This is a genomic window from Bacillus sp. LK2, assembly GCF_001043575.1.
Taxonomy (GTDB): domain Bacteria; phylum Bacillota; class Bacilli; order Bacillales; family Bacillaceae_G; genus Bacillus_A; species Bacillus_A paramycoides.
In genome coordinates this window covers 57,672-115,342 of sequence record NZ_LDUK01000017.1, presented here as the reverse complement: position 1 = coordinate 115,342, position 57,671 = coordinate 57,672, and the positions used below count along the sequence as shown (strand labels likewise).

Here is a 57,671-nt window from a genome sequence, read left to right as displayed (position 1 = left end):
GAACTTAATAAAAAAGAGCGTAACATTTCGACTTTGAAAGTAGCACAAAGCGGTGGTACAAAAGTACCAGAAACGCTCATTCAAAAATATATGGAAAAAGGAATATATATGGTGCAAGGCTATGGTAGTACAGAAGGTTGGGTAGTAACCTCATGGCATCCAAATATGGGAAAAGAAAAAATGTCTTCTGTAGGGAAAACACTTAAACATGTAGAGTTAAAAATTGTTCATCCAGAAACGGGTGATGAACTAGCAACGAATGAAGTTGGAGAGATCCACGTAAGGAGCCCTTACATGTTTAAAGGATATTGGAACAACGAAAAGGCGACAGAGAAGGTAGTGAAAGATAATTGGTTTAACATGGGTGATGCCGGCATGATAGATGATGATGGATTCCTACATATTATGGGAAGATATAAAGATGTTATCGTGCACGGTGGTGACAATGTATATCCAGATCAAGTAGAAGATGTAATTCATGAAATAAATGGTGTTCTAGAAGTTGCAGTAGTTGGAGTCCCAAATGACTTTTGGGGGGAGATTCCAACAGCTTACACTGTAAAAGACATTAAAACATCTTTAACAGAAGAAGAAATTATTCAACATTGTAAAAGAAAACTAGCAAACTATAAAATACCAGAAGTTGTATTTATGGACGAATTACCGAAAAACGCTTTAGGGAAAGTGTTGAAGAGGGAATTAAGAGGAATTGTACTTGTAAAATAAAAAATGATTAAACGATGAGGAATCCAGTTATGTACAAAGCATAACTGGATTTTTGTTTATAAAGAACATAATAATTTACTAGATTTTGTATTTTGTGTAAGATAATAAAGAATATTCAATCAATAATTGAGGGAAGAGATATAAATGAAGCTGCCACTATTACAAGTAGAGACAGAGAGACTTATTATTCGTCCATTTCAAAAAGAGGATTATGAAAGTTGGTTAGATGGATTCAATAAGAGGTTACCATCTCAACATAAATATGATGATGGCTATCATGATATGTCGTCTTCAACGAAAGAATGGTTTACGGAATGGATAAGAGGTTTTGATGAAGCGGCACATCGAGATGAAATGTATGTATTAGGTATATTCCGAAAAGAAGATGGAGCGAATATTGGAAAGCTAGAGCTCATTAAAATTTTACGTATGGACTATCAATGGGCAATGATGGGGTACTCTATTCATAATCAATATTGGAAAAATGGATACGGAGTAGAAAGTGTAAAAGCTGCACTACCGTTATTTTTTAATAGTCTTCAATTTCATAGAGTCGAATTACATATAAATGTTGATAATGAGCCATCCGTTCGTCTTGCAGAAAGAGCAGGATTTTCCTTTGAATGTAAGAGAAAGGCTTTTTCTCTTGAAAATGGTAAGTGGGCAGATTTTCTTATTTATTATAAAAATAAGGAGATGGATATATGAGAGTCCTTATTACAGGTGGAAATCGTGGATTAGGGTTACAGTTAGTAAAAGTATTTCTGAAAAATGGTTGTTCCATCAAAAATGAAATTGAATTATATTATAAAATTTTTAAAGAAGATTAGAGGATAAGAAAATGAAAAACATAAACATATTTCATTACGATGCATTTACTAATAAACCAAATATGGGAAATCCCGCAGGTATTGTATTGGAAGCGGATGGGTTAACTGAAGAGGAAATGCAGCGTATTGCTGAAAAAGTTGGATTTAACGAAACATCGTTTGTTCTTTCCTCAGAAGAAGCAGATATAAAGATTCGCTATTTTACCCCTGGTCATGAAATGGATTTATGTGGACATGGGACAGTGGGGACTATATATGCCTTGCATGAAAGAGGTTTATTAGAAGAGAAAACAAATCTTACGATTGAAACAAGAGCTGGAATTTTACCAATACATATAGGTGTGAATGGAAATGGAGAAACTATTATTAAAATGAGGCAGGCAACACCTCAGTTTCAGAACTTTACAGGTTCAAAAGAAGAATTAGCTCATTGTATTGGTTTGAAAGTTCATGATTTAGATGCAAGGTTACCAATTATTTATGGAAGTACAGGTAATTGGACTTTAATTGTACCTATTAAAAATCTTGATTCATGTGAGAGGATGAAACCTAATAATGATGAATTTCCATCGGTATTAAAAGAAATACCAAATGTCTCTATTCATCCACTTTGCATAGAAACATATGATGCAGAAGCAAAAATGCACGGTCGTCATTTTTCATCACCTTATTCTGGAACGATTGAAGATCCAGTGACAGGAACGGCTTCAGGTGTAATGGGAGCGTATTATGCGACGTATTTGGAGAAAGATTTTGACCATGAATTGGAGTTAATCGTTGAGCAAGGACAGGAAATAAATAAAGATGGTCGTGTAACGGTTTATGTAACGAAAGATGTAGAAAATGAGAAGTTACAAATAGATATTGCTGGAACTGCTGTGTATGTGAAGGAGTTTGAAGTTTCAATTTAAAAGAGAAAAGCCGGTCGTATAGCCGGCTTCCTTATCTGTTCAACACTTCAATATACGAAGCGTCTCCAGTTGTTCTTATAGTAGAGCGGAAATTGTTATTTTCTAATGTTTCAGCGACTTGTTTTAATTGCTGTGCATCATCATGGTGAATGAGTAAACTATCTGCACCACTTTCTTCTATATGAATATGTTCGACATTTCCAATGGCTTCATGTATAGCTTTTAAAAATTCTGGTTTCATAATGTCCTCCTATATGTATGTAACGTTGTTATTTAGTATTTCCTTATTTATGAAATATAAAAGTAAATGAAAGGAGAAATGAAAATGAATATAACGCAGTTTAATGAACATATTACATCCCTTTTTCAAGAACACCTTAATAAATACGGTGATGATGAGTATGGTTTTACTCACATAAGTAAAGCGGAATTTCACAAAATAGGTTACACAACAAATTTGACGCTAGAAACAATTGAAGAAGCATACAGAAATGGTGTCGATATGATACTTACACATCATGCATCGTGGAGCTTTTTATTCGGTATGGAAGAGGCTTGTATTGAGAAACTAAAACAATATGAAATGAATCATTTTTGGATTCATTTGCCGTTAGATTTCGTAAAGTTTGGCACGTGTACGTCGTTGTTTAAAGAAATTGGGATAGATACAATACTGGAATATTCCACGTATGAGGAGGAAGAGCTACCGGGAATAGGAGAATATGAAGAAGCGATTCTATTTTCAAACTTAGTTGAAAAACTTGAAGAGAGAATGGAAGAGAGTGTGAAGAGTTGGGAAAATCACGATAGACCAGTGAAACGAATTGCGATTTTAACGGGTGCAGGGAACAATACAAATCTTATTGAGCGTGCACTAGCAAAAGGTTGTGATACGTACATAACAGGAGAAAAAACATTATATACAGTGCAACATGCGAAATTTAAGGGGATTAATTTAATTGTAGGTAGTCATACGTTTACAGAAGTATTTGGTGTAGAAAGTTTAGCTCGTAAATTAAAAGGAAGAGATTCTACAATTGAAATTACTAGATTAAATGAAGAGCATTTGGAGTAAAGAAATAGCATCGCATTATCATAAATGGAATGAATTATGTGATGAAATATTGAAAGAGGCAGTCTTAATAAAATAAAAATCAATCTTTGTTATATTAAGATTTTAGGAGGTTTTTCTTTAAATTTGTCAAATAATAGTAGGGGTGTCTTTTGAATTGAGGGAATCTTCGGAATTAAGGGTGGGAGAAATGGACATTTCAATAATCGCTGAACAACTAGTTAATGAGAAGATTATTTCATATTATCCGAAAAGTATTAAAGTGTTGAACGGGGGAACGACAAGTACTGTATATTTGTTGGACGAAAAATACGTTGTAAAGTTGAATAAATCGGAAGTGGTACGTGAAGAAGCTGATTTTCTTTCTTTTTATGATGGAAATACTTTATTTTCAACACTTTTGTTTAAGGATCCTTTAAACAGATATATTGTGTATTCCTTTCTTGTAGGGACTACTTCGTGCGAACTTGGGTATAAGAGGAGCACACTTTGTACACTTGTAAAAGAAGTAATTAATACGTATGAAATAGTTCCAGAGGTAGATGGATGGGGATGGAAAGATAGTCCGGTTCAATCTTGGACAGAATTTTTATTAACAAATGTAATGGAAGTTCGTGAAAAATTGAGGCAGTACATAAGTGATGAAGAAAATCAGCTTGTTCTTACACTTGTAAATAGTCCAAAAAGAAGTACTGGAATGGATAGGCCGTTTTTAGTACATGGTGATCTTGGATTCCATAACTTTATATTTCGGGATAATAAGTTATATGGTGTGATAGATCCTTTACCAGTCTTAGGAGATCCTATATACGATTTAATTTACGCGTTCTGTTCAACTCCGGAAGATTTAACAAAAGAAGCGATTGGTTATGCGATAAAACCATGTATATTTCATAAAAAAGAACGAGATTTATATGAGGAAATAGTCATAGGCTTATATTTACGTATAGATACGTGTATAAGACACCACCCAAAAGATTTAGAAGATTACTTAGTAGCTTGGCGTTATTGGATGAATGAGATTTAGCTTATCAATTGAAAATAAAAAAGCAAAAAACTATCAACAAATATCGGCTTAGTAAAAATATAGAGATAGGAGAATAACTATGAAAAATTTTGTTTGTACAACGTGTGGCGTTCAGTATGCAGCGAGTGTGGAAGAACCAGTAAGTTGTCTTATTTGTGATGAGGAGAGACAATATATTAATCCGAAAGGGCAGTCTTGGACGACTTTAGAAAACTTGCAAACTAGTGATACATATAAAAATGAAATCATCGAGGAAGAAAATGGACTTTATAGTATTACGACAAAACCAGAATTTGCGATCGGTCAAACGGGATATGTAGTAAAAACGGAATCGTATCGTTTACTGTGGGATTGTATTACTTATTTAGATGAAACGACAGTTGAAAAGATAAAAGAGTGGGGCGGATTAGATGCGATTGCACTATCTCATCCGCATTATTATTCAACTCAAGTAGAATGGGCAGAAACATTTGATGTACCAATTTATATACATGAAGACGATAAAGAGTGGGTTATGCGCCCGAGTAGTCGTATTATTTATTGGTCTGGCGAGTCTTTACAATTAGCGGATGGGATTACTGTGCATCGTCTCGGAGGACATTTTAGTGGTGGTTCTGTATTACATTGGGAAGAAGGAAATGATGGGAAAGGTATTATATTAACAGGTGATATCATTCAAGTTGTAGCGGATCAGCAGTGGGTAAGCTTTATGTATAGCTATCCAAACTTAATTCCATTACCAGCGAGAAAAGTTGAGGAAATGGCGAATCGAGTGAAATCGTTACAATTTAATCGTCTATATAATGCTTTTCACCGAGTAGTAAAAGAAAATGCAAATGAGGCAGTTGAACGTTCTGCGGAAAGATATATTAAAGCGATAGAAGGAAAGCTATTTCATACGTAAAGGAGTGCTAGATTAATGAAAACGTTAGTATGTTTTGGTGATAGTATTACAGCTGATGAAACATTTTTTGATGGAACGCCGAGATTAACACCACGTTTGCAAGAGAGGTTTCCGCATTTGAAGGTGCTTAATGCAGGTGTTTCAGGTGATAATACGTTCGATGCGTTAAATAGGATTGAAGAGGATGTATTATCGCATAAACCAGACTTTGTTACAGTTTTTCTTGGTACGAATGATGCAGTTTCTTTTGCTCAAGTGCCATTACAAGCATATAAAGAAAACTTAGAGAAGATTGTAAGCGCGATTTCACCAGAAAAAGTATTACTTATTAGTCCTGCGCCAGTTGATGAAGCAAGGCAACATTATAGAACGAATGAAGTACTCGGCCAATATGCAGACGTGGTTGAGGAAGTGGCGAAAGAAACAGGAGGTCATTTTTTAAATTTGTATGCTGAAATGATTCAAGAACAGCATTATAAAAGATTTGTAGAAGATGATGAAAAAGACGGTTTACACTTTGGACCACAAGGTTATGAATATTTAGCGAAGTTAATTTGTAAAAAGTTAAAAGGGATTCTGTAAGAAGCAAAGCGTGGGCGCTTTGCTTTTTTTGTATTTCTTATAATGAATTTTACCAATGTATGCGACTTGTAAAGTAGCAGTACTAGCATTGTAGCACTGCAAAAATGCAAACAACTTAATATATTTTAATTAATCAAGGAAGTAGACAATTCCTGTACCAAATGTTTAGTACCTATAGCACTTTAAGTACATACATTTTTAAAGTGCTAAATATAATTCATAATAGCACCGGTAAGAAGAAAACAATATAGAGTTTGATAATCCCAAAAAATGTCAACGAGGTATAAAACGATTAGGGAGGTTAAAGATATGAGTACTTCAAATATGAGTGAAATAAGTAAACAAATTTTAATAGAGGAGGAAACACTTCAATTTTCCTCTTTTACAAATGAAGATGCCTTGCAATTAGGTTTATTTATCGTTGAAACAGCAAAGCGAGAGGGAAAATTGATTGCTGTTGATATAACCAAAAATGGTGTGCAATTATTTCATTTCAAGATGACAGGGACAACTGAGGAAAATACTAAATGGATTGAGCGTAAAAAACGGGTCGTTTCTTTGCATAATCATAGCTCGTATTATATGCAGATAGAAAGTGAAATAAATGGAATTCCATATCATGAAAAATACCGTTTAGATGGCTCGGAATATGCTGCGTTTGGTGGATGCTTTCCTATCCAAATAAAAAACGTAGGGGTTATTGGAATGGTAACAGTCTCAGGATTGCCACCAGAAGAAGATCATGAATTGGTTATAAGAGCAGTTAAAAATCATTTAAATCAATAATAGAAGTAATTTTAATGGTTAAATAAAAAGGCAAAAATGAGCATATTCCTGTTCGTTTTTGCCTTTTTATTATTCGTTTTCTGTAATGAGCACGGATGTATTCCTATTCTTTTCGAGATGACATTCCTAAAAAAGTACAAAGAGAATCTAGTATGGACTCTAGAGGCCAACCGTAATCAGTTAAAGAATATTCTATTTTCGGTGATACGCTATTCTTTGGATTACACCGTCTTCTTCTAATACATAGACAAACACTGAAAGATATTACGGAATAAAAAATCTTTAATTCAAGATGTTTTTCTTGACGATAATAATATATGTAGTTAATATGCTAGATATAACATAATTTAATTACTTTTAGTAATTAAATTATGTTATATAAGTGCAGATGGATAAGTAGGATGTGGTAGAAATGCTTTGAATTGCCACTATTAATATTGGGGACAATTAGAAAGCGACAAATATAAAAAATTAGAAGTTAATAACTCTTTGCTTTTTTATAAAACCGTGCATTTAGAAGTTAAGAAGCAAGAATGAATCGACAATAGTATTAGCTTCTGTACAATTCATTTTTACTATATTGACAAGGATTAAACACCAAGAGGGGGACTGAAAGTGGAATCAATGACCTTTGTTTTATTTGGAGCGACAGGGGATTTAGCGAAACGAAAAATTTACCCCGCACTATATAACTTATATAGAGATCAAAAGCTTCCAAAGCAAATATCCGTTATCGGGCTTGGAAGACGTGAAGTATCTCATATAGATTTTCAAAAAAGAATAAAAGAATCAATAGAGACGTTTTCTCGTCATAGGGAAGAAGGTACTCCAGAACTAGAAGGTTTTTTAGATAATTTTCGCTATTGTCCATTAGATGTGAGTAAGCCAGAAGACTATGAGAGGTTATTACAAGTCGTTCGTGAAAGGGAAGAAGAACTACATATAAAAGGTAATAGAATGTTCTATCTTTCAGTTGCTCCTGACTTTTTCGAAACAATTGCTTTAAATATTAAGGAAAGCGGACTGGATAGAACGGATGGATGGAAACGCCTGATGATTGAGAAACCGTTCGGGCACGATCTCAAATCTGCTCGTGAGCTGAATGATAAGCTAAGTCGAACGTTTGAAGAAGACGAGATATACCGTATTGATCATTATTTAGGTAAACCGATGATCCAAAACATTGAAGCACTAGAATTTGCAAATCCTGTTCTCCAATCAATTTGGAATAAAGAACATATAGCGAATGTACAAATAACAGCTAGTGAAACGGTTGGGGTTGAAGAAAGGGCAGGATATTATGATCAGGCGGGAGCCATTCGTGATATGGTTCAAAATCATATGTTACAAATATTAATGATGACTGCTATGAATCTGCCGGAAAAAATTAACGCATCTGAAATTCGAGAGGAAAAACGAAAGGTAATGGAGACGCTTCGCAAAGTGAAAAAAGAAGACGTTCAGAACCATATCGTTCGCGGTCAATACTCTTCAGGAGAGATAAAAGGCCAACAAGTTGTAGCATATAAAGAGGAGCCAGGAGTAAATCCTTCTTCTAACATAGACACATTTGTTGCTGCACGCTTATGGATCGATAATCCGTTTTGGACTGGCGTTCCCTTTTATATACGAACAGGCAAAAGAATGAAAGAAAAGTCTACTCGTATTGTAATCGAATTTAAAAATACGTTAAAACAGCAATATCAAGATAATAATCCAAATGCAGAGCCTAACTTATTAATAATTGAAATTAGCCCAGGTGAGAATGTTTCATTACAGTTAAATAGTAAAAACCCATTGAAAAATGGAGAGATTGAACCGATCCGTATTAACTTTACTTGCGAGCAAGCGGATGTGGGAGTACCTGAAGCATATGAAAGACTCATCCATGATGCTGTGAGTGGAGACTCTACATTCTTTGCACATTGGAGAGAAGTAGAATTGTCATGGGAGTGGGTGCAGCCAATTCTTGAAGCGTTCGAGGAAAATTTATTGCCACTTCATGAATACGAGTCTGGTTCATATGGCCCAGATGCGGCTAATGCTCTATTGCAAGAAAGTGAATTTAAATGGTGGTTAGATCAGGAAATGAAAAAATAAGTACATTCATAAATGAAGGTTTTTAATATGTTGTCTTATTTGTCAAGTTATATGACAAAAAGGTAGTCATGATTTTATTGATATGTATTTATGATAAAAGGGAATTTAAGGAGGAATTATATTATGCAAGTAGGGTTAATTGGTTTAGGTAAAATGGGATTGAATTTAGGGGAAAATTTAATTGATCATAAACATCAAGTAGCAGCATTCGATTTAAATACGAGTGCAGTGGAAGAAATGAAAGAGTATGGGGCTACAGGTGTATCTAGTTTAAATGAACTTGTTCAGTCATTAGAATCACCAAGAATTCTTTGGGTTATGGTTCCGCACGCTGTTGTTGATTCTGTTATTAGTGAGGTTACACCGCTGTTATCAAAAGGAGATATTTTAATTGAAGCTGGTAATTCACATTATAAAGAGTCTATCCGCCGATATGAGCAACTAAAGAAAGATGGTATTCACTTTATGGATGCAGGAACTTCTGGCGGAATGGAAGGCGCACGTAATGGTGCTTGTTACATGATCGGAGGAGATCAAGAAGCTTGGGAAATCGTTGAACCTATCTTCCGTGATACAGCTGTAGAAAATGGATACTTATATGCTGGAAAAGCTGGTAGTGGTCACTTCTTAAAAATGGTTCATAACGGAATTGAATACGGTATGATGGCCGCTATTGGTGAAGGATTTGAGATTTTAGAGAAAAGTGAATTTGATTACGACTATGAAAAAGTATCAAGAGTATGGAACAACGGTTCAGTAATCCGCTCTTGGTTAATGGAATTAACTGAAAATGCATTTTCTAAAGATGCAAAACTGGATGACATTAAGGGCGTTATGCATTCTTCTGGTGAAGGAAAATGGACAGTAGAAACAGCATTAGATCTTCAAACAGCGACTCCTGTTATCGCAATGTCTCTATTAATGCGTTATCGCTCATTAGACAATGATACATTTACAGGAAAAGTTGTAGCAGCTCTGCGCAATGAATTTGGCGGACATGCAGTAGAAAAGAAATAAACATCTTAAAATTATAACTCATTAACGTTTAAAAACTGGAGGGAATTGATCATGAAATTTTTTATTGATACTGCAAATCTTGAGGACATAAAAAAAGCATATAAACTTGGAGTTTTAGCTGGTGTTACAACGAATCCTTCTTTAGTAGCAAAAGAGGGCGTTAAGTTTGAAGACCGTATTGCAGAAATTTGCCAGGCAGTACCTAAAGTTGAATCTGTTTCGGCAGAAGTAACGCCAGATGCTGTTACAGCTGAAGAAATGATCGCTCAAGCAGAAGAATTAATTAAAATTAATGGTGGCGATAAAAACGTCACGATAAAACTTCCGATGACGTTAGCAGGATTAGAAGCTTGTCGTTATCTTACTGAAAAAGGTGTGAAAACGAACGTTACACTTATTTTCACTGTGAACCAAGCTCTTTTAGCGGCCCGAGCAGGTGCAACGTATGTTTCTCCATTTTTAGGTCGCTTAGATGATATTTCTGAAGATGGCGTATTATTAGTTGCTAAAATTGCTGAATTATTCGATGTTCATCAATTAGATACACAAATTATTGCGGCTTCTGTCAGACACCCAGATCATGTAACTCGTGTAGCAATGGCAGGTGCTCACATTGCAACGATTCCTTATAAAGTCATTGAACAACTTGCTATGCATCCATTAACGGATCAAGGTATTGAAAAGTTTGCTGCGGATTGGGCAAAAGCGCCTAAGTTATAATGAAATGAAGCTTTCACTAATTGCTTTTTCAAGAGAGAACCGCTCCCTATGTAACTTTGTTGTTTTCGGATTTGAAGTCTTATTACATGAAAACAGCAAAATAAAAGGAGTCATTCATTTTCCAAAAGTATTAGTTTCGTTTTTCAAAATAGCACTATAGTTATGAAAAGGACCCCCTTATGAGAGAGAAGTTTGTTAAAAACTCACATAAGGGAGAGTCTTTTTTCGTATAAATCATGGTGCTCTCAAGTATGTATATTTAAATATCCTTCCAGCTCAAGAAAGAACTTTGTGTGGGGGATTTTTTGTTATAGGAATATTTCGAAAGGGGTTACATAGTGAACTCAAAATATATGATTGGTGTAGATATTGGGACAACTAGTACAAAAACAGTTTTGTTTTCAATTGATGGATCTGTTATTGCAAGCCATGGGATTGAATATCCTTTACATTCTCCCACGCCAGAAACAGCAGAACAAGATCCAGAAGAGATTTTTCAAGCAGTGATACATACGATTAAAGAAGCTATACGATCAAGTAATGTACAACCGATTGATATTCTTTGCGTCTCTTTTAGTTCGGCAATGCATAGCGTCATTGCTGTAGACGAAGAAGGGAATCCGTTAACGAAATGTATCACTTGGGCAGATAATAGAAGTGCAAACTGGGCAGAGAAAATAAAAAGTGATATGAATGGTCATGAAATTTATCTTCGTACTGGGACACCGATTCATCCTATGTCACCACTTTCGAAATTAGTTTGGTTACAGAATGAGCAGGCAGAATTGTTCGCAAAAAGTTATAAATTCATTTCTATTAAAGAGTATGTTTTTTATAAGTTATATAACGAATACGTAATTGATTATTCAATAGCATCAGCAACAGGAATGTTTAATTTAAAATCTTTAAAATGGGATGAGGAAGCACTTCGTGTTGTAGGGATTTCAGATGAAAAGCTTTCTAAACTTGTTCCAACTACGCACAGCTTAATAGGATTAGATGAAGAACTTGCAAAAGAAATGAATTTACTTGTTTCTACACCCTTTGTAGTAGGAGCGAGTGATGGGGTACTATCAAATTTAGGTGTAAATGCAATAGAGCCTGGGGTTGTAGCTGTTACAATTGGTACGAGCGGCGCGATACGTGCTGTAACAAATCGTCCTGTAACAGATCCAAAAGGTAGAATTTTTTGTTATGCCTTAACTGAAGACCATTGGGTAATTGGTGGACCAGTTAATAACGGTGGTATGATTTTCAGGTGGGCTCGTGATCAATTAGGTACTTCAGAGATTGAACTTGCAAAGCGTTTAGGAAAAGATCCATATGAAGTGCTTACTGAAATAGCAGGAAAAGTTAATCCTGGATCTGACGGTTTATTATTTCATCCGTATTTAGCAGGGGAAAGAGCTCCTTTATGGAATGCAAATGCGCGAGGATCTTTCTTTGGACTTGGATTGCATCATAAAAAAGAACATCTTATCCGTGCCGTATTAGAAGGGGTAATTTATAATTTATATACCGTTCTTCTCGCTTTAAAAGAGCTAATTGGTGAACCGAAAAAAATTCAAGCGACAGGCAGTTTTGCAAGGTCGGAACTTTGGAGACAGATGATGGCAGATATCTTTCATCAAGACGTATATGTTCCGGAAAGTTTCGAAAGCTCTTGCTTAGGAGCTGCGATTCTCGGTTTATATAGTCTAGGTGAAATAGATTCATTACATGTAGTTTCTGAAATGGTTGGGGCAAATTTTTATCATAAACCAAACATGGAAAGTGTGGAAAAATATAAAGATTTAACACCAATCTATATTCGTCTGTCCCGTCACTTGGAAGAAGAATATGAAAGTATAGCAGCTTATCAGAAAAAATGGGTTTAAAGGCTATTTAGCAGGAAAATATGGTAACGTATAAAGAGGTACTCCAATTTTTTAGGATATTCTTTCAATATAAAATAGTTTAAGGCTACTTAGTAAGAAGTTTGATGAACAAAAACTATAGGGAGAGGGTTATGAAAATGATGGATAACAAAGAGTTTATTGGATATGTTGGAACTTACACGAAGGAAAATAGCGAAGGAATATATACGTTTACTTTAGATGCGGAAGCAAAGAAAATTAGTAATGTAACACTTGCCGCTAAGCTGGACAACCCTACATATGTAACGATTAACCGAAATAATGAATATCTCTATTCTGTTGTTAAAGAAGGCGAATCTGGTGGTGTAGCTGCTTATTCGATTGACAGTCATACTGGAGAACTAAAGGCGGAAAACAGACAAGTAGTAGAAGGTGCTTCTCCTTGTCATATTAGTGTTGATAGTAAGAATCGCTTTGTAGTTACAGCGAATTACCATAAAGGAACGATTGAGTCTTTTGTAGTAAATGAAGAAAATGGAACTGTAAATCCTGCTGTCTCTATTATTACACATAAAGGCTCAGGTCCGAATAAAGAAAGACAAGAAAAACCACACGCACATTATGCGGGATATACTCCTGATGAAAAATATGTGGTGGGTGTTGATTTAGGGATTGATAAATTAATTACGTATGAAATAAAAGATAGTACTCTAATAGAAGTTAATAGCTTGTCTGTGAACCCAGGAAGTGGCCCAAGGCATATTACTTTTCCCCGAATGGGAAATACGCCTATGTGATGACAGAGCTTAGTTCTGAAGTCATTGTATTATCATATCACTCGGAAGAAGGGGCCTTTACAGAATTACAGTATATTACTACTATTCCAGAAGAATTTGATGAAAATAGTCAAGGAAGTGCCATACACATCTCTTCTGACGGTCGATTTGTGTATGCAGCGAATCGTGGTCATAATAGTATTGCTGTTTTCAATGTGGATCAAAATTCAGGTCAGCTTACATTTGTTGAACATACATCTACAGAAGGAAATTGGCCGAGGGATTTTGTATTAGATCCTACTGAAAAGTTTCTTGTTGCTACAAATGAAAAGTCACATAGTCTTGTGCTATTTTCAAGAAATGAAACTACAGGGAAGCTAACTCTTTTACAATCGGATGTTGTTGTACCAGAGCCTGTTTGTGTTAAATTTTTAAATGTTTAACGTGCGTTGATAAAGGGTAAGGGATGGAAGCTCAATTCATGTAGAAATGTAGTTCTTTGTCGAAACGTCGATATAATTTCATATATCAAAAAAGAAACGTAAAAAGCAAAGCGATCATCGCTTTGCTTTTTATTGTTTCTTTTTTGGTCTAAGTACTAACTCGCCACCACAGTTCGGGCAAACATTTTGTCTTTCTTCTGTACATGGTGCACAAAATGTACATTCATACACGCATATGTATGCTTCAGAATCGGGCTGAAGGGAATCGTCGCAAATTTGACAGTTTGTTTTCATTTCTAGTGCCATAGTATCTCTCCTTGTTATTTGAAAGTTCTTAATTTAATTATAATTAATATTGTAGAGGAAGTCCTTTTTAAATGAAAGGAAATAAACGGATTAAGTTGTTGTTTGAGATGAAATATGCCGGTTTATTTTAAAATTGATTATTTAGTGCAGTTGGAATATTATGAAATAGTCAAAAGACAACAGGGGGTATATATTTTGACTAATAATAACGATTATTTTTATGTAGAAGAGAATATAAATTACAATAGTTTAAAAGCAGACTGTGAAAAATGTTTTGGTCTATGCTGTGTAGCATTACCGTTTGCGGCATCAGTAGATTTTGCGGTGAATAAAGATGGTGGTAAACCTTGTTCAAATTTACAATCAGATTATAAATGTAGTATACATAAAAGTCTTAGAGGAAAAGGGTATAAAGGTTGTACTGTATTTGAATGTTTCGGCGCTGGGCAAAAGATTTCTCAAGTTACGTTTAATGGAATTGATTGGCGGAAAGATGCTAGTCATGCTAGAAAAATGTATGATGCTTTTCCGGTTATGCATCAGCTTCATGAAATGCTTTGGTATTTGAAGGAAGCCGTTCTTTTAAAGGCGACGCAAACGATTCATCATGAGCTTAGTAAAGCGATTGAAGAGACGGAACGACTTTCAAATTTAAGTGCAGATGAGTTAATGAAAGTAAATGTTCCATTACACCGTGCAGAAGTGAATGTTCTCCTTCTGGAAACGAGTGAACTCGTTTGGAGGGGAATGAATTCTGCAAATAAGAAAAGAATTAGTCACCGAGGTGCAGATCTTATGGGAGCAAATCTTAAAAAGAAAGATTTACAAGGAGCGAATTTAAGAGGTGCTTATCTTATTGCGGCAAATTTACGAGATGCTAATTTAAGAGGTGCTGACCTCATAGGTGCAGATTTGCGAGATGCAGATATTCGAGGAGCAGATTTTACAAATAGTATTTTTCTTACGCAAGTCCAGATTAATGCAGCGAAAGGGGACAAACATACAAAATTGCCGAAATTATTGTCTCGTCCAGCGCATTGGACTGCGTAAATTGCATGTAGTGGTTTGCAAAGTAATATACCAATTTGTATTGGATTTCACAAACAAGATCCAATTATACGAACAGGCAGAGATTAAATCTCTGCCTGTTTTTTCTTTTCAAGAGTAGTAATGATAACGCTGCATATAATAAGAATACCACCAATGAAAAAGTTACTGCTTAACGTCTCATTTAAAAGAAGCCAGCCGAGTAATGATCCAACGATAGGTTGGAAGAAGAAAAATAATGAACCGATGCTAGCATCCATTAACTCTAACCCTTTATTCCAAAGGAAAAATGCACCTGCGGTTGAGACGATTCCTAAATAGAGTACGCCTAATAATACGTACATGTTCACATGTTCAATAGGAGTTGATTGAAATTCCCACACCATACAAGGTGTTATAAAAAAGAGTGAAAAGAATATAGCGTACGTTGTAATAACTAAAGATGAAAATCGAGCTGAAGCGATTTTCACATAAATGGATAGTAAAGCCCACGTAATAGCGGCTCCAACTAAAATGATTGTACCGATAAAATAGGAGCCAATTTCAATATCCCATCCGATAACGATAATGACACCGATTGTTGCGATGATAGTTGATAACAGTCTACGAGCAGTTAGTTTTTCTTTTAAAATGAGCGCTGCAAATATGACCATAAATGCAGGTGTAGCTGACGTTACTAAAGAGCCTGTATGAGCGTCGGATAATTTTGTTCCGATAAATTGACATGTGATCGAAATGAAGTATCCGATGAATCCAATCCAAGCGAATAGTAACCAATCTTTTTTCTGGATGGTTATTTTTTTCTTTTGCTTTCTTTCTGTTGTTTTCAAAAGCACGTATAAAACAACAAAAGCAATAATAAAGCGTAGCCAAACGAGTGTTAGTGGCGGGATAAAGTCGAGTACATATTTGCTAACAACATACATACCGCCCCAAATACTTGCTGCTAGTGATAAACATATAGCTCCTAAAATTGTTTGTTTCATTTGAATTACCTCCGTCTATTTTTAGGGTGATGATAAATTCCCTAAGACGAGGCATAGTGTATGTGTTATATGAATGCCCGTCTTAGTTTATAGACGGCCTACAGGTTGATCGTTTTCGAATGAAGTGTTGTAGTACATATGCATATTCCTCCTTCTGTATTTATAATGATATTATAACTTAATTTTCAGATTATTGGAGGGTGTTATGAAATATATTGTTATGAAATCACATGTTAGTAACTATCCTGACCCAATTTGTTTAGATGAGGGGGATTTCGTTTCTATTGGTGAAAAGTATAAGGGACCAGAAAACTGGGATGGCTGGGTGTATTGTTCAGAAGAGAAATATAAAAGAAAAGGTTGGGTACCAGAACAAATTATAAGTAAACGTACTGATGGAAGTGGAGCTATTATAAAGAGATATACTGCAAAAGAATTAAATGTGAGTAGTGGAGAAATACTTATTGGGTTAGAAGAATTAAATGGATGGCTCTGGTGTGAAAAGATAGATGGTGAAGTTGGATGGGTGCCGAAAGAAAAATTGAGGCGAAATTAGGACACATATCTTTTGTTCATGAGGATATTAGTTGTAGATTAAAAAAAATAGATTGCTAGAGAAAACGATAGTTTATATATTTTTGAATAGTAATAAGATGAGAAATGAAATTTTGTATATCGTGAATAATAAACCGTCACGTTTGACTGTACAGTTTATGTATTGTATGATGTTAGTAATATAAACAAGGGGGGAAGATCGTTGGGAAGGTGTATCGAATCGGACAGTTGGCTCTCATGGCTCACGTGTCGAAACGAACGATTGATTATTATACGAATCTAGGTATCTTAAAAGCGGAGCGATCTCAATCTAATTATCGCTATTACGACGAAACAGCATTTGAAACATTACAATTTATTGAGAAGTGCAAAGAAATGCATATGCCGCTTTGTGAGATTAAAGAGAAAATCGAGGAGAAGAAGAAGCTGCTCGGTATCAATGAACACGTTTCGAAACAAGTGAATGAAGTGACAGACCATATTCATAGATTAGAAGCAGAGTTAACGGAGTTAAAGCCTCTTTTAGATGAATTGACTGATTCACAACGTGAAAAAATATCGAAATCTTTATCAGGTCAAACGACAGCTTTAATACAGACACTTGCTCTATTATTATAGAAAAAGTGAAATCCGACCTCTTTAATTTTTGTATCGGGCTATGTTTTCTAACGAATAAATAAGAAAACATTATAGTATACAGGAGGTGGACACCTTAGTTTTTTAACTAAGGGTATTCATTGGAAATATTTAATTTAGTCATGGTTGCGATTTTAATCGCATTTACTGGATTTTTCGTAGCAGCAGAGTTTGCGATTGTAAAAGTACGTTCAAGTCGCATTGATCAGCTTGTTGCGGAAGGAAAACGCGGTGCATTAGCAGCGAAAAAGGTAACAACAAATTTAGACGAATATTTATCTGCTTGTCAATTAGGTATTACAGTTACAGCGATGGGACTTGGTTGGTTAGGTGAACCGACGATAGAAAAATTATTACACCCGTTATTTGAGAAATTGAATTTAAATCCTTCTATTTCACAAGTATTAACGTTTGGTCTTGCATTTATGACGATGACGTACTTGCACGTTGTAGTCGGGGAATTAGCTCCGAAAACGATGGCAATTCAAAAAGCTGAAAAAGTGACATTGTTATTTGCGGGTCCGTTAATGATGTTCTATAAAGTTATGTATCCATTTATTTGGGTATTGAATAGTTCTGCTCGCGTTGTAACTGGCTTATTCGGTTTGAAACCAGCTTCTGAACATGAAGTAGCTCATACAGAAGAAGAGTTACGTCTTATTCTTTCAGAGAGTTACGAAAGTGGAGAAATTAATCAAGCTGAATACAAGTATGTAAATAATATCTTTGAATTTGATAATCGCATTGCGAAAGAGATAATGGTACCACGTACAGAAATCGTTGGTTTCTATCTTGAAGATTCAGTAGAAGAACACATGAAAGTAATCCAAAATGAACGATACACACGTTATCCGATTTTTGGAGAAGATAAAGATGATATTATCGGTATGGTCAATGTAAAAGATTTCTTTATTCGATATATGAACAACGATAAAGAAGATTTATCATCGATTCGCACGTATATGCGTCCGATTATTGAAGTTATGGAAACAACTCCAATTCATGATTTATTACTGCAAATGCAGAAGAAGCGAATTCCAATGGCTGTTTTATACGATGAGTACGGAGGGACAGCTGGAATTGTAACGCTTGAAGATATATTGGAGGAAATCGTCGGCGAAATTCGTGATGAATATGATGAAGATGAAGCACCACCAATTCAGCATGTGAACGAGTACCATAAAATTGTTGATGGAAAAGTGCTCATCACAGAAGTGAAAGATTTGTTTGGATTACACATTGAAGAAGACGATGTGGATACAATCGGTGGATGGATTATGATGCAAAATCATGAAATTGAAGAAGGACAATACGTTGAAGCAGAAGGCTATGAATTTAAAGTGTTAGAAAAAGATGCTTATCAAATTAAACGTGTTGAAATTCGGAAAATGGACCATCAACAAGAGGAAGCAGTAACTGTGTAAGTTGCTGCTTTTCTTCTGACACATAATAAAATGTGAAATTAGGAGCGGATATTTTGATTCAAGTAGCCTTACGTGTATATCGATTACAATTGTATACGATCTTTAGTGGTTTACTACTAATGTGGGCGGTTACTCCGTTTGGAAAACAAGTGACAGGGTTTGGTATCGGTTTAGCGGTAAGTGCATATTGTCTTTGGTTATTAGCTCGCAGAGTGGAGAAAATAGGAAGAAGTATTGTGCTGAAAGAAAAGGCTCCTGGATTAGGAGTTTTAAACCGATTTGCAGCCGCGATATTAGGGGCTATCATTATGTATGAAATTGAGCATGAAATGGAAATGTGGGCATTTGGTACAGGGATTTTAGGTGGGCACTTTTTAATGATTGCGAATTTAGCCTATGCGAATATGCAGCTAGTGAAAGAAGAAGAGAAGCAAAAGAAGAATGCTTCACAAAAAATAGAGTTATAATGAAAGGAACCTTATCGGGTTCCTTTTTTGAGTTTGATAATAAATTGCACAATAGTTAATATAATATGTACGATTCAATGGTGCAATCCAATTAAAGATAAATATAATACGCTCCTTTTTTAGGTTTTTCAATAGTATGGAAAATAATAAAAAAAAATTTAAAAACCCATCGATTTCTAAAGCTTATGTATGTTATCATGACAAAAGAATTTGTGAAAGAGGTGGATACCAATGTTACAAGCGTTACTTATTTTTGTGCTTCAAATTATTTACGTTCCAATTTTAACAATCCGTACGATTTTGCTTGTAAAGAATCAAACAAGATCCGCTGCTGGTGTAGGATTGTTAGAAGGAGCTATTTACATTGTCAGTTTAGGTATTGTGTTTCAAGATTTATCAAATTGGATGAATATTGTTGCCTATGTCATCGGCTTTAGTACGGGACTTTTATTAGGTGGTTATATAGAGAATAAATTAGCAATTGGATATATTACGTATCAAGTTAGTTTACTAGACCGTTGTAATGAATTAGTAGATGAATTACGTCACTCTGGATTTGGCGTTACAGTATTTGAAGGCGAAGGAATTAATTCAATACGTTATCGCTTAGATATCGTTGCAAAGCGTTCTAGAGAGAAAGAACTGTTAGAAATTATTAATGAAATTGCGCCAAAAGCGTTTATGTCATCTTATGAAATTCGCTCATTTAAAGGTGGATATTTAACGAAAGCGATGAAAAAAAGAGCGTTAATGAAGAAGAAAGATCATCATGCATCGTAAATAAAAGGGAGCAGCTGAAAAGCTGCTCCTTTTTATTTTATATAAACTAGCGATCATTCAATAATTTAATTGGGGCTAGCATCAGGACTTTGCGCTTTTACAACTGTATATCTAACCTGTTTAAAGTTTACCATTAACATAAAAGTAAAACTTTCCGTTTTGTTGTTTCCAGCCATTTAAGTGGTACAAAACTTTGTTCAATAAGGAATCAGACTTTTTCCCGCACGAAGGATTTGCAGAATGGGAACGCATTCAAGGCTGCTGGATACAGATTGCAGAAGGCATACCTTCTGCAGGTAGTGGACCTCTTCGTTTAGCGATAATGGATATTGAGGCTGAACAGACAAGGATAGTCAGGGAATTAAATGTAGCAAAATTCGAGATTCATTCTCGTAAAGAAGTACCTGTAAAATGGGGAACATTTAGTGATCCGTGGGGGAATCGACTAGGATTTTTTGAATACTTAGATAAAAAAGAACAAAATGAACGGATTAAGGCGATTTTCAAATTAACCTAATTAGGCTGCTGAATAAAACAATAAATTCGATTATAGTCCAGAGGTTAGGAAGATAGTTAAAGTTATAATAAAAATTTCATTTTAGCAGAAAGTGAGAAGGTGATAAGCGTTCTTTTTTCTAATTACTTTTTAATGGCTTTTCAAGTTAATATATTAAAATTTCATGTTCTGGTTCTAAATGTATTAGTATGTGAGCACGATCAAATTGTTTCTTAATATTTTGCTCTATCCGATCACATAACTCATGTGCTGTTTCAATGTTATAGTGAGATGAAACGACAAGATGAAAATCTATGTATTCAGTTGGACCTGAACGCCTTGAACGAAAATCATGAAACTCAATATATTCATCTTTATAATATTCTATAATTTTTATGATTTTTTGTTCTTCTTCTGGTAATAAACGTGCATCAATTAATGGGGGAAAGGACTCTTTCATTAATTTGAAGGCTTCAGTCATAATATAAACAGCTAAAATAATTCCAATGATTGGGTCTAGAAAACTCCATTCAGTTAGACTAACTAGAAATAAGCTAATTGCAACACCTAAGGAAGTGTAAACATCAGTGAGTAAATGTAGTGCATTAGATTTCATTGCAATAGAATTTGTTTTTTTAGCAGTTTTGTTAACAATTCGTGATACTACAAAATTGATGAGTGCTCCAATCAACATAACAATTATTCCTAAAAACGGGAGCCGAATTGGTTCAGGGTGTATCAATTTAAGGACACATTCATAAATAATCCAAAAACCAGCTATAAAAATTAGTAATGTTTCGATTGTTCCAGAAATATTTTCTACTTTTCCATGTCCATAGGGATGTAATTTATCCGCCGGTTTATTTGAGATTCGGACAGAAAAGAAAGCGATGATTGAAGCTAATAAATCTAAAGAGGAATGAATGGCTTCGGAAAGAATAGCTACTGAACCAGTAAATATACCAATAACAACTTTTAAAATAACAACAAAAGAGTTACTTAATACTGACAAAAAAGCTACTTTTGATGAATTCATTGTTTCATATTCCTCCTACCTTTTATTAATTAATTTTTATGTTATCAGTTCAAAATACAGTGGGTCTATAGCAATCTTTTTGCAAAAGACAATAAAAATTGAAGCGGTTTCAATATGTTTCCCTTGGGCATATTTAATTATTAATGAAAAAATTGAAATATAAGTTAGTAGAATGAATTAAAGAAAGTCAATAAGAGGAGCCTAGTGTTTTTGATAAGTCATCTTCGGTGCAAAACTAAAAGCTAACTGCTCCAATCACGGCAAAAGGCGTTTCTAAAGAACGAGCTGTAAGGGAAATCTGCACTCAAAATATCATTTCTATGGGTAACATAATGGTCTTTGGAGACGATTGGAATGATTTTAGCTGCCGTGGGACCTGCGTGAGGGACTGCACTTAATCAAATAGCTGAAGAAAAGGCGAAAGTAAAATAAAAAAGGAAGTAAGGGGTGTATTATACTATCTCTTACTTTCTTTTATTTTAAATTTCGATGTAACGAATTGTTTAACTGTAGTGGAATTTCGAATAGTTTAAATATATCTTTATACTGTTGGGAAAGTTTGATTGTTCATGCCTCTAAGCGCTAGCCATTGCGAATAAAGATGTCATGTATCAGTTATACTATGTAATATTTCTTCATTATAAAATATGGTGGTAAGTATGACTAAGCAAACAATTACTTTATTTCAAGTTTCTATGATACTCATTGGTAGTATCGGGATAATCAATCATGTCATTATGATTCCTATGTTATTAGATAGCTCGGGTAGAGATTCGTGGATTTCAATCCTATTAGTAAGCGTTATATACTTGATTTGGATTTCATTAATATTCATCATTTATAAAAACATAAAAAATGAACATTTGTTTTTGTGGTTAAAAATTAATTTTGGGAAATTCATTATATATCCAATAATATTCATAGTTGTACTTTATTTGATAACAATTGGTGTCGTTGCACTAAAAGAAACATTAACCTTTTTCTCTTTTTATTTACCAGAAACACCTCGGTTTGTATTAGGAATACTTTTTTCAATGATTTGTTTCTACAATGCTGAAAGAGGAATTCAATCTATTGCACTTACAACAGGTGTTTTGTTACCTATTGTATTTCTACTTGGTTTTTTTGTAATGTTTGCAAATATTCCACATAAAGATTATTCTTTACTTCAGCCAATGATGGAAAATGGAATGAACCCAGTATTTAAGGGGATGGTTTATCCTGCAGCAGGATTTCTAGAGTTAATTTTTATTCTTTTTTTACAACATCATATTTGCTCGAAAATCAAATTATATCAATTGATTGCTTTGGGTATTGTTATTATTGGTATCACAATAGGCCCAGTTATGGCAGCTATTATAGAATTTGGTCCTTTCGTAGCAGCAAACCAACGATATCCAGCATTTGAAGAATGGAGACTTGTGTCAATAGGAAGGTATATTGAAAATTTAGACTTTCTCTCCGTGTATCAGTGGCTTGTAGGGATCTTTATTCGTCTGTCACTTGTTGTTTTTCTTATTCCAGATTTGTTATCAATTACAAATCGGAAAACGAGAAATGGGGTTATGTTTGCAATACTTTCATGTATTTTATTAATAAGTATACTACCCATCAGTGACTCTAGTTTCTATTGGTTTGTATCTCAAATTGTTTTACCAGTTTCAGCATTAGGGCTATTTTTGTTTTCTATCTTACTAATAGTGTTTGCATGGGTTGTTACATATAAGAAAAGCTCTTGAAAGAGTATGAGAATGTATTTTATATAAGGTTGCTGAGTTTGAAGGAGACAACGTAGATGAACAAACGAGTAGAATTAAACGAGAAGATAATACTAGAGTGGTTTGAAGGATGCGACGATGTAAAAGTAATAAAGCGTGAATTGGATGAGAAAGAAGAAACGAGGTCAGTATTGTTTATGTATTGTCAAAACTTAATTGACAATACAAAATTAAAACAAGCCACATCATCTCAAGTTTGCAAAGAGCTTTTAAGTAATTCGATAGAAGAATTTAACCTTTCAACATTAATTCCCCAGTTATCAGTAAAGAAATTAGATATAGTAAATTCGAATGAAACTATCTCTCAAATTATATTTGAAGGTAACCTCCTCATTATTTTTGAAGAATCTAAACAAGGATATATAGTTGATATTGCCCAAATACCTACAAGATCCGTTGAACAAACAAATACAGAGATGACCATTCGTGGTGGACGTGATGGATTTGTTGAAGAGTTAAACACAAATATAGGATTAATTAGAAAAAGACTAAAAACGAGTTCTCTTAGTTATGAAGAATTTATTATTGGAGAAAGAACACAAACTAAAGTAGCACTCTTGTATTTAAAAGATATCGCATCCCAAGATATAATCAATCAAGTTCGATTAAAATTAAGACAAATTAAAATAGACGGGGTTGTTTCAAGTGCACAAATTGAAGAATTAATCACAAATAATCAATTTAGTGTATTTCCTTTAGTTGAATATACAGGGCGACCCGATTATGCTGTGAATTGTTTGTTGTATGGGCGTTTTATTTTACTAGTTGAAGGGTCACCAACAGCCACTATTGCACCAGTTACATTTCCTTTTTTTGTGAATACATCTGAAGATCAAGATTCTTTCTATATAATCGGTAGCTTTGTACGACTTGTAAGTCTTTTGGGGATAGGAATATCTATATTTCTTCCAGGGATTTGGATAGCGCTAATTACATATCATCCGGATCAGATTCCCTATACATTATTAGCTACATTAAGTTTATCAAGAGAAGGGATTCCTTTTCCTGCTCCTTTAGAAGGGCTAATTATGATGACCTTATTTGAAATTTTGAGGCAAGCGGGATTGCGCGTTCCTGCCGTATTTGGTCAAACATTATCTGTTGTAGGGGGATTAATTATTGGACAAGCTGCTATTAGTGCTGGAATTGTTTCAGCATCTATGGTCATTATAATAGCAATCTCGGTTGTTTCGACATTTGCTTTAACTAATCAGTCAGTAACAGGGATAATAAGTATATTGCGATATGCAGTATTCTTGATATCTTCTTTATTAGGAATAGTAGGATTTATATTCTGTATCTTTGTGATTGTGATACATGTAGTAAATTTACGTTCTTTTGGAGTTCCTTTCTTTACACCATATTCTCCCCCTGTGTTTAAGAGTATGCTAGCAGCCACATTTAGAATTCCTTTCACGTATATGAAGAGAAGACCTAAAGAATTGCATACTCAAGATAATACAAGGAAAAGAGAGAGTACTGATGAAAAAAAATAAAAGAATTGTTTTATTTCTTTGTATGTTGTGTACGTTTCTAACAGGGTGTTGGGATCAAAGAGAGTTGCATCACGTCTTGTATATAAATAGTCTAGGCATCGATTTTAAAGATAATAATTATATCATCCGTCCACAATTTATTAATTTTTCTAACATAGCTAAACAAGAAGGGAGCACTACCCGTAATTATAGCCCGGCTTATATTGGAAAGGGAAAAGGACTCATTTTAGATGAGGCAACATTTGATTTTTATAAGAGTGCTCAACAAGAGATCTCATGGGAACATATCAAAACGATTGTTGTAACAGAGAGGTTTCTAAAACATGGTGATTTTAATCAATTTAATGATTTTTTCTCTCGTTTTTTTCAGTTTCGAGATACTATGTGGATATTTGGAACTAAGGAGCCTTTAGAAAATATATTAGCGAGCAATAATATTTTAAATATTTCTCAATTATATACAATTATTAATTTGCCACAAGAAATAACCAAGCAATATTCAATTATAGATCCTTTACCTTTATATAAATTCCAAAGAAATTATTATGAACCTGGGATGACAACTCGAATTCCTTTCTTAGCTACGACTAAAACAAATTGGAAAAAAGGGCATACATCATTTCCGATGTTAAAATTTAATGGTTATGGTTTTATAAGTGATAAATCCTATATAAATCATTTAAATAGCCACGATATTGCTGGAGTTCGATGGACGGATGAAAATACCAAACGAGCTCCATTGCTATTAAAATTTAATAAAAAAATAATTGGACAAATAATATTAAAAAACCCAAAGGTAGATACAAATTTTTTTACAAAAAAAGGGAAGTTGCACATACTTATGAACATCCATTTCGATGCTGATATTTATCAATTAATAAATTCTATGCCTGTAAATAATTTAAAAAAAATTGCAGAGGACCAAGTTGAAAAAGAAATTAAAAAAACGTACCGAAAAGGAATTGAAAAAGGGATTGACACGTATCAGTTATCACAAACATTATATCGTCAGAATTTTAATTTGTGGAAAAAATATAAAAAAGAGGGGAGAATATCCCTTCAAAATAAAGAAATAGATTTTAATGTCTCGATTAATATAGCTACAAATGGAAAATCTAAAAATATGCGTAATATCATCGAGCATTAGAATGATTGAAAATGAAAGAAAACGTAAAATATCGACTCTAAATAGGAGATTCGAAAGGACACACGTATTAGAACTCTAGGCTAATACAGTAGAAACCGGCTCTGTAATCGGAGTCGGTTTTATTTATTACGTATTTAAATTGGACTAAGTGGGGTAATAGGGGCAGGAGTTTCTCTCCTTTTCTATCCGTTTCCTAATCGAATTACCGAAATATTCTTTCTTCGTTGTATAGGATAATAATAAAAGATGGAATGATTTCCAAATTCACACCATCTTTTTTAAATAACTATTATATTTTTTAATCTATCTTTGGAGTATATATAAGGTGAAATTTTTGTTATGGGGGTACTTTACAATCTTTGCTTGATAGGCATGGAATCCCGCCACATTGCCTATCAACTTAAGAAAAATAAACATTCCTAAAACAAAAAAATGAGCTGATTTCTCAAAATAACTAACTGTGAAGAAAGAAAATTTTCATTTAGAGGCTACTTTACAATCTTTGTTTGATAGCGATGTGATTCTACCCAAATTGTAATTTATTAATGATGTTCCGTACCTTTACATAGAGACATGTTTTCTTTAGAGATGAGTTTTTTCTTATTTAAACCATGAAGTGAAAGAAAGCCAATCAATCCACATACCCCGAAAATAACCCATGGTACGAACGTTTTCTGTAAGTTCGATGTAAACCATGTCCCTGTGTAATTACCAATAATAAAACCAAATGCGAGTGAAAGTTGATAAAAGCCGAAATATGTAGCTGTGTATGATTCGTTACTGTAATTCGCAATAGCGATGTCAGCGTTAGGTAATACGAGTGTTTCTCCAATTGTAAATAAAATTACACAAATAAAAAGCCAATATGGGTGCTGGAATAAAGGAATGAGTGAAAAGGAAATTCCCATTAATAAAACACCGTATTTAATGATAGAGAGTGTATTGTATTTATGAAAAATCTTTCGGAATAATATCATAAATATGACGCCTGTTATTGCATTTATTGTAATAACTAAAGTAGCGAGTTGGTTACTATGACTAATGTTTTTCATATGAAGTGGAAGTGCGACAGTAAGCTGAGTAAACATAATGTAGAAGAAAATCATAATAAATGAAAATGAAAGAAAAATTTAATTTTGTAAGATGGCTTGTATTCCTAATGTAATAGACGTGTTTTCAGTAGAAGCTTGGAAGTGGTTTTTAAGAAAATAAAAAATAAGAGCAAATAATAGCATGAGAAATCCGGCTAGTGCGAAAGCATATATCGGATCTAATAGGAGTAAGAAACCTCCTGCAATTGGTCCGATTATCGCACCGCAATTAAAACTAAGGTTTAAGTATGTAAATAAACTTTTTCTCATATGAGCTGGTTGTGAACCGAATATGGCGCGAGCTGCAGGTTCGTAAAATGCAGTCCCAAATCCAATGAGAGCGGAAGAAATAGAAATTGTATAGAAATCTGAGCATATTCCTAAGAAAATAAATCCGATTCCTCTTAAAAATAATCCGGCTATCATCATAAAGATATAGCCTATTTTGTCAGCGATTAATCCTGAGAATAAAGGGATAACTCTAGATGTAATTGTCATAATCGTTAAAACTGTTCCGACTTGTACAGCTGAAAAGTGTAGAAAATTTAATAGATAAATAGTTAAAAATGCATATACCGCAAAATACCCAAAAGCCATAAAAAATGAAGAAATGAGCATAAAACGAATCGGAATTGAGAAATTTTTCATAGAACTCCTCCTAATTATGTAACTATTAAAATTAATTACTGGTTAACGATTTTATATTATAATTATACATAAAGTCAGAAAAAAGTAAATTTTAGAAAGATGGTGAATATATTTGAGCCAAAATCAAGAGGCACCTGATCAACTTGAGATAATGAGAGAATTTTTAAATACATGGAGAATACCAAATGATACAAGAAATCCTATAGATCAGTTTCAGACGATAGATGATGTTATAACATTTAGGGAGAAATATTGGAAAGAAGAGCTTTCGTTTCATACCTTGGACGAGTTAAAGCAATTTAGAGAAGATATTCGTCGTACTGTTGAAGAGCAGGGAATGTTGCAAAAGTGGTTTGAGAAATATCCATTCCGAGTATGTGTGGCAGAAAATATGGAGGATATCGCATATGAACCGATAGGAGAAAATAATTTGTATACGAAGATGTTACAAATTATTTTGAAGGCTATTAATCAAAAACAATGGGGGCGATTAAAAGCGTGTCCAGATTGCCGCTGGGTCTTTTACGACCATTCCCGTAATGGAAGTAAAAGATGGTGTGGCATGTATGCTGGAGGGGAAGAAGGCAGAGCTTGTGGTACAATCGCAAAAGTGAAAAATTATCGAGCTAAAAGAAAAGGAAGATCAGGTTATAACGGTTAATTCGTATAGGAGAAGAAAAAAGAGAGGGGAATGTAAAAGTGGTGGAACAAACAAAAATGTTAGAGCTAAATAAAAAGTGCTGGGACGTAGTAGCACCTCATTTTTTTCAAGTAGATTGTTTACCTAAATACGGACCGTATACGGCATCAGAGGACGAAATCCATTTATTTGATTCAATTGAGAATAAAACTGTACTCGATATTGGATGTGGTAGTGGGCATTCTTTGCGATACATGGCGGAGCATGGTGCAAAGGAATTATGGGGACTTGACCTTTCGAGTACGCAAATTAAAACAGCGAATGAAACATTAAAGTCTTGGAATCCGAAGTTAATATGCGGAGCAATGGAAGAGGAAGTAAATATTCCGAAAGGGTATTTTGATATTGTATACTCCATCTATGCATTAGGATGGACTTCAGATTTAGGGAGAACATTAGAAATTATTTATTCATATTTAAAGCCAGGAGGGAGTTTTATTTTTAGCTGGGAGCATCCGGTATATTCAAACTTACAGTATGGTACAGAAGAAATTGTTTTAAAGTCTTCCTATCATGAAGAAACTCCTATTACGTTTGAAACATTTAAAGGGGAAGAAGTACAAGCGACATTATATAAAAGAAAAATGAGTACATACATAAATGAGTTAAATAGAGCCGGATTTACAATTGAGAGAATAGAAGAGCCTGAACCAGCCAGTAGGTTTGATGAAGAAATGGCAGAGCCTTCTACAAAATACTATTCTTTATATAAAGCTAGAATGGTGCCGACTACTTTTATTGTGAAGGCGAGGAAGTAACTAGTGCAACATAAAGAAGGGGAAGAAATGGATCATATTAATATGGTGAAGATTGGTGAAGTGCGATCTTCTATAGATGAAAAAGTGTACAGTAATTGGGGAAGTGTTATTTCTAACATTAAAATATATCCAGAGTATATTGGAGGATTAGCTGGCCTCGAGGATTATTCTCATGCAATTGTTATTTTTTATATGAATGATTTCCAGGAAGAAAATAACGAGTCGTGGGCTAGAAAGCCAAGGGGATTAAGTGATTTTGATGAAAAGGGATGTTTTGCGCAACGGACAAAGTATCGTCCAAACCCTATTGGAATAACTACTGTTGAAATATTGTCGATTAAAAATAATGTTATTACTGTGCAAGGATTAGACGCTAATGATCGAACGGCTATTTTAGATATAAAACCATACATTGCTGCTTTTGATGCAAGGGAAAATGTACGTGTTCCAGATTGGATGAATAAATTAATGCAAGATTATTTTTAGTGGTAATACAAAAGGCTTTGCAATTATAAATTGCAAAGCCTTTTGTATTACATTATATCGTACGTATAATCTATTCATCTTTTCGGCTGAAAAATATGTTGGAAAAAGTATTTGTGATGTAAATTATCGACCATTTTGTTTGCTTGATACGTACGTTGTTGTTCTAATCGAATGCGTTGCTCCATCATTTTTACTTCGTGATCTGATAAACGTAACATTATACATGTCTCCTTTTCTATAAATATAGGTTTCTGTTTGATATCGATTCCATAATTTATAGTTAAGGAGGTATACTGTGTAACATAGGCAAAAAGCACCTTCCTCTCCCATTACGCTTACGAGGTTAGCTGTCGGACTCGGGAAGTGAGAGTTTCCCTACTTAAAAAGATTCGCCCCAAGTAGCAAAAAGCTACATAAATGGTTCCCCCGCTCCAAAAAAATGGACTCAGCAAAAGGTTGTATAAAGTAAAAAATAACATAAAGAAATAACTAAGTCAAATTATTTCGTATTTTCTGTTTTTTTAGTTGTGTAAGAATCATACCATCAGGGAGTGTTGTATCTGTTACTTCAATGAAGCCGTGTTTTTTATATAATGCGATAGCGGGAGTATTTGCCTTACCTGTTCGTACAATATACGTTTCAGAAGAGGAGAACATGTCAAATATATGTAGGAGCAGTTTCGTTGCAATCCCTTTATGAAAATGATCGGGTGAGACTACTAAACGATGAATATCAACTACATCTTCATCAACTTTAAAAGAAATAAATCCGGTGAGTAAGTCTTCATGAAAATATCCGTAAAAAGTTTCATCACAATTTTGAATATCAGTTACAGTATCATATAAACGGGGGATGGCTGTACTATTTATATATTTTGCCTCAATTTCATAAGCGGGAATTTGAATTTTTAAAATAGACGTAGCTGTATCATAAGAGTTTACTATTAATTTTTGAATCATAGTTTATAATCTCCTTTTGGGCTATTTTTTCATGCGTTTGACAAGATTTTTCTTTTCTGGATATAATAAATGTAAGGATTAAGTAATGAATTGGTAGCTAAATAGAGTCATACTATTATAGGTACAATTGCAGTTTCTATAACAGGTAAAGATTTTCCTGCTCGTATGTTTGGAAATATAATCGCTTGTTTACTAGGAGTTTGGCTAGGTGATGAATGATTGTGCTTAGTGTCCTTCGTTAGATGGTGTGTATACATAGGGGCAATTGTTCTAATTCTCATTGTATCATTTATCGTAAAGGTCACAAGAAGATAAATTTATAATATATACAATGATGAAAAGCCCTTTATAAGGGCTTTTCATCATTAACTGAGGTGGTATAGTTGGAGAAAGTAAATTTGAGAAAAAGAGATAAGCTGAAAAAGTTTTTTAAAGAACAAAATTATTTAGCGGTGTTACTTGGATTTGCATTATTGTTCATTAACATATTGTTGCTAACAAAAATTTCATTTGTCTTTACACCGTTTATTGTCTTTTTGAAAACAATCTTCTTCCCAGTGTTACTGGCGGGAGTCCTATTTTACATCTTGCATCCTTTCGTTTCATTTCTAGAAAAGAAGGGTGTTTCAAGAATTGTATCGATAGCTTCCATATATATACTTGTACTAGGGCTATTTGTGTTTTTAGTTGTAACGGTTATCCCGATTATTAGAGACCAAATTGATGCGTTAATAAGTAACTTACCGTATTTTGGTCATGAGATTGAGAGAGCAGCACGTAGACTTGGAGAAAGTAATTTGCTTGGGAAAGTTCAAGATAGCCTAAATATTGATGTTGCTAATATTGTAAAAGACTACACAGTGAATTTTACAAAGTCATTATCATCAGTAACAGGAAATGTAACTGGATTTTTAAGTACAGTAACAGAGGTTGTTTTAACATTTGTAATGGTTCCATTTATACTGTTCTATCTTTTAAAGGATGGCGAACAGTTACCGAATCACTTTTTAAAGTTTATATCTGAGCAAAGGCAACCAGCTGCGAAGAGAATACTTGATGATATGCATTATGCGATTAGTTCGTATATTAGAGGACAAATCATTGTTAGTCTATTTATCGGAATTATGTTATTTATTGGGTATTTAATCATTGGAATTAAATACGCCGTATTACTCGCTATTTTGGCGATGATTGTAAACGTTGTTCCGTATGTAGGCCCTGTTATTGCGATAACACCAGCATTAATTATCGCATTTATTGACTCACCAGCAATGATTTTAAAAGTAATTATCGTTATGATGGTCGTACAATTAGCAGAGGGGAAATTTATTTCTCCGCAAGTAATGGGGAAAAAGCTAGATATTCATCCCATTACAATCATATTTATCATTTTAACCGCAGGTAATTTATTTGGAATTATGGGGATTGTTTTAGCAATTCCAGGATATGCGATACTAAAAGTGTTAGTGACGCATGGTTATAGATTTGTTAAGTTGAATACGTGAAAAAAGAGCTGAAACAGATAAAACTGTTTTAGCTCTTTTTCATTAACAATTGATTTGCATATTGGCGCGCCCATATGTAATTTTCGTATTTGTTGAAATACGAGAACGTAATGTATCTGCTAATTCTTTTGTCGCAACGTTTACAATATGAGATTGAAACGTTTCAATTTGTTTTTCGAGAAGATCGACATTATAATTTGCGGTTAAACCGACGATTTTAAAATGTTCAGGATGAGCTGAAACGACATCTAATGCAGATGTGCCGATGGACCCTGTTGAACCTAAAATTGATATATATTTTACCATGAAAAAAACCTCCAAAGATGTTTCAATTATTTCTACAAACCTATATACTATTAAACAATTAAAGTGGAAATTCCTGCTATATAAAACAGAAAATTAGGGTTTATTTGGAAGTGAAGTGTGATAAACTGTGGAGAATAAGTGGAAAAGCAATGAAAGAGAAGAGTACATATTCGAAACTTTTCAGAGAGCTGATATGTGGTGAGAATCAGTAAGGGATGAATATGGAATGGGCTCTGGAGCTTCTAACTGAAATGAGTAGGTTAAAGACGGTTACTTCACGTTATCGAAGTATGAAGTGAGCTAATGATAGCTAATAAAGGTGGTACCGCGGGAGTCTCTCGTCCTTTTTAAGGATGAGGGGCTCTTTTTATTTTGAGAAAGGAGGAGTTAGGGTGAATGGAAAAATAATGTTAACAGGAATTAAGCCAACAGGATATCCGCATTTAGGAAATTATATTGGAGCGATTAAACCTGCATTACAAATGTCAAAGAATAATGAAGGAAAAGCATTGTATTTTATAGCTGACTATCATGCATTAAATGCTGTGCATGATCCGAGTCAGTTTAGTAGTTATACGAAAGAGGTAGCAGCTACTTGGTTATCACTTGGACTTGGAGAAGATGTGATTTTCTATCGACAAACAGAAGTACCAGAGATTTTAGAATTAGCTTGGATATTAGCTTGTCTAACTCCGAAAGGACTTATGAACCGTGCTCATGCGTATAAAGCGAAGGTAGAGCAAAATAAAGAAGCGGGTTTAGAAATCGATGCAGGAGTTAATATGGGGTTATATACGTACCCGATTTTAATGGCGGCTGACATATTATTATTTCAAGCTACTCATGTACCAGTCGGAAAAGATCAAATTCAGCATATTGAAATCGCTCGTGATATTGCGACGTATTTTAATCATACATTCGGCACGACATTTACGCTTCCAGAGTATGTGATACAAGAAGAAGGAGCGATTTTACCAGGGCTTGATGGTAGAAAGATGAGTAAAAGTTATGGGAATGTTATCCCGTTATTTGCAGAGCAAGAAAAGCTACGAAAGTTAATATTTAAAATAAAAACAGATTCTTCACTTCCAAATGAACCGAAAGAACTAGAAACGTTATTTACAATATATAAAGAATTTGCGACAGAAGATGAAATTCAGTCGATGCGTGAAAAGTATGAGACTGGAATTGGATGGGGCGATGTGAAAAAAGAATTATTCCGCGTTGTAGACCGTGAATTAGCAGGCCCTAGGGAAAAATACGCAACGTATATGAATGAGCCGCACTTATTATATGAAGCGTTAGAAAGAGGTGCTGAGAGGGCACGGGCTATTGCGAAGGCAAATTTAGCGGAAATTAAGAAGCGGATTGGGTTTGAGAGGGAACGTTAAGCGTTCCCTTGTTTTTGTTTGAAATCTGTAATAACTCTTTCGATTACAGGAGGAAGATTACTAGGTAACTCATCAAGTGAAAAGAAGTGCAGTTCTTTCGATTCAGTATAGTCGCATACAAGCTCACCTTGGAATTCGCGGCAAATATAAACAACGAGTACACCATGCACTTGATCACCGTTTGGATAGATTTGAAAGAAATCTGGTCCAGAGTATGTACGGAACAGTTCGACATTTTTTACGGTAAGTCCAGTTTCCTCAAATACTTCTCGTTTTAAAGCGTCTTCTAATGTTTCGTTATATTCTAAGGCCCCGCCGATAATACCCCAGCGGTTAAAATCTGTACGGAGCTGCAATAATATTTCATTATTTTCATTTAATACAATTGCGTGTGAACCGATTAAAATAAGTGGATGATTTCCTACTCGTTTTCTCATGTCTTCAATATAACCCATAATTTTTCTCCTTATTTTTAATAATAGTTAGGAAGTTCTTTTAACATTCTTTCTGTGTTATGTGCTGTAAAGGCTAGGTTATGATCATCTTTTGTTCTAAAAAATAATGTGCGTAAAAAGGTTTTAATGTTGGCGCATAAAATACAATACTCATTAAGCGAAAGGCGTTTTCTAATTTGAGGAAGCCTTTTTATTTTTTTATGAATAATTGAAATTAACTCATCTTGCGGGAAGTCATGATACAACATCGATACTAAGGGGGTAACAATTCTCTCATCTTCATTGTTATGGTAAATATCCAATGGAGAACCTTCTCCGCACTTTAAAGATGCGATCTTTTCTAGTATTCTAGATATTCAAGGACAATCCTGCTCATGCAAGGAGAACAATTAGAAATTCGAGTATGATATAGATGAGGGAAGAATATGACGAATATAGAACAGTTAGAAAAATATTTCAAAATAAGAAGAAGTGCTTCTTCTATAGTGATAAAAGAAAATAATGCAGAGGTTTTGACAGAAGAGCAATTAGAAGAGATGATGCAACGTTGCGTTGCTGAGGTAGAAAAAGATGGATTAGAAAAACTGCATTTTGAGATTTCTTCAAAAAGCCCAAATTATGATGCGTATAGGAAATGTTTCGGAAAGCATTCATTTGAACATTTTGCTGAAAACATAATTGTATTTAAGGATATATATGAAGTGGATGATATAGAAAGTGATATTGATTTTAAGCTTGTTGAGGAAGTAGGAGAAGAAGCCTTTCACTCTCTTTGGAATGAAGTGACGGAAGAACAAGTAGCGTATGATCAATTTGTACATATGATGGAGCAAGAAATTGGTGGGCAATGGAAAGAACATTGTTTAATAGCGGTTGTAGGTGAAGAGCCAATAGGAATTGTAATCCCGCATATTGAGAGAGGTACGATTGAAGAAGGGAGACTCATGTATTTCGCAGTTGCTCCAAATATGCGAAATAAAGGGTATGAAGCAGCATTATTTACAGGGGCAATGTTTGTCTTAAAAGAAATAGGAGCTTCTTATTATATTGGCGAGACAAATGTAAAAAATGAGTGGATGAAGGATATTTTTGAAAAGAACGGATGTCAGCTGCTAAGTTCTACTGAGCGATATGTGAGAAAGTTTTAGAAGGATGAATGACATACTTACTCGAACTCATTTAGCGGGAGGGAGTATATATGTTGAAGCAAACATTGCATTCATTCACTTTACTGTATCCAAAAGTATTGTTAGAAGGCTGGAAAATTGAAAAGTTTTCAGAACGTAATGAAGGGGGAAAGTGGGAAACTTTTTGGTTTCAAGTTATTACCCCAACTAGCAAGTTTCGAGTAAAGGAATTTTTTCTTGATATAATGGAGCCGGTATTTCCAGATAGTTGTATTTCTCAGGCAAAAGGAGATTGTTTTCAATATAAAGGGCTTGTGTATTGGAAAGGTGTAAATTATAAGGGGAAAGAAAGTTATGTAACATCTAAATGGAAAACGCAAATTGAAATTTCTATTGATCTTGGATATGTAAACCAAGATCAAATGGAAAGGTTCTTATTCGAGTTACAGCCGGTAAATTCGGAGTTTGCGAAAAAGATATTACATACACCGTTTCACCATTTAAGCTTTCAAGCGAAAAAAGGTGAAGTTGGTGAGATAGGAAGATGTCATGAATGGAATTCTCCAGATGACGTATCATATTCGCAATTGCCAATTCATAAACAGTTAAGTTGGAAGCTCGAGTCGGTCGGATTCGGAAATGATGAAACGCAGTATGTATACTGGGACGAAGATAATAAGCTATATGCACTTTGGGTTTGTAGGCATAAAAATAAAGCGCACTATCCTATTTCTTCATGGACAACAAATTATGGGGCGAAACAAGTAGTAAATGGTTTAGAGTTTTATTCACACCAGGACCGAGGCACAGTTGTATATGAAGATTTAGGTGATGAGCAAATCGCTTATGTTTTTCGCGGTAATCCGTGTACAACTTATGAACAAATAAAAGAGCTTTTTGTATGTTTGTAAGATAAACAGAAAAATCGAAACGACAAAGTAAGCTTTCCTATAATACAATAGAGAAGGATTTGACTATACGAAGAAAGCGTTGGTGAAAGTATGAAGCAACAAAAAAAATGGTTACAAGCAACTGTAAAACGAAATGAAGATAATACGTTACATATAGAGTGGGAAAATAATATAGAAGAAGTTCGAATTTATTGGAGTACTTCACCAGAATATATTGAAGAAAACGGAGAATTACTTGTAACGGTAATTGGAGAGTCATCATGTACAATTGAAAACCCGAGTGAAAATGAGCGTCCATATTTTAGGTTAGTAGGAAGTAATGGACAAGTGGTAACTGTAGCGGAGCGCAGATTGCCATTACAGGGAGCATTTAACTTCCGTGATATGGGCGGATATGAAACGACTGAAAGCCGTAAAGTACAATGGGGCAAATTGTATCGTTCTGAAGAGTTAGCAGGATTAACAGAATGGGATATCGAGTATTTACAGAAGTTGGGATTAAAACTAATTTGTGATTACCGTACAGATTTTGAAGTGAAGCATAAGCCGAACCCAGGCATTAAGGGTGCTCGTCAAGTATGCATACCAGTTATGCAAGACTTAGCGAAAGATTTAAATATAAATGAGTTTTTCCAGGTTGGTGACTTATCTGTATTAGGAAAACCTGGTGAATATTTAGTGAAAATGAATCAAGATTTTGTGAAGGGTAATGAGGCGTTTGTGAGCTTTTTACAGTTAGCACAAAATCCAGAAAACTTACCGTTAGTGAATCATTGTACAGCAGGTAAAGATCGGACTGGCTTTGGCTCAGCATTATTATTACTTCTATTAGGTGTATCAGAAGAAACGGTAATGCAAGACTATTTACTAAGTAACGGTTTCCGTGAAAAGTTAAATGAAAAAATGATGGCATTTTTAGGTGCCAAATTACAAAACGATGAAAGTAGAGCAATATTAGGGGCGATGTTTGAAGCACGCGCGGAATATTTACAGGCTGCGATTGATGAAATTAAAACGCAGTATGGATCTATTGAAGCATATGCTGAAAAAGGACTTGGCTTTACGAAAGAATCGTTAGAGGAAATGAAAGAATTACTTTTGGAAGATAAATAACAAGAAGGGAGGCTGATTTACATTAGCCTCCCTTTATTATTGTTGATATAATTTCGTTTATGAGGATGTTGTGCACCGAGGGGGAAATGGATGAAAAGAACATACGAATCGGGGGATAAAATGATTCATACACGTTTAAAAGCAGACGAGTTAAGGGGAAAGCTAACAACAATATTAAGTCAAGAATATAAGGATTTAGCTGTTCAGGATTTAAAGGTGATTGGAACAGGAGTGCAAAATATTGTTTTTCGAGGAGATTCAGAAAAGGGAGCGTTAGCTTTTCGAGTGCCGTGGGAAAGAGAAGTAGAAAATATAAATGAAGATTTATTTAATAGTCGACTTTCATTGCAAAAGGAAGCAGAGCTTTCTAAGTTTTGTAATTCAAAAGGTATTCCAGTACCAAGGATATACGGATTGCATCTGTCAAAGGAACTTGATTTTTTAATTTCAGATTATATGGCTACGGATCATATGCCAATTTCTGCGTATAAAATAGGAGAGCTAGTTAATAAGCTGCATAGTATGTCAATTGAAGGTTTACATTACGAGCAGAACATTAGAGAGCCAATTAGTAAGCGTATAGCGGAACGAATTGTGAAAAGAGTAGAAGGTTTTAATACAATTACGAACTGTAATATTAAACTTCCAGATGCACAAACAATTGAACAAATTCTTAGTACGGCTGATCATACGAAAAGTTTATTGCATATGGACATTCGACCAGCAAATTTAATTGGATATAACGGAGAAGTTAAAGCGATAGTTGATTGGGATAACGCTCTAATTGGTCATCCATTATTGGAGCTTATGAGAATAGCTGAAACGAATGAGGTTAGTTGGGATGAATTTAAAGCTGGATATAAGAATGATAATATCTTTAACGCTACTCCTCATATCGTTAGTTTGTTTTATAGATTAGATACCTCGGTTATGCTTGCAAATTTATTTATAGCACATTTGAAAATAGAAGATAAAGGTGTATTCTATAAAGAGCGAGTCAAAACACTTTATAATGAAATATATAAAAGCTTATAAGCTATGAGAATAAAGCTTTTAAAATAGGAATTGAGGAGAACATCATGAAATACAAAGTTATATTATTTGACGTAGACGATACATTATTAGATTTTCCCGAAACAGAAAGAAACGCATTACATAATGCGTTTGTACAGTTCGGCATGCCTACAGGATATAATGATTATCTTGCAAGTTATAAAGAGATTAGTAATGGATTATGGAGAGATTTAGAAAATAAAATGATTACGCTAGGTGAATTAGCGGTAGATCGATTTAGACAATTATTTGCTCTTCATAATCTAGACGTAGATGCACAGCAATTTAGTGGTGTATACCTTGAAAACTTAGGGAAAGAAGTACATCTTATAGAAGGTGCAGTGCAATTATGCGAGAATCTTCAAGATTGCAAGTTAGGTATCATTACGAACGGATATACAAAAGTACAACAATCAAGAATTGGAAATTCGCCTTTAAGTAACTTCTTTGATCATATTATTATTTCAGAAGAAGTAGGACATCAAAAACCAGCTCGTGAGATTTTTGATTATGCCTTTGAAAAGCTTGGAATTACTGATAAATCAAGTGTACTAATGGTTGGAGATTCGCTAACTTCTGATATGAAAGGCGGAGAAGATTACGGTATTGATACTTGTTGGTATAATCCTAGTTTAAAAGAGAATACGACAGGCGTTAAGCCGACTTATGAAGTGGAGAGTTTGTTGCAAATTTTAGAAATTGTGGAAGTGGCGGAAGAAAAGGTAGCCTCATTTTAATCATGTTGATATTTGTCGATAAATCGATATATCGAAAAAATCGTTCAACTAATATATGGATTGAAAAATAGCGCTACTATACTAAGGTCATTCATGTGTTATAATGCATGAATTAAATATACGTATATGCATAGTTTTTCAGAGTGATTCGATGTCAGGTTTGAGCTGTGTAACAACTAGAGGTGAGTGAAGGATGTTAACGTTTTTATTTGAGTTAGACAAGGCTATTCCGCAGAAGGACGAGCCACGGTATGTCTCTTATACAAAGGGCTTTATTGAAGGGGATTTAACAATTCGTGTCGGTGACAGAGTACTTTTTCAGAAGTCATGTATGAAGGTCGCAGAGCTCGGCATTTATTTAGGACAGTGGATGGAACAAGTTCAACATGGGCAGAACGTACAAATGAATTATGAAACGAGTGACCGTGATGAAGTAATTCTCGGATTCTTCTATGAAGAGGACGATCAGTGGGGAGTTTCTTCCAGTTGGCAACAATTTGAACTTCAGGAGCGTATATCTACTGCAACATTAGTAGAGAGCGTTCAACGCTATTTATATGAGCTAAATAAGGAACTGCGCGCGATAGAATATCCTGTGACGTTTGATCAGTACTTAAGAGGAGAGCGAATGATGCAGCTTTCTTACAAACGACTGTGTGATAGTAAAGCGGATACGACGTCGATAGAGGTTTACAATGGAAGCAAACAAGTAGGCGTAGTACGGGGCTATTATAAAAATACGTTGATGAAAGTGCTAGACTTCATTCCGAAAGTTGGTAGTAATATCATTTACGAAATAAAGGATAGTAAGGACAATATTCGCGTCATTGCAAAGGATGTAAGTAGGCAGCGCCAAAGAAAGATTTTAGTAACGTACATCGATAATAATGATGCAGAGCATGAAATGCTTGTATGTGACGGAAAGTTATTGGATGCAAATTTCTTATTTACCTTTACATATAACACAGAAGAATATGTTGTTCACAAAACTTCACTTGGGCTTGGAAAGTTATTACGAAACGGCTATGTAATTGCAGATTGGAATATTCGTCTTGAGGAAGACATGTATCACATCGAGATGAATGTATATGATGATGATTATATTGAGGATCAATACTTACTGTTAGGCGTATTTCATGCGGTTTTGTATGGGTGATAAAGTGAAACTATAATTAGTGGGATAAATGGGAAGTACCGGTATTCTTCATGGGAAGGATGCCGGTATTTTTTTATGGTTCTGAAAAAAGGACGGTATTTTCGTTGCAACCTATTTGTCGCTTTGATAAATGTAGTGATAAAAACTATAAAAAATAGGCGTATCAAGCAAAGTGTTGATACACCATAAAACTACATTGTTAAGCAATATGCGTCGTTGTGTAGTATATCTTTAATTACTTTAGATTCAGTATTACATATTAGACTTGGTGCCTTTTCTTAATCATCAAAAATAAAGATTTCATCAATAGAACTATGAAGTGTCTTCGCTATATCGTGAGCAAGCTGCAATGAAGGATTATACTTTCCTTTTTCAAGATGGCTAATCGTTTCACGACGTACACCAACTTGTTTCGCTAAATCTTCTTGTGTCATATTCAATTTGGCACGGTATTCTTTTATCTTCGTTACGAACGCCATGGTGCATCTTCCATTTCATCAATTGGTTTATCGTAAAAGAAAATAGAGAAGCCGAACGTAAGAATGAGTGTGCCGAAAATAAGGGCGATATCAATCTCTTGTAATGTAGGATTCGGAAATAACATTTCAATAAACATAATGATAGCAGTTGTTAGTAATGTAACGATAAAGGCATTTCGGCACGATTTATTTACAATTTGTTCAAAAAGCTCATCATGATGAACTTTTCTATACGTTGTGAAAAAGGAGAAAAAACAAAACATAGTAAACAAGCCTTTTTCATAAAAAAAGCCTAGGAAGCCAAAGAAACCGAGAAATCCTAAATATTTAATCCAAGTTGTTCTCACGATGGATTCTCCTTTCAGTGTTAGAAATAAAGTGAAACTTTAATCAGTGGGGGCATCCCCATTGATTATTAGTTGAACCAATCGGGCGTTTACGGGCAGTTGATGTCCCACCTAACTTCTTTGCTCCAGCCGAATTTTGAGGTAGGATTCTTACTGCCCGTTAATGCGGGATAAATCACTATATGTTATAAATATATCACATGTAGAAATGAATGGTAATAATAGTTTTACAGTTTGTTTCATAATAATAGTAAAAAAGGATAAATATTCTGTAAAATAAAAAGGGAAATATCGTAAAATGTTTGTAAGGAGGGGGAGAAAAAAATGCTAACTTGGATAATGATCGTTATATTACTTGTAGTTATTACTGTAATTGGCACGGTATTAATTGGACGAAATGGTGATGCGAATTATAGTAAAGCGACAAAAGGAAATATTAAAAGGCTTACGATGATTTATATTATATTAGCCGTTGTTTTAATAGTTGGACTTGGTGCTTATATTTATTTTAAAGGATAAAAGTACAACTGGATAAAACTGAAAAATAATAAAAATCTAAAAATATAAGTATGCTATAATGTTAATATAGTTATTTGGTAATTAAGGAAAGGATTGGATGTAATGATCGAAATTACGAATGTGTCAAAAAGTTATAATGGATCTTCATATGCAGTGAAAGATTTAAGTTTAACAGTACCTAGCGGAGAAATCTTTGGTTTTTTAGGACCGAATGGTGCCGGCAAATCAACGACAATTAAGATGATTACTGGTATTCATGGGGTGGACAAAGGGACCATTACGATTAACGGCAAAGATATTATGAAAGAGCCGATGGAAGCGAAAAAGACGTTCGGTTATGTTCCAGATAGTCCAGATATGTTTTTACGATTAAAAGGAATTGAATATTTAAACTTTATGGCTGATATGTATGAAGTGCCGAAAGAAGTACGACAAGAACGAATAGAGTCATTAGCAAAGAAATTTGATCTTTATAATGCTTTATCGGATCAAATTCAAAGTTATTCACACGGTATGAGACAAAAGATTGTTATTATTGGTGTGCTTTTACACGAACCGGATGTGTGGATTTTAGATGAGCCATTAACGGGGCTTGATCCGAAATCTGCCTATATTTTAAAAGAAATGATGAGAGAACATGCAGATAAAGGGAAGATTGTATTTTTCTCTACACACGTACTAGAAGTAGCGGAAAAAATATGTGACCGCGTTGCTATAATTAATAAGGGGAATTTGCAGTTTAAAGGGAATTTAGATGAAATGAGAGATCATTTTAAATCCAATGAATCACTTGAAAAAATGTTCTTGGAGATGACGGGCAATGAGTAAAATTTGGACGTTAACAAAGGTATTATTGAAATTAAATTATGCAGATTTCATAACAGATAAAAAGAAAAGATGGGCGTATTTATTTTCATTTGCAGCCATTTTATTTGTAGGCTTTTTAATATTCGGTTCGATGACCCATGGAATATATGAAGGAATGATACACCTCGGACAGAATCCAGGAATTGTTATTGCGATGGGATTAGCAGTTGCTAGTATATGGGTATTTTTGATGAGTATTATGAACATTTTAACAGTGTTTTACTATAGTAATGATGTTGAAATGTTGCTACCGTTACCGTTAAAACCAGCGCAAATTATTTCGGCAAAGTTCTTTACAGTGTTAATTACACAATACGTAATGAGCTCGTTTATTTTATTGCCTATCTTTATTACTTACGGTTTAAAGAGTGGTGCTTTCATTACATATTACATTTATATGATTGTCATTTACTTATTCTTCCCGATCATTCCGCTAGTTTTAGCTTCGTTAATTATGACAATTATTATGAGGTATACGAATATAGCGAAAAATAAAGATCGAGGAAATATATTCATTGGAATTGTAAGTATATTATTTATCGTAGGAATTAATGTGTTTATGCAATGGAGAAATAAAAGTGCAGTATCTGGAGCTGGAGATTCGGTTGCGAATTATCTTGCAAATAATCAATCCTCACTTTTCATACAAATGACAAATTATTTTCCAACTACATATTTTGGAGCGATGGGATTAGTAGAAAGTGCAGCGTGGAAAGGCCTATTATACGTTCTTATTTACATTCTTATTTCTATCGCGTTTTTCGGGCTGTTTTATTACATTGCAGAGCGCACCTATTTGAAAGGGGTTATTGGACTTTCAACGAGTACAGCAAAGAAAGAGGTAATTTCAGCAGAAGGTTTACAGAAATCAACGGTACAAAGTTCTCATTTAAAAGCATATGTGAAAAAAGAATTTAAAACGTTATTCCGTACACCGCAATTTTTCTTAAATTGCATTGTGCAAACTTTTGTAATGCCGATTATGCTGTTTTTTATTTTATTTGTACAAGATGGAAATTTAAAATGGATTACGGGGTATATTGATAATCCGGAATCAGCAGGTTTTGCAATTGGTGCTGGCCTTTGTGCATCGTTATTTTTAATGGGAAATAATGTGATTGCAACAACGTCATTTTCTCGAGATGGAAGCTCTTGGTTTGTGAATCGTTACTTACCAGTAAAGGCTTCCGATATCTTTTTCGCAAAAACATTAACAGCTTGGCTAATTAATATATCAATTTTAGCAGTATTCGGTATTACGATGGCAGTTGTAGCGGGGGTTTCTCCAGTATTTATGGTACTATGGTTCTTACTAAGTGCGAACGGTTTATTGTTAATCAATTTAATCGGTACACGCTGGGATGCACAAACTGCAGATATTCATTGGGATACAGAGCAGAAATTATTTAAAAGCCGATATACGACTTTGTGGAATTTTTTAGCTAATATTTTAATAGCTTTAATTATTGTAGCGGGAGTAAGTGTATTATACTTTGTCCTTCATGTAGGACTGTGGGTTATGTTTATTATTTTATTTATACTGTTTACCATTTCCAATTTAATTTTAATTAGAATTTTAAAATTAGGTGCAGAACGTATATTGTCAAATATTAATTAAGAAGATAGATCCTCTGTATTCGTACAGAGGATTTATCCATAGATGGAGGAGAAAAGGTGAAGAAAATAGCAATTGTAACAGGGGCAACTCGTCTTAATGGAATTGGTGCAGCTGTATGCAAGGTGCTTGCTCAAAAGGGGATAGACATTTTTTTCACGTACTGGCCTCGGTATGATAAAGCAATGCCGTGGGGAATGAATGATCAAGAACCTTTTTTATTGAAAAAGGAAATTGAAAGTTATGGCGTTCGATGTGAAATGGCAGAAATCAACTTATCGCAGTCTTATTCGCCTAATCGTGTATTGTATAGGGTATCAGAACGATTAGGCGAACCATCTATTCTTATTAATAATGCAGCTTATTCTACTTATACGAAAATTGAAGAGCTAGATGTAGAACAGTTAGATAAACATTATACGGTTAATGTTCGTGCTACTATGTTATTAAGTTCATTATTTATTAAACATTTTTCACTCAAAACGAGTGGAAGTATCATTAATCTTACTTCAGGGCAGTCATTAGGGCCAATGCCTGATGAACTTGCATACGCAGCAACGAAAGGAGCAATAGAGGCATTTACAAAGTCAGTTGCACCAGTTGCTATGGAGAAGGGGATTACAGTCAATGCTGTGGATCCAGGACCAACGAATACAGGATGGATTACTGAAGAATTACAGCATCATTTAGTATGGAAATTCCCGCAAGGAAGAGTTGGAGAATCAATGGATGTTGCGCGCTTAATTTCCTTTTTAGTAGGTGATGAAGCGAAGTGGGTTACTGGGCAAGTGATTCATTCGAATGGTGGTTATTCATAAAAATATTATGTTAACAAAGTTGAGAAACAAAAAAAGTTGGCTTATTTTATTTTTTTTGTATAAATAAAATGTCAAAAAAGAGAAAAAGTTGATATGAGAGTATATTGCCACATGTAGATCACAATTCTTTATGTGACAATATACTCTTTTTCTTTTATTACGTAGTAGAAAAATAGGGTAGAAGAAACTCGAATATTAAAATCATTTTATCATTTTTTGTACGTATTATTATGAAGATTACTGTCGGAAAGATGGTGATTCGTGTGAAAAGGAATTTTTTAATGGAAAATAGAATCGTAAAGAGGAGGATAAAATTGTAAACATAGGGGGATTTTTATGAAAATGAAAAAAGTCGCTATCGCTTCGATTACAATTGGTACAATGCTTACTATGGCAGCTTGTAGTACCTCCACGGATAAAGATGCAGCGAAGAAGGACCAAGCAACTGCACAAAATGAGGAACAATCAAAAACGACAAGTGCAGATGAAGCGTCAAAAACAACGAAAGATACTGAAAAAGACACAAATACTTCTTCGAATGAAAAAACAGATAAGGATTCAAAAAATACGAAAGAATCATCAAGCACAGAAAGTAACGGCAAAACGAAAGAAAAAGAAACGACAGGGAAAACGAATGATCAAACTACTAGTGGAAAAGCAACAGATCAAAGTACAAGCGCAAGTACAAGTACAGACAATAATGGGAAAACAACGAAAGATCCGAAGAAAAACGTTGCTGTGAAAACAAATGTGAAAGAAGTAGTTGTACTAATTGAAAGCTTAGACAAGCAATTAGCGGCAAACCCTAAATTTGAAACAGTTAACAAACTTGGAAAGCAAATTAATGAGAAGTGGGATGTAATTGAAAAAGAGTTAGAAGCATCACATCCAACCGAGTATAAAACAATTGGTCAAAGTATGTATCCGTTAATTGTAGGAGCGGAAAAAGAAAAGATAGATGTTAAGAAAATGAAGTCATTAACGACAAAAACGAAACAAGATTTAAATCAATTATTAACGAAGCTTTCATAGTTTCAAAAGCCTACTCGTGTGAGTAGGCCTTTTTAGTTTGTTGAAGTAGTGTGTGGGCTCGTTATTTATTGTTCTTTTCAATTATGATACGAAATGAATCGAACGCTTGTTGAATGACATAATTTTCTTTACTCACTTTATAAGGAAATGGAAAAGCAACTAGTTGGGAAGATGAAAAGTTTCATGAATTATCCACTTTAATTAAATATTCATAGTATGAAACATGAAGACAAAAATATCTGCAGAGGTGAGGTGAATAAAGAATGCTTTCCAAGTATTTTTACAATGAAACGCAAATGCGTCCTTTAGGAGGGCAGGGACCTGCACAAAGTACTATTCAAGCTGTTCATCAGGCTATACAAGCACAGCAACAAGCATTACAATCACAACAAATGCAACAAAGTTATTACCCATCACAATCGTATTACTCATCACAGTCGTATTATCCATCACAATCGTATTACCCATCACAGTCGTATTATCCATCACAATCGTATTGCCCATCACAGTCGTATTATCCATCACAGTCGTATTACCCATCACAATCGTATTACATGATGTAGATTATACAAGGATGGAATTTATTTTTGATCGTTACTGTATGAAACTGTATATGTTTTATAGCGAACAATGACAAACAGAAATAGCTCTTTGATGGGAACAAAAACCTTTTTAGCTTGATGGGGATAGGACATTGCCATCAAGCTAAACTCATATAACGTCAATGATAAGCGAGATTGTTTGATCTTGTAATCTTTTTTTATTCTTTTGTTAGCTGACGAATAATCACATGGATTGGCACTTTATCAGTCATTCCTACATAAGCATTGGATATTTTACATGTTTGTTCTGGTTGAAGAGAGTTCATTAAGACCGTCATATTTATTTTGTTAGCTTGATAGCTATGGGGGAGGAGCAGCAAAAAAATATTTTCACATAGGTAGTTTATCGAAGGTTTTACTATTCCTAATGTGGAATAGAATCTTATCCAAGCATTACTAATTTTTTTAGGGGGAATTGTAATGAAATTAAGGATCACCACTTTGACATTAGCTACAGCCTTAACATTCGGTACTCTAGCAGGAAACAATGTGTCTGCGGAAACAAAAACAACATCTAGCTCAACTCAAACAGAAAAAAGTTATTTGATTGCCTTTAAGAAAGATTTACCTAGCAATTATCAATCTATTATTTCGAATGCAGGTGGGCAAATTCTCCGCGTCATTTCTGCCATCGGAGCAATGGAAGTAAAGTCAAGTAACCCTTCATTCTTGGATAACTTGAAAGGGGTTTCATCTATCCAAGCTGCAAATCAAGAAGTTTTCCACGCTTTAGATAAAGAAGAAATAAGGCCAACCGCAGCGGACGGAAAGCCAGTAACGGATATCCCACAGCCAGAAAATATAGACAGCTATTGGAATTATCAATGGGACATCAAAAATATAACAAATGATGGTGCGTCTTATAAGCTGAATGGAGGAACAGGAAAAGGAGCAACAGTCGGTGTAATCGACAGCGGTATCGATGCGAATCATCCTGATTTAATAAAAAACTATAGTGGTGGTCAGAATTTCGTACCAGCTGGTGCGGATGAAACTGAGAAAGGTGATCCTGCTGATGTGAAGGATAGGGGAGGACATGGAACTCATGTAGCAGGCTCAATTGCAGCAAATGGAAAACTAAAAGGGGTTGGACCAGATCTTAAAGTTCGTTCATATCGCGTTTTCCCCGAATCTGGTAGTGCACCGACAGCTTGGATTGTAGACGCTATTGTTGCGGCTGCAAATGATAATGTTGACGTTATAAACATGTCTATCGGTGGATTTGATAGCATGAAATACTATGATAACGGAAAAAAATATAGCGATAATGCGGATGTTCTTATTTGGAAGCGTGCAATTCAATATGCCGTACAAAAAAATGTAACAGTCGTAGCGGCAAGTGGAAACGAATCACTCAATATGAATGATAAGAAAATGATAACAGATTATTTAAATAAGGAGTATGGCTCAGACGATCTTATCTTTAAAGGGCCTTATGTAGAAACTCCGGGTCAAATTCCGGGTGTAATTAATGTATCTTCTTCTAATCAATGGTCAACTGATAAAATTGCATTTTACTCAAACTATGGAAACAGTTTTATTGATGTGGCAGCACCAGGCGGTGATAACGGTCCTGTATATGCTGAAACAGGCGATTTAGCACAGCGAGATTTCCATTATCGTACATTAAGTACATGGCCAACTTATTTGGAACCATATTTCACTTCAGATCTGCATAACTATGCTTTAATGCATGGAACATCAATGGCCTCGCCAAAAGTAGCGGGAATTGCGGGGGTTATTAAAGCGGCTCATCCGACATATTCTCCTGCACAAGTAGAGAACTTAATTAAACAAACAGCAAAAGATTTCGGTAAACCAGGACATGATGCATTATTTGGATCTGGAGAAGCAAATATTTATAATGCGTTATTAAAAATAAAAAAATAATAAAAAAGTGGGATAGCACCTATCCCTATTAAGTTAAGGTACCTGTTGTTCCCAAAAACGAAAAACACGGGCAGAATCTACATTGATAAATATCAAAGGATAAAAATCTCGTTTTCGGAGTACTTCAGAATATTAGTTTGATGGATATGTGGAGCTAGACTACAAAAACATACATTTCATACTTAAACAAAATTTGAAAAAAGAAAAAGATTGCCTCTTAAGAGGCAATCTTTTTTTAGCGAGAGTGTCTTAAAAATAGTTGAATTGCTTGTTCAGGTACATAGAATTTCCCGTTACTTTCTACAACGATGCTTCCTAGTTCATAATCTTTTCCATCGATACAGATAATGTTTTTATTAACAGACAACTTTGCCTCCGTATTATTGCGTTTTACTACAAGTACAGGGTTTGCTACATCTTTTTTATCAATCGTTACAATCGCACCAATTTTTTTAAAGGATGTTTCGGCATCTAAAAATAATTTCTTCGTTATGTCTCCTAATTGGAAGCCCATTGCTCTGGCCATTGTCTTTGCAATGTCCGTATTTTGAACTAAACCATATGGCTTTTGAGGCCCGTAAGAGTATAAGAATACATCTTCACCCGTATGACCACCAGTTGTAAAACCGAGGTTCGCACGGTTAGCCAATAATGTAGTAAGGATTGAACCTACATCAGCTTTCTTTTGAGTAGCTTTTAATTTTTCACTTTCATTATTAGTTAGGTTGTCTAAACCGTAAAGAGCAGCGACATCTTTTATATTAGATAAATCATCTTTTAGTTTATTTGTAGCACCTTCAAGTGTCATTTTCGCCTTTTTCAGTGGGGTAATGAAGGCTGATACTGGTGTGGTATCATATCCTTTTGTAGTATTGCTGTTACCAATGGAAAGACCGCTATTTCCATGATCGGTTACAGCGATGACCATAGTATTACGATCTTTCTTCGCAAACTTTAACGCTGCCGTAACCGCATCATCAAATGCCAATACATCGCTAATCATCCCGATTGGATCATTTGCATGTGCTGCCCAATCTGCCTTACTGCCTTCTACGAATAAGAAGAAACCATCTTTATCTTTTGATAAAGTTTGAATTGCTTTTTCCGTCATTTGGGAAAGAGTTGGTTGTTCAGGATTGGTTGCTGCACGATCTATATCGAATGCAAGTGCATTACTGGAGAAAGAGCCCCAGATTTTATTTGATTTGGAATTTAATAATGCATCCTTTGTTTCGACGAAGTCGTATCCTTTATCTTGAATCACTTTTACTAAATCTTCGTTGTCTTTACGAATACCACTGCTTGTCGGAGGCAGAAGTGCTGCCTTTCCACCGCCTAATACAACATCTATCTTTTGATAAACTTGCTGTTCACCAATTACTTCAAAATTTTTGCGGTTAGCATGGTGGGCAGAGAAACTAGCCGGAGTAGCATGCTGAATTTCTGATGTAGCAATAATTCCTGTTGCACGGCCTGAACGTTTTGCACCTTCTAAGACGTTGGCAACTGGACGAAACTTGCATTCTTCTTTGACGGGTTCTAAGCCAGGCGAATTCACAACAGAAGGTAATACGCCGACATAGCCTGAATTTGATTTATTGCCTGTCGCTAAAGCTGTGGCTGCTGGTGCAGAATCCGTAATAGCTGATTCTGCCGAATACGTACGAACACCTCCTGATACAATTTGATCGAGTGCAAGAGGTGCGCCTTTATACCACCGAGCCAATGTTGTGACAGAAGAGCTTGTCCCATCCATAACCATGATAATTACGTTTTTTGGTTGTTTCTCTGCTTTTTTCGCCGCAGCTTTTACTTCATTACCACTCATCATGCTTCCTGCAGCTAATGAACCTAGTGTTATAGTACTGGCTAAAGTTAGTCCCATTATCTTTTTACGAAGATTAGTCATTGTTGTCCCTCCATAGATTGTTTTCGGCATCCCAATCTAACGTTCATATGTAAACATAGTTTTGATTTTTTCTATTTGTTAGTAGTACCCCATTGCCAAGAAACTAACAAAAACTATTGAGTCAAAATGGTGAACACAAAAAGTTAAATGTAAGCTAATTCTTCAGAAAAATCTTCTCATCACATAAAGCCTTCTTGTATTCTTAAGTTGTACGTTCTTTCCTATAAAAAGAATCTTCTCTTTATTTTATGGGAACTATTTATAAAAAGGATGGTGGGAAGAATGACAATCGATCGCGTTTGTACAATTGGACCAGCAAGTAATAATAAAGAAACATTAGCTCAGTTAATAGACAATGGTATGAAAATTGTTCGGTTAAATTTATCACATGGCACGCATGAAAGTCATAAAGATATTATTCGCTTAGTAAAATCGTTAGACGATTCTATTAAAATTCTAGGGGATGTACAAGGGCCTAAAATAAGATTGGGTGAAATAAAAGAGGAACAAACTACACTTGTAGCAGGGGAGTTATTTACTTTACATACCAATCCAGTTCAAGGGAATAAAGAAGAAGTAAGTGTTGATTATGTAGGGATCGCGAATGACGTAAAAGTAGGAAGTAGAATTCTTATTAATGATGGAGAAGTTGAATTAATTGTTGAAAAGGTAAGTACGGAAAAAATAGAAACAAGGGTAAAAACAGGTGGCAATATTTCCTCTCATAAAGGGGTGAACTTACCAGGTACAATCGTAAGTTTACCAGCTATTACAGAGAAGGATAAAAAAGACATTCAGTTTCTTCTAGAAGAGGGTGTTGATTTTATTGCGTGTTCTTTCGTTCGAAAACCTAGTCATATAAAGGAAATACGAAATTTTATACAAGGGTACACAGAAACTTCACCTAATTTAATTGCAAAAATAGAAACGATGGAAGCGATCGAGAATTTTCAAGATATATGTAAAGAAGCGGATGGAATTATGATCGCAAGGGGAGATTTAGGCGTGGAATTGCCGTATCAAATTATACCGCTTTTACAAAAAATGCTGATTCGTGAGTGCAATCGAACGAATACGTATGTCATTACAGCGACACAAATGCTTCAATCTATGGTAGATCATTCTATTCCTACAAGGGCTGAGGTGACGGATGTATTTCAAGCTGTATTGGATGGAACGAATGCAGTTATGCTTTCTGCTGAAAGTGCGTCAGGAGATCATCCAATCGAAAGTGTGAAAACGTTGCGTCTCGTTTCTGAATTCGCAGAGCACGTAAAAAAAGATGGTCCTTATGCTATGAAAGATGTACTTGAATTGTTGCATAAGTCACTTTAGTATAAAAATTTGCATTTATCGTTTATAGTATTAGTTGGATACTTATACTGAATCAACAAGAATTTGTTGTTCTTTCTGTATGAATTCAACTTTTTATGGAAAGATATGTTAGTGAGTATACGTTTTGAACGTTCTATTTTTTAGAGTGTGATAGGAGGAGAATGAATATGTCAGATATTGAAGTAGGCGAAATTTTTAGCCTTAGCGACGAGAATAATGAAGAGCAGGAAGTTGAAGTGCTTGGAGCGATGAATGTCGAAGGAGCAGAATACATTGCAGTTGCCTTTGTAGAAGACATCCAAGCGGAAACAGAGGAAGACGTTGATATCTTCTTTTTAAAAGTAGAAGAAGATGACGAATTCTCATACATTGAAAGTGATGAGGAATTTGAAAAAGTATCTGCGGCGTTTGAGAAGATTATGGACGAGCAAGAACAAGAATAATAAAAATAGTTAGACAAAAGAGGGAGATGCATATCTGCCCTCTTTTTTGTATAGGGTTGAAAAATCTTTCTCTAACTTCTATTTTTCAATCCGCTATAAATCATACACTTCTTTTGTGTTCGTGGAAGCCGCATCTAATAGAAGGAAAATCGACGCTATAATATGTATAGCGATTCGTATATAGGGAAAGAAAGCAACTAGAATAGTGAGGATTCCTATATAATTAGCATAGGTTTTCATGCCTTCTTTTTTAGCTAATAAAATAGTAATGATATGTAGAGTAATTACTATAAGTAATGGTATCTCGGATAAGTCAACTATTCCTTGAAGTAAATAACAAAGAATTAATAACAGATGGGAAATACCTGTAGTCCACTTTAATGCTTTTACGACTTCCTTCAAAGTAAATCCCTCCTAAATATGCTCGTATGAATATATTACCAAATATAGTGGATGAATAGATATGTTTTTGTGATTTACGTTAAAATATAACGATAATTATGTTATGTAAACTAAATCAATTTTTATTTATTCATTAGAAAAACCACCCAAAGGAGGGTGGTGCTTATTACATATAGTTATTAAATGTGCTATTTTCTAAAGAAGAGAGGGGAATCTTTACTTCAGTGCCTTCCTTCATATTACGCAGCACAACGATTTCTGTAGTAATTTCCTCTTCTCCAATAATAAGTACATACGGGATATTTTCTTTATTGGCGTAATTAAGGGCACGCTTTAATTTACGACCAGCTAGTTCAAGTTCAACTTTTAAGGAAGTTGTAGCACGTAATTTTTGGGCGATTTGTAAACATTGTAATTCTGTCCCGAGTGGAATGATAAAAATATCTGCCGTAGATGCTGTAGTTTCTTGCTTTTGAAGAGCCGTATAAATAACATCTAAACCGAATGAAATCCCTACAGTTGGATAGCTCATATTATCACCACGGAATGCTCCGATTATATTGTCATAGCGACCGCCACTACCAATACTCGATGTGATACTTCCATCTTTTAAAAAGATTTCATATATAGTTCCTGTATACATTGTGAGTCCTCTTGCTAAAAACGGGTTGAATATAGTACTTTCTTTAATTCCGAGAGCGAGTAAATATTGCTGTAATTGCTGTAGTTCATTTACTCCATTTGTAACGAGTGTATTATTGAACGCTTTTTCAAAGTCAGTAATATCAAACTCTATGCAAGATTGCACTGTATCACATATTATTTCTACTGTTTCTTCTATAATTCCGCGGTTTTGCAAATCTTTTCGAATGCCATCAATGCCGATCTTTTCAATTTTGTCTAATGATAAGATAACATCATTCATTAATTCAGTAGGAATGTTAATCGACTCGAGAATACCAGTTAATAATTTTCGATTATTATATTGAATTTGTACATCTAAGTTTAATGTACGAAAAAGTTCAAATGCCATGCCCATTAATTCAGCTTCTGCAATTACAGACTCTACACCAACTATATCAACATCACATTGTATGAACTCACGAAATCTCCCTTGTTTAATTGGACCATCTCGAAATACTTTTCCAATTTCATATCGTTTAAAAGGAAGGCGGATATTTGGGTTCATCGCAACAACTTTAGCGAATGGAATTGTTAAATCGTAGCGTAAGGCAAGCTCACGTTTTCCTTGATCTTGAAGCGTGTATATTTCTTTTAAAATCTCATCGCCACCACCATATTTATATGCCATAAGTTCGTACATATTTAATGTTGGAGTTTCTAAAGGTTTACATCCATATCGTTCAAATGTATCTTCACAAGCTCTTTTAATTTTATTTCGTAATACTTGTTCCTCTGGTAAATAGTCTTTTGTTCCTTTTACATTTTTCATTTCCATTCTAATCACTCCTCTTTTAAATTAAAAAAAGCTATGCAGGTATAAAAATACCCACATAGCTTTATGAACGCTTCGTGGGTCAACAGGAAAAGCCCTGTACCCACGAAGAAAAATTTTTCTTCGGATACACGGCGTTACGTATGATGATGAAGTTGGAAAGAAGTATTAAAAGTTTGCATTACAAATCTCTCCTTAATAAGTTTTTTCAAAAGTATAACAGAAGATTTTTGAAATATCAATATTTTCAGTTTTGAAAAATGAGTGAAGTTATGCAGGGGAATTTAAAAAAGGTGTATAATAACTTAATAATATGAAATAATTTTTTAAGGAGAAACTCATGAAAAAAGATAAAACAAATGCGATGCGAATATTAGATAAAGAAAAAATTGAATATTCGATGATGTCATATGATCCGGACGATGGGAAAATTGATGGCGTATCAGTTGCGGGGAAAATTGGTAGAGAAGTGAGAGAAGTATATAAAACGCTTGTCGCTCAAGGGAATAGTAAAGATTATCATGTTTTTATAATCCCGGTAGATGAGGAACTGAATTTAAAAGCAGCTGCAAAAGCAGTCGGTGAAAAGAAAATAGAAATGATTCCTGTTAAAGACATAACGAAAGTTTCAGGATATATTCGCGGCGGTTGTTCTCCAGTAGGAATGAAAAAGTTATTTGCTACATGCATTGATGAGAGCGCCCAATCACTTGAAACGATGATCGTTAGTGGCGGGAAAATTGGTGTGCAAATTGAACTTAAAGTTGAAGATTTGGCGAAAGTGACGAAAGCGAAATTTGGTGAAGTAACGAAATAAATATACATAGAAAAAGAAGTTCTAGTTTACTGGAACTTCTTTTTATTTTATCCCGCTATTTGCGGGCTGATTAAAGTTTCACTTTATGAGGATGTTTCCTAATAGTTGATTTTGTCAATTAAAGTTGACTTCAGATCCATATTTTGTCTGAAATAAAAGCATATAATAAAAGTATGAGGTGATGATGTGAAAGAGATAAACATTCATAAAATAATTGCGGCTAAGAGAAAAGAAAAAGGCATTACACAGGAAGAGTTGGCAGCGTATATAAGGATTACGAAGGCAGCTGTTTCAAAATGGGAAACGGGGCAAAGCTATCCGGATATTACATTTTTACCACAGTTAGCCTCGTATTTTAACATAAGTGTAGATGCATTAATAGGGTATGCACCACAAATGACACAGGAAGATATTAAAAGTTTATATCATAGACTTGCGCAAGCCTTTAGTGAAGAGCCGTTTGATGAAGTAATGATGGAGTGTAGAGAAATGATAAAAAAATATTATTCCTGTTTTCCTTTATTACTTCAGATGGGCGTACTATTTATTAATCACCATATGTTGACGGAAGATACGGATAAAAGAATTGAAATAATAGAAGAGACGATTCAGCTTTTTAATCGAGTACAGGAAGAAAGTCAGGATGTTTCTCTTGCTAAAGAGGCAGCCTCGCTAGAAGCGACATGTAATCTTATATTACAAAGGCCGAATGAAGTTTTACATTTGCTCGGTGAAACGATACGTCCTAGCCTTCCAGACGAAGAGCTAATAGCGCAGGCGTATCAAATGCTTGGGAATGCGCCAAAGGCGAAGGAAGTGATGCAAATTAGTATGTATCAGCATTTAATGCGACTAGTTGGGGTAATACCAAACTATTTACTATTAAATGCATCAAGTGTTGAAAAGGTAGACGTCATTTTAAATAGAGCATTTATGCTTATAGAAATTTATAATTTAGAAAGATTGCATCCTAATATGACTTTGAAGCTATACTACGCTGCTGCACAAGTATACTGCATGCAAGAAAACTATGAAAGTGCGTTGGAAATGTTACGTAAATATGCGACTGTTTGTGGGGCTAGTTTTGCATTAAATAGTCTACATTTACATGGGGATTCGTATTTCGATGCAATTGATTCGTGGTTTGAGGAGTTTCCACTTGGAGCGAAAACGGTTAGAAGTGAATCCGTTATTAAAGAAAGCATGATGCAAAGTATTATAGAGAATCCACTCTTTACTCCTTTGAAGGAATTGTCAGCTTATAAAAGTATCGTAGCGTCATTGAAGTTTAAATTAAGTATAAAAGAATAGATATGTTATTGGGATTTTATTAATGAATGGACCAAAATAGAAGGGGATGAAAATATGAGTTTTGAGGAATATGAAGTAGCCATAAATAACGGTGTAACGTTACAAGCTACAATTACAAAGCCAAGAAGTGTTGGGAAATATCCCGCTGTGTTAATTATCGCTGGGTCTGGCGAAGTTGATCGTGATGGAACAATAGTGCCACTGAATATGAAAGGGAATATGTATAAAGACTTGGCACATTTAATTTCGAACCTCGGAGTAGTTACATTACGTTTTGATAAACGTGGTGTTGGAGCTAGTGAGGGTGAATTTATGAAGGCTGGAATGTGGGATTTAGTATCCGATATAGAAGCTGTCATTGCGTATTTGAAAGAGCAACCTTTTGTAGATTCGGAAAAAATCATTTTAGCTGGTCATAGTGAAGGATGTATGTTAGCGACGGTAGTCAACGCAAAAACACCAGTTAATGGGCTCATATTACTTACGGGAGCTGCGGAATCGTTAGAAGAAGCTACTAAAAGACAAAGAGAGATTATTTATAAGGAGTTAAAAGAGCAAAAAGGAATAAAAGGAAAGTTAATGCGTCTTCTCAATATTGAGAAACGAGGTGAAAAGCAGGCACAAAAAGCAACAGAGAAAATGATAAACTCAAAAAAAGATATTGTTAAAATTGGATTTAAGCCAATGAATGCAAAATGGCTTAGAGAGCATTTCCAGCATGACATTTATAAAGATTTAATGAAAGTAACATGTCCAGTATTAGCAATTGCTGGTGATAAGGACTTTCAGACAGATCCCCAAAAAGCGAAGCGAATTGGTAATTATGTTAAGGGTGATTCTGAAGTACATGTAATAAAAAATATGGATCATACCTTAAAATATTTTGAAGGTGATTTTAAAGCGTTGGAATTTAAAAAGATTTATGCGGAAGGAGCAGCTAAGCCACTTCATCCGAACCTAGAAGAAATAATTGTGAATTGGATGGATACGCATTTTATCTCACTATATGGGGGCAGTAAGATTCCTACTTCAAAATCCAGCGAATGTGAGGAAGCTGGAAGGGAGAGTAACTGCCTGTAAATAACCAATTGATGTGGCCTAATAATCAGTGGGGATGGGCACCCCCACTGATTAAGTTTCGCCTTATTCATAAATGTCCTTTACACAGGGGACATTTATTTGAGTTCTTGAATCAGTGCATTAGGACATCGTTTTCTTAATTCGATGATGAAATTTATTTTATCTTTTGGTAAAACCTTTACATTTCTAAGGGGGCCTGATGTGAGCAATATTTCAAATCCTTTATCAGAATCTAAAATTCGATAACCAGTGAATCTTTCACTTGTTGGAGCAACCTCTATTATGTTTTCATACGGAATTTTACTTTTGAATGGTCCGCCTTTAATTAATAAATAATCTTCATTGAAAACATATTTAATAGAAGTTGCGTACCAGAATATTAGACCTGCTGAAATAACAAAAATAGCAGATAAAATAATTACAATAGATAATGACGTTTCTTCATAAA

General features: G+C 34.6%; 59 protein-coding genes, 7 pseudogenes, 1 riboswitch and 1 other annotated feature (2 of these 68 cut by a window edge). Of the genes and pseudogenes, 49 read left to right on the top strand and 17 right to left on the bottom strand.

Features of this window, described 5'->3' with window-relative positions; all coding sequences use genetic code 11:
• The 4 genes and pseudogenes from VK90_RS12715 to VK90_RS12705 all read left to right on the top strand — a co-directional run.
• A protein-coding gene (locus VK90_RS12715) for a class I adenylate-forming enzyme family protein (protein ID WP_048373201.1) crosses the window boundary here: on the top strand, positions 1–726 show its 3' portion. It extends 777 nt beyond the left edge of the window; only the last 726 of its 1,503 coding nucleotides appear in the window; the start codon falls outside the window, past its left edge; the stop codon is at positions 724–726.
• A 144-nt stretch (positions 727–870) separates the two neighbouring features.
• A complete protein-coding gene (locus VK90_RS12710) occupies positions 871–1,434 on the top strand; it encodes a GNAT family N-acetyltransferase (protein ID WP_048373200.1) in 564 nt (187 codons plus the stop codon).
• Positions 1,431–1,502, top strand: a pseudogene (locus tag VK90_RS29845) (SDR family NAD(P)-dependent oxidoreductase); the annotation flags it as partial. The gene VK90_RS12710 and the pseudogene VK90_RS29845, both read left to right, overlap by 4 nt.
• Positions 1,503–1,567: 65 nt before the next feature.
• Positions 1,568–2,467 (top strand): PhzF family phenazine biosynthesis isomerase, encoded by a 900-nt coding sequence (locus VK90_RS12705; protein WP_048373199.1) that lies wholly within the window; start codon positions 1,568–1,570, stop codon positions 2,465–2,467.
• A gap of 31 nt (positions 2,468–2,498) precedes the next feature.
• On the opposite strand, the gene VK90_RS12700 is transcribed toward VK90_RS12705, so the two are convergent.
• A complete protein-coding gene (locus VK90_RS12700) occupies positions 2,499–2,708 on the bottom strand; it encodes a hypothetical protein (protein WP_025149224.1) in 210 nt (69 codons plus the stop codon).
• An 84-nt stretch (positions 2,709–2,792) separates the two neighbouring features.
• On the opposite strand from VK90_RS12700, the gene VK90_RS12695 reads away from it, so the two are divergent.
• The 5 genes from VK90_RS12695 to VK90_RS12675 all read left to right on the top strand — a co-directional run bounded on the left by VK90_RS12695 (position 2,793) and on the right by VK90_RS12675 (position 6,838).
• A complete protein-coding gene (locus VK90_RS12695; RefSeq protein WP_048373198.1) occupies positions 2,793–3,542 on the top strand; it encodes a Nif3-like dinuclear metal center hexameric protein in 750 nt (249 codons plus the stop codon).
• A gap of 187 nt (positions 3,543–3,729) precedes the next feature.
• Positions 3,730–4,566, top strand: coding sequence for a phosphotransferase (locus tag VK90_RS12690; protein ID WP_048373197.1), 837 nt, complete (start codon positions 3,730–3,732; stop codon positions 4,564–4,566).
• 79 nt (positions 4,567–4,645) lie between these two features.
• Entirely contained in the window at positions 4,646–5,470 is an 825-nt protein-coding gene (locus tag VK90_RS12685; protein ID WP_048373196.1) for an MBL fold metallo-hydrolase, read from the top strand.
• Positions 5,471–5,485: 15 nt separating this feature from the next.
• A complete protein-coding gene (locus VK90_RS12680; RefSeq protein WP_048373195.1) occupies positions 5,486–6,052 on the top strand; it encodes an SGNH/GDSL hydrolase family protein in 567 nt (188 codons plus the stop codon).
• A 309-nt stretch (positions 6,053–6,361) separates the two neighbouring features.
• The gene (locus VK90_RS12675; RefSeq protein ID WP_048373194.1) at positions 6,362–6,838 is read left to right on the top strand and encodes a heme-degrading domain-containing protein; all 477 of its coding nucleotides are present in this window, start codon (positions 6,362–6,364) and stop codon (positions 6,836–6,838) included.
• Positions 6,839–6,907: 69 nt separating this feature from the next.
• Here the strand turns inward: VK90_RS12675 and VK90_RS31415 are convergent.
• A pseudogene (locus VK90_RS31415) lies at positions 6,908–7,052 on the bottom strand (winged helix-turn-helix transcriptional regulator); the annotation flags it as partial.
• A 401-nt stretch (positions 7,053–7,453) separates the two neighbouring features.
• On the opposite strand from VK90_RS31415, the gene zwf reads away from it, so the two are divergent.
• The 5 genes and pseudogenes from zwf (at position 7,454) to VK90_RS12650 (ending at position 13,750) form a co-directional block, all read left to right on the top strand.
• Positions 7,454–8,938, top strand: a complete 1,485-nt coding sequence (gene zwf / locus VK90_RS12670) for a glucose-6-phosphate dehydrogenase (RefSeq protein ID WP_048373192.1) — start codon at positions 7,454–7,456, stop codon at positions 8,936–8,938.
• Positions 8,939–9,061: 123 nt separating this feature from the next.
• On the top strand, positions 9,062–9,955 hold the full coding sequence (gnd, locus tag VK90_RS12665; protein ID WP_048373191.1) for a phosphogluconate dehydrogenase (NAD(+)-dependent, decarboxylating): 894 nt from the start codon (positions 9,062–9,064) through the stop codon (positions 9,953–9,955).
• Positions 9,956–10,006: 51 nt separating this feature from the next.
• The gene (gene fsa / locus VK90_RS12660) at positions 10,007–10,675 is read left to right on the top strand and encodes a fructose-6-phosphate aldolase (protein ID WP_000667692.1); all 669 of its coding nucleotides are present in this window, start codon (positions 10,007–10,009) and stop codon (positions 10,673–10,675) included.
• Positions 10,676–11,028: 353 nt separating this feature from the next.
• Complete coding sequence (gene gntK, locus VK90_RS12655) at positions 11,029–12,552, top strand: gluconokinase (protein ID WP_048373220.1); 1,524 nt, start codon at positions 11,029–11,031, stop codon at positions 12,550–12,552.
• Positions 12,553–12,683: 131 nt separating this feature from the next.
• Positions 12,684–13,750: pseudogene (locus VK90_RS12650) on the top strand (lactonase family protein).
• A 129-nt stretch (positions 13,751–13,879) separates the two neighbouring features.
• Here the strand turns inward: VK90_RS12650 and VK90_RS12645 are convergent.
• Entirely contained in the window at positions 13,880–14,056 is a 177-nt protein-coding gene (locus VK90_RS12645; protein ID WP_048373189.1) for a DUF1272 domain-containing protein, read from the bottom strand.
• Between the two features lie 195 nt (positions 14,057–14,251).
• On the opposite strand from VK90_RS12645, the gene VK90_RS12640 reads away from it, so the two are divergent.
• Positions 14,252–15,106 (top strand): pentapeptide repeat-containing protein, encoded by an 855-nt coding sequence (locus VK90_RS12640; RefSeq protein ID WP_048373187.1) that lies wholly within the window; start codon positions 14,252–14,254, stop codon positions 15,104–15,106.
• An 83-nt stretch (positions 15,107–15,189) separates the two neighbouring features.
• On the opposite strand, the gene VK90_RS12635 is transcribed toward VK90_RS12640, so the two are convergent.
• Positions 15,190–16,089 (bottom strand): DMT family transporter, encoded by a 900-nt coding sequence (locus tag VK90_RS12635; protein WP_048373185.1) that lies wholly within the window; start codon positions 16,087–16,089, stop codon positions 15,190–15,192.
• A 205-nt stretch (positions 16,090–16,294) separates the two neighbouring features.
• Here VK90_RS12635 and VK90_RS12630 point away from each other — a divergent pair, with 205 nt between their 5' ends.
• The 6 genes from VK90_RS12630 to VK90_RS12605 all read left to right on the top strand — a co-directional run bounded on the left by VK90_RS12630 (position 16,295) and on the right by VK90_RS12605 (position 20,468).
• On the top strand, positions 16,295–16,645 hold the full coding sequence (locus VK90_RS12630) for an SH3 domain-containing protein (protein WP_048373184.1): 351 nt from the start codon (positions 16,295–16,297) through the stop codon (positions 16,643–16,645).
• A 209-nt stretch (positions 16,646–16,854) separates the two neighbouring features.
• Positions 16,855–17,262 carry a MerR family transcriptional regulator gene (locus tag VK90_RS12625; RefSeq protein WP_025149265.1) on the top strand — a complete coding sequence of 136 codons (408 nt, stop codon included), beginning with the start codon at positions 16,855–16,857 and terminating at the stop codon, positions 17,260–17,262.
• A gap of 119 nt (positions 17,263–17,381) precedes the next feature.
• Positions 17,382–18,704: a hemolysin family protein gene (locus tag VK90_RS12620; protein ID WP_048373182.1), complete on the top strand. Its 1,323-nt coding sequence runs from the start codon at positions 17,382–17,384 to the stop codon at positions 18,702–18,704.
• Between the two features lie 53 nt (positions 18,705–18,757).
• A complete protein-coding gene (locus tag VK90_RS12615; protein WP_002172713.1) occupies positions 18,758–19,171 on the top strand; it encodes an ATP synthase subunit I in 414 nt (137 codons plus the stop codon).
• A 231-nt stretch (positions 19,172–19,402) separates the two neighbouring features.
• Entirely contained in the window at positions 19,403–19,951 is a 549-nt protein-coding gene (locus tag VK90_RS12610; RefSeq protein ID WP_002172712.1) for a DUF2179 domain-containing protein, read from the top strand.
• Between the two features lie 193 nt (positions 19,952–20,144).
• Positions 20,145–20,468 (top strand): VOC family protein, encoded by a 324-nt coding sequence (locus tag VK90_RS12605; protein WP_231595859.1) that lies wholly within the window; start codon positions 20,145–20,147, stop codon positions 20,466–20,468.
• Between the two features lie 145 nt (positions 20,469–20,613).
• On the opposite strand, the gene VK90_RS12600 is transcribed toward VK90_RS12605, so the two are convergent.
• Positions 20,614–21,483: a cation diffusion facilitator family transporter gene (locus VK90_RS12600; protein ID WP_048373179.1), complete on the bottom strand. Its 870-nt coding sequence runs from the start codon at positions 21,481–21,483 to the stop codon at positions 20,614–20,616.
• Positions 21,484–21,737: 254 nt separating this feature from the next.
• Here VK90_RS12600 and VK90_RS30700 point away from each other — a divergent pair, with 254 nt between their 5' ends.
• The 4 genes from VK90_RS30700 to VK90_RS12585 all read left to right on the top strand — a co-directional run bounded on the left by VK90_RS30700 (position 21,738) and on the right by VK90_RS12585 (position 25,904).
• Positions 21,738–21,881, top strand: a complete 144-nt coding sequence (locus VK90_RS30700) for an HAD hydrolase family protein (RefSeq protein WP_269431820.1) — start codon at positions 21,738–21,740, stop codon at positions 21,879–21,881.
• 261 nt (positions 21,882–22,142) lie between these two features.
• Positions 22,143–23,222 carry an endospore germination permease gene (locus VK90_RS12595; protein WP_048373177.1) on the top strand — a complete coding sequence of 360 codons (1,080 nt, stop codon included), beginning with the start codon at positions 22,143–22,145 and terminating at the stop codon, positions 23,220–23,222.
• Between the two features lie 56 nt (positions 23,223–23,278).
• A complete protein-coding gene (locus tag VK90_RS12590) occupies positions 23,279–24,757 on the top strand; it encodes a spore germination protein (protein WP_048373174.1) in 1,479 nt (492 codons plus the stop codon).
• A complete protein-coding gene (locus VK90_RS12585; protein WP_048373172.1) occupies positions 24,744–25,904 on the top strand; it encodes a Ger(x)C family spore germination protein in 1,161 nt (386 codons plus the stop codon). Before VK90_RS12590 ends, VK90_RS12585 begins: the two co-directional genes overlap by 14 nt.
• A gap of 542 nt (positions 25,905–26,446) precedes the next feature.
• Here the strand turns inward: VK90_RS12585 and VK90_RS12580 are convergent.
• Positions 26,447–27,643 (bottom strand): annotated as a pseudogene (locus VK90_RS12580) (MDR family MFS transporter).
• A 151-nt stretch (positions 27,644–27,794) separates the two neighbouring features.
• Here VK90_RS12580 and VK90_RS12575 point away from each other — a divergent pair.
• Genes VK90_RS12575 through tsaA form a run of 3 tightly spaced genes read left to right on the top strand, consistent with a single transcriptional unit; the run spans position 27,795 to position 29,587 of the window.
• Positions 27,795–28,304 (top strand): CGNR zinc finger domain-containing protein, encoded by a 510-nt coding sequence (locus tag VK90_RS12575; RefSeq protein WP_048373216.1) that lies wholly within the window; start codon positions 27,795–27,797, stop codon positions 28,302–28,304.
• Between the two features lie 41 nt (positions 28,305–28,345).
• On the top strand, positions 28,346–29,101 hold the full coding sequence (locus VK90_RS12570; protein ID WP_048373215.1) for a class I SAM-dependent methyltransferase: 756 nt from the start codon (positions 28,346–28,348) through the stop codon (positions 29,099–29,101).
• Between the two features lie 27 nt (positions 29,102–29,128).
• Positions 29,129–29,587, top strand: coding sequence for a tRNA (N6-threonylcarbamoyladenosine(37)-N6)-methyltransferase TrmO (gene tsaA / locus VK90_RS12565; RefSeq protein ID WP_048373214.1), 459 nt, complete (start codon positions 29,129–29,131; stop codon positions 29,585–29,587).
• A gap of 74 nt (positions 29,588–29,661) precedes the next feature.
• Here tsaA and VK90_RS30245 read toward each other — a convergent pair whose 3' ends face one another.
• Both VK90_RS30245 and VK90_RS12560 read right to left on the bottom strand, forming a co-directional pair.
• On the bottom strand, positions 29,662–29,805 hold the full coding sequence (locus tag VK90_RS30245; RefSeq protein WP_002172701.1) for a hypothetical protein: 144 nt from the start codon (positions 29,803–29,805) through the stop codon (positions 29,662–29,664).
• 98 nt (positions 29,806–29,903) lie between these two features.
• A riboswitch (cyclic di-AMP (ydaO/yuaA leader) is annotated at positions 29,904–30,048 on the bottom strand.
• A 28-nt stretch (positions 30,049–30,076) separates the two neighbouring features.
• Positions 30,077–30,547: a GNAT family N-acetyltransferase gene (locus tag VK90_RS12560; RefSeq protein ID WP_048373171.1), complete on the bottom strand. Its 471-nt coding sequence runs from the start codon at positions 30,545–30,547 to the stop codon at positions 30,077–30,079.
• A gap of 114 nt (positions 30,548–30,661) precedes the next feature.
• Here VK90_RS12560 and VK90_RS30695 point away from each other — a divergent pair.
• Together VK90_RS30695 and VK90_RS12555 are read left to right on the top strand one after the other, a co-directional pair.
• Positions 30,662–30,862 (top strand): annotated as a pseudogene (locus tag VK90_RS30695) (GlsB/YeaQ/YmgE family stress response membrane protein).
• 68 nt (positions 30,863–30,930) lie between these two features.
• Positions 30,931–32,052, top strand: a complete 1,122-nt coding sequence (locus VK90_RS12555; RefSeq protein WP_048373170.1) for an AI-2E family transporter — start codon at positions 30,931–30,933, stop codon at positions 32,050–32,052.
• Between the two features lie 69 nt (positions 32,053–32,121).
• Here the strand turns inward: VK90_RS12555 and VK90_RS12550 are convergent.
• Positions 32,122–32,358: pseudogene (locus tag VK90_RS12550) on the bottom strand (1-deoxy-D-xylulose-5-phosphate reductoisomerase); the annotation flags it as partial.
• Positions 32,359–32,498: 140 nt separating this feature from the next.
• Positions 32,499–32,707, top strand: a binding site (T-box leader).
• A 4-nt stretch (positions 32,708–32,711) separates the two neighbouring features.
• On the opposite strand from VK90_RS12550, the gene VK90_RS12545 reads away from it, so the two are divergent.
• Complete coding sequence (locus tag VK90_RS12545; protein ID WP_156185405.1) at positions 32,712–33,749, top strand: tryptophan--tRNA ligase; 1,038 nt, start codon at positions 32,712–32,714, stop codon at positions 33,747–33,749.
• Here VK90_RS12545 and VK90_RS12540 read toward each other — a convergent pair.
• Both VK90_RS12540 and VK90_RS12535 read right to left on the bottom strand, forming a co-directional pair.
• Complete coding sequence (locus VK90_RS12540) at positions 33,746–34,204, bottom strand: NUDIX hydrolase (protein ID WP_048373166.1); 459 nt, start codon at positions 34,202–34,204, stop codon at positions 33,746–33,748. The genes VK90_RS12545 and VK90_RS12540 overlap by 4 nt on opposite strands.
• A 17-nt stretch (positions 34,205–34,221) precedes the next feature.
• Positions 34,222–34,509: pseudogene (locus VK90_RS12535) on the bottom strand (DUF2785 domain-containing protein); the annotation flags it as partial.
• Positions 34,510–34,629: 120 nt separating this feature from the next.
• On the opposite strand from VK90_RS12535, the gene VK90_RS12530 reads away from it, so the two are divergent.
• The 6 genes from VK90_RS12530 to VK90_RS12505 all read left to right on the top strand — a co-directional run bounded on the left by VK90_RS12530 (position 34,630) and on the right by VK90_RS12505 (position 40,301).
• Positions 34,630–35,352 (top strand): GNAT family N-acetyltransferase, encoded by a 723-nt coding sequence (locus VK90_RS12530; protein ID WP_048373157.1) that lies wholly within the window; start codon positions 34,630–34,632, stop codon positions 35,350–35,352.
• Positions 35,353–35,402: 50 nt separating this feature from the next.
• Complete coding sequence (locus tag VK90_RS12525) at positions 35,403–36,242, top strand: hypothetical protein (RefSeq protein WP_048373155.1); 840 nt, start codon at positions 35,403–35,405, stop codon at positions 36,240–36,242.
• Positions 36,243–36,332: 90 nt separating this feature from the next.
• Positions 36,333–37,355, top strand: coding sequence for a tyrosine-protein phosphatase (locus tag VK90_RS12520; RefSeq protein ID WP_048373153.1), 1,023 nt, complete (start codon positions 36,333–36,335; stop codon positions 37,353–37,355).
• A 90-nt stretch (positions 37,356–37,445) separates the two neighbouring features.
• Positions 37,446–38,390 (top strand): phosphotransferase family protein, encoded by a 945-nt coding sequence (locus VK90_RS12515; RefSeq protein ID WP_048373151.1) that lies wholly within the window; start codon positions 37,446–37,448, stop codon positions 38,388–38,390.
• 44 nt (positions 38,391–38,434) lie between these two features.
• Positions 38,435–39,145, top strand: a complete 711-nt coding sequence (locus tag VK90_RS12510) for a YjjG family noncanonical pyrimidine nucleotidase (protein ID WP_048373148.1) — start codon at positions 38,435–38,437, stop codon at positions 39,143–39,145.
• Positions 39,146–39,338: 193 nt separating this feature from the next.
• Entirely contained in the window at positions 39,339–40,301 is a 963-nt protein-coding gene (locus VK90_RS12505) for a tubby C-terminal domain-like protein (RefSeq protein WP_002172688.1), read from the top strand.
• A gap of 278 nt (positions 40,302–40,579) precedes the next feature.
• Here the strand turns inward: VK90_RS12505 and VK90_RS12500 are convergent, their stop codons facing one another.
• Positions 40,580–40,780 carry a helix-turn-helix transcriptional regulator gene (locus VK90_RS12500; RefSeq protein ID WP_048373146.1) on the bottom strand — a complete coding sequence of 67 codons (201 nt, stop codon included), beginning with the start codon at positions 40,778–40,780 and terminating at the stop codon, positions 40,580–40,582.
• On the bottom strand, positions 40,768–41,127 hold the full coding sequence (locus VK90_RS12495; protein WP_048373144.1) for a DUF3796 domain-containing protein: 360 nt from the start codon (positions 41,125–41,127) through the stop codon (positions 40,768–40,770). The genes VK90_RS12500 and VK90_RS12495 overlap by 13 nt, the downstream gene beginning before the upstream one ends.
• Positions 41,128–41,451: 324 nt before the next feature.
• Here VK90_RS12495 and VK90_RS12490 point away from each other — a divergent pair, with 324 nt between their 5' ends.
• The 7 genes from VK90_RS12490 (at position 41,452) to VK90_RS12465 (ending at position 48,470) form a co-directional block, all read left to right on the top strand.
• Positions 41,452–41,646, top strand: coding sequence for a hypothetical protein (locus tag VK90_RS12490; protein ID WP_002172685.1), 195 nt, complete (start codon positions 41,452–41,454; stop codon positions 41,644–41,646).
• Positions 41,647–41,748: 102 nt separating this feature from the next.
• Positions 41,749–42,474 carry an ABC transporter ATP-binding protein gene (locus VK90_RS12485; protein ID WP_048373143.1) on the top strand — a complete coding sequence of 242 codons (726 nt, stop codon included), beginning with the start codon at positions 41,749–41,751 and terminating at the stop codon, positions 42,472–42,474.
• Positions 42,467–44,131, top strand: coding sequence for a putative ABC transporter permease subunit (locus VK90_RS12480; protein WP_048373141.1), 1,665 nt, complete (start codon positions 42,467–42,469; stop codon positions 44,129–44,131). Before VK90_RS12485 ends, VK90_RS12480 begins: the two co-directional genes overlap by 8 nt.
• 56 nt (positions 44,132–44,187) lie before the next feature.
• Entirely contained in the window at positions 44,188–44,946 is a 759-nt protein-coding gene (locus VK90_RS12475) for an SDR family oxidoreductase (protein WP_048373138.1), read from the top strand.
• A gap of 336 nt (positions 44,947–45,282) precedes the next feature.
• Positions 45,283–45,978 (top strand): hypothetical protein, encoded by a 696-nt coding sequence (locus tag VK90_RS12470; RefSeq protein WP_048373137.1) that lies wholly within the window; start codon positions 45,283–45,285, stop codon positions 45,976–45,978.
• Positions 45,979–46,241: 263 nt separating this feature from the next.
• The gene (locus tag VK90_RS27635) at positions 46,242–46,541 is read left to right on the top strand and encodes a hypothetical protein (RefSeq protein WP_053081412.1); all 300 of its coding nucleotides are present in this window, start codon (positions 46,242–46,244) and stop codon (positions 46,539–46,541) included.
• 459 nt (positions 46,542–47,000) lie between these two features.
• A complete protein-coding gene (locus tag VK90_RS12465) occupies positions 47,001–48,470 on the top strand; it encodes a S8 family serine peptidase (RefSeq protein ID WP_053081411.1) in 1,470 nt (489 codons plus the stop codon).
• Positions 48,471–48,705: 235 nt separating this feature from the next.
• Here the strand turns inward: VK90_RS12465 and VK90_RS12460 are convergent, their stop codons facing one another.
• On the bottom strand, positions 48,706–50,379 hold the full coding sequence (locus VK90_RS12460) for an alkaline phosphatase (protein ID WP_048373136.1): 1,674 nt from the start codon (positions 50,377–50,379) through the stop codon (positions 48,706–48,708).
• A gap of 282 nt (positions 50,380–50,661) precedes the next feature.
• Here VK90_RS12460 and VK90_RS12455 point away from each other — a divergent pair, with 282 nt between their 5' ends.
• Positions 50,662–51,714 (top strand): pyruvate kinase, encoded by a 1,053-nt coding sequence (locus VK90_RS12455; RefSeq protein ID WP_048373135.1) that lies wholly within the window; start codon positions 50,662–50,664, stop codon positions 51,712–51,714.
• A 167-nt stretch (positions 51,715–51,881) separates the two neighbouring features.
• The gene (locus VK90_RS12450; protein ID WP_048373133.1) at positions 51,882–52,157 is read left to right on the top strand and encodes a DUF1292 domain-containing protein; all 276 of its coding nucleotides are present in this window, start codon (positions 51,882–51,884) and stop codon (positions 52,155–52,157) included.
• A gap of 93 nt (positions 52,158–52,250) precedes the next feature.
• Here VK90_RS12450 and VK90_RS12445 read toward each other — a convergent pair whose 3' ends face one another.
• Positions 52,251–52,559: a hypothetical protein gene (locus VK90_RS12445; RefSeq protein WP_048373132.1), complete on the bottom strand. Its 309-nt coding sequence runs from the start codon at positions 52,557–52,559 to the stop codon at positions 52,251–52,253.
• Between the two features lie 166 nt (positions 52,560–52,725).
• Entirely contained in the window at positions 52,726–54,018 is a 1,293-nt protein-coding gene (locus VK90_RS12440; protein ID WP_048373131.1) for a histidine--tRNA ligase, read from the bottom strand.
• 337 nt (positions 54,019–54,355) lie between these two features.
• Between VK90_RS12440 and ybaK the strand changes: the two genes are divergently transcribed.
• The 3 genes from ybaK to VK90_RS12425 all read left to right on the top strand — a co-directional run bounded on the left by ybaK (position 54,356) and on the right by VK90_RS12425 (position 57,223).
• A complete protein-coding gene (gene ybaK / locus VK90_RS12435) occupies positions 54,356–54,832 on the top strand; it encodes a Cys-tRNA(Pro) deacylase (protein ID WP_002172672.1) in 477 nt (158 codons plus the stop codon).
• 186 nt (positions 54,833–55,018) lie between these two features.
• Positions 55,019–56,143, top strand: coding sequence for a helix-turn-helix domain-containing protein (locus VK90_RS12430; RefSeq protein WP_048373126.1), 1,125 nt, complete (start codon positions 55,019–55,021; stop codon positions 56,141–56,143).
• Positions 56,144–56,197: 54 nt separating this feature from the next.
• The gene (locus tag VK90_RS12425; protein WP_048373125.1) at positions 56,198–57,223 is read left to right on the top strand and encodes an alpha/beta hydrolase family protein; all 1,026 of its coding nucleotides are present in this window, start codon (positions 56,198–56,200) and stop codon (positions 57,221–57,223) included.
• A gap of 95 nt (positions 57,224–57,318) precedes the next feature.
• On the opposite strand, the gene VK90_RS12420 is transcribed toward VK90_RS12425, so the two are convergent.
• A protein-coding gene (locus VK90_RS12420) for a PH domain-containing protein (RefSeq protein ID WP_048373122.1) crosses the window boundary here: on the bottom strand, positions 57,319–57,671 show its 3' portion. It continues 94 nt past the right edge of the window; the window shows 353 of its 447 coding nt (coding positions 95–447); the start codon falls outside the window, past its right edge; its stop codon occupies positions 57,319–57,321.

Excerpts from the sequence above, each read along its gene's own strand:
- fsa (WP_000667692.1), top strand. The coding sequence starts at position 10,007 with ATGAAATTTTTTATTGATACTGCAAATCTTGAGGACATAAAAAAAGCA.
- VK90_RS12590 (WP_048373174.1), top strand. The coding sequence starts at position 23,279 with ATGAACAAACGAGTAGAATTAAACGAGAAGATAATACTAGAGTGGTTT.
- VK90_RS12585 (WP_048373172.1), top strand. The coding sequence starts at position 24,744 with ATGAAAAAAAATAAAAGAATTGTTTTATTTCTTTGTATGTTGTGTACG.
- VK90_RS12505 (WP_002172688.1), top strand. The coding sequence starts at position 39,339 with ATGTTAACGTTTTTATTTGAGTTAGACAAGGCTATTCCGCAGAAGGAC.
- tsaA (WP_048373214.1), top strand. The coding sequence starts at position 29,129 with ATGGATCATATTAATATGGTGAAGATTGGTGAAGTGCGATCTTCTATA.
- VK90_RS12510 (WP_048373148.1), top strand. The coding sequence starts at position 38,435 with ATGAAATACAAAGTTATATTATTTGACGTAGACGATACATTATTAGAT.
- VK90_RS12560 (WP_048373171.1), bottom strand. The coding sequence starts at position 30,547 with ATGATTCAAAAATTAATAGTAAACTCTTATGATACAGCTACGTCTATT.
- VK90_RS12515 (WP_048373151.1), top strand. The coding sequence starts at position 37,446 with ATGAAAAGAACATACGAATCGGGGGATAAAATGATTCATACACGTTTA.
- VK90_RS12705 (WP_048373199.1), top strand. The coding sequence starts at position 1,568 with ATGAAAAACATAAACATATTTCATTACGATGCATTTACTAATAAACCA.
- gntK (WP_048373220.1), top strand. The coding sequence starts at position 11,029 with ATGATTGGTGTAGATATTGGGACAACTAGTACAAAAACAGTTTTGTTT.
- VK90_RS12600 (WP_048373179.1), bottom strand. The coding sequence starts at position 21,483 with ATGAATTCATCAAAAGTAGCTTTTTTGTCAGTATTAAGTAACTCTTTT.
- VK90_RS12500 (WP_048373146.1), bottom strand. The coding sequence starts at position 40,780 with ATGGCGTTCGTAACGAAGATAAAAGAATACCGTGCCAAATTGAATATG.
- VK90_RS12595 (WP_048373177.1), top strand. The coding sequence starts at position 22,143 with ATGACTAAGCAAACAATTACTTTATTTCAAGTTTCTATGATACTCATT.
- VK90_RS12680 (WP_048373195.1), top strand. The coding sequence starts at position 5,486 with ATGAAAACGTTAGTATGTTTTGGTGATAGTATTACAGCTGATGAAACA.
- VK90_RS12425 (WP_048373125.1), top strand. The coding sequence starts at position 56,198 with ATGAGTTTTGAGGAATATGAAGTAGCCATAAATAACGGTGTAACGTTA.
- VK90_RS12460 (WP_048373136.1), bottom strand. The coding sequence starts at position 50,379 with ATGACTAATCTTCGTAAAAAGATAATGGGACTAACTTTAGCCAGTACT.
- VK90_RS12630 (WP_048373184.1), top strand. The coding sequence starts at position 16,295 with ATGAAATATATTGTTATGAAATCACATGTTAGTAACTATCCTGACCCA.
- VK90_RS12635 (WP_048373185.1), bottom strand. The coding sequence starts at position 16,089 with ATGAAACAAACAATTTTAGGAGCTATATGTTTATCACTAGCAGCAAGT.
- VK90_RS12470 (WP_048373137.1), top strand. The coding sequence starts at position 45,283 with ATGAAAATGAAAAAAGTCGCTATCGCTTCGATTACAATTGGTACAATG.
- VK90_RS12645 (WP_048373189.1), bottom strand. The coding sequence starts at position 14,056 with ATGGCACTAGAAATGAAAACAAACTGTCAAATTTGCGACGATTCCCTT.
- VK90_RS12545 (WP_156185405.1), top strand. The coding sequence starts at position 32,712 with ATGAGGGGCTCTTTTTATTTTGAGAAAGGAGGAGTTAGGGTGAATGGA.
- VK90_RS12450 (WP_048373133.1), top strand. The coding sequence starts at position 51,882 with ATGTCAGATATTGAAGTAGGCGAAATTTTTAGCCTTAGCGACGAGAAT.
- VK90_RS12690 (WP_048373197.1), top strand. The coding sequence starts at position 3,730 with ATGGACATTTCAATAATCGCTGAACAACTAGTTAATGAGAAGATTATT.
- ybaK (WP_002172672.1), top strand. The coding sequence starts at position 54,356 with ATGAAAAAAGATAAAACAAATGCGATGCGAATATTAGATAAAGAAAAA.
- gnd (WP_048373191.1), top strand. The coding sequence starts at position 9,062 with ATGCAAGTAGGGTTAATTGGTTTAGGTAAAATGGGATTGAATTTAGGG.
- VK90_RS12610 (WP_002172712.1), top strand. The coding sequence starts at position 19,403 with ATGTTACAAGCGTTACTTATTTTTGTGCTTCAAATTATTTACGTTCCA.
- VK90_RS12485 (WP_048373143.1), top strand. The coding sequence starts at position 41,749 with ATGATCGAAATTACGAATGTGTCAAAAAGTTATAATGGATCTTCATAT.
- VK90_RS12480 (WP_048373141.1), top strand. The coding sequence starts at position 42,467 with ATGAGTAAAATTTGGACGTTAACAAAGGTATTATTGAAATTAAATTAT.
- VK90_RS12675 (WP_048373194.1), top strand. The coding sequence starts at position 6,362 with ATGAGTACTTCAAATATGAGTGAAATAAGTAAACAAATTTTAATAGAG.
- VK90_RS12440 (WP_048373131.1), bottom strand. The coding sequence starts at position 54,018 with ATGGAAATGAAAAATGTAAAAGGAACAAAAGACTATTTACCAGAGGAA.
- VK90_RS12525 (WP_048373155.1), top strand. The coding sequence starts at position 35,403 with ATGTTGAAGCAAACATTGCATTCATTCACTTTACTGTATCCAAAAGTA.
- VK90_RS12575 (WP_048373216.1), top strand. The coding sequence starts at position 27,795 with ATGAGAGAATTTTTAAATACATGGAGAATACCAAATGATACAAGAAAT.
- VK90_RS12710 (WP_048373200.1), top strand. The coding sequence starts at position 871 with ATGAAGCTGCCACTATTACAAGTAGAGACAGAGAGACTTATTATTCGT.
- VK90_RS27635 (WP_053081412.1), top strand. The coding sequence starts at position 46,242 with ATGCTTTCCAAGTATTTTTACAATGAAACGCAAATGCGTCCTTTAGGA.
- VK90_RS30245 (WP_002172701.1), bottom strand. The coding sequence starts at position 29,805 with ATGTTACGTTTATCAGATCACGAAGTAAAAATGATGGAGCAACGCATT.
- VK90_RS12685 (WP_048373196.1), top strand. The coding sequence starts at position 4,646 with ATGAAAAATTTTGTTTGTACAACGTGTGGCGTTCAGTATGCAGCGAGT.
- VK90_RS12455 (WP_048373135.1), top strand. The coding sequence starts at position 50,662 with ATGACAATCGATCGCGTTTGTACAATTGGACCAGCAAGTAATAATAAA.
- VK90_RS12520 (WP_048373153.1), top strand. The coding sequence starts at position 36,333 with ATGAAGCAACAAAAAAAATGGTTACAAGCAACTGTAAAACGAAATGAA.
- VK90_RS12530 (WP_048373157.1), top strand. The coding sequence starts at position 34,630 with ATGACGAATATAGAACAGTTAGAAAAATATTTCAAAATAAGAAGAAGT.
- VK90_RS12695 (WP_048373198.1), top strand. The coding sequence starts at position 2,793 with ATGAATATAACGCAGTTTAATGAACATATTACATCCCTTTTTCAAGAA.
- VK90_RS12540 (WP_048373166.1), bottom strand. The coding sequence starts at position 34,204 with ATGGGTTATATTGAAGACATGAGAAAACGAGTAGGAAATCATCCACTT.
- VK90_RS12700 (WP_025149224.1), bottom strand. The coding sequence starts at position 2,708 with ATGAAACCAGAATTTTTAAAAGCTATACATGAAGCCATTGGAAATGTC.
- VK90_RS12465 (WP_053081411.1), top strand. The coding sequence starts at position 47,001 with ATGAAATTAAGGATCACCACTTTGACATTAGCTACAGCCTTAACATTC.
- VK90_RS12490 (WP_002172685.1), top strand. The coding sequence starts at position 41,452 with ATGCTAACTTGGATAATGATCGTTATATTACTTGTAGTTATTACTGTA.